General features: G+C 63.8%; 56 protein-coding genes (1 of these 56 only partly in view). 34 read left to right on the forward strand and 22 right to left on the reverse strand.

The genetic code is table 11. From position 1 onward, the window contains the following. The 10 genes from HXW87_RS23825 to HXW87_RS23870 form a co-directional block, all read left to right on the forward strand. Positions 1-501, forward strand: the 3' portion of a protein-coding gene (locus HXW87_RS23825; protein ID WP_100773600.1) for a DUF3275 family protein. The gene continues 189 nt to the left of window position 1, outside the view; the window shows 501 of its 690 coding nt (coding positions 190-690); its start codon lies off the left edge, out of view; its stop codon occupies positions 499-501. 94 nt (positions 502-595) lie between these two features. Beyond that, positions 596-919, forward strand: a complete 324-nt coding sequence (locus HXW87_RS23830) for a hypothetical protein (protein WP_100773601.1) — start codon at positions 596-598, stop codon at positions 917-919. Positions 920-1021: 102 nt separating this feature from the next. Then, positions 1022-1429, forward strand: a complete 408-nt coding sequence (locus HXW87_RS23835) for a hypothetical protein (protein ID WP_100773602.1) — start codon at positions 1022-1024, stop codon at positions 1427-1429. Between the two features lie 16 nt (positions 1430-1445). Further along, positions 1446-1706 carry a hypothetical protein gene (locus HXW87_RS23840; protein ID WP_100773603.1) on the forward strand — a complete coding sequence of 87 codons (261 nt, stop codon included), beginning with the start codon at positions 1446-1448 and terminating at the stop codon, positions 1704-1706. A 76-nt stretch (positions 1707-1782) separates the two neighbouring features. Beyond that, positions 1783-2430, forward strand: coding sequence for a hypothetical protein (locus HXW87_RS23845; RefSeq protein WP_100773604.1), 648 nt, complete (start codon positions 1783-1785; stop codon positions 2428-2430). A 64-nt stretch (positions 2431-2494) separates the two neighbouring features. Next, entirely contained in the window at positions 2495-3604 is a 1110-nt protein-coding gene (locus tag HXW87_RS23850) for a DUF6094 domain-containing protein (RefSeq protein WP_100773605.1), read from the forward strand. Between the two features lie 50 nt (positions 3605-3654). Beyond that, entirely contained in the window at positions 3655-3975 is a 321-nt protein-coding gene (locus HXW87_RS23855) for a methyltransferase (RefSeq protein ID WP_100773606.1), read from the forward strand. Between the two features lie 89 nt (positions 3976-4064). Next, positions 4065-4370: a hypothetical protein gene (locus HXW87_RS23860; protein ID WP_100773607.1), complete on the forward strand. Its 306-nt coding sequence runs from the start codon at positions 4065-4067 to the stop codon at positions 4368-4370. Positions 4371-4507: 137 nt separating this feature from the next. Further along, entirely contained in the window at positions 4508-6787 is a 2280-nt protein-coding gene (locus HXW87_RS23865) for a helicase-related protein (RefSeq protein ID WP_239777887.1), read from the forward strand. A gap of 138 nt (positions 6788-6925) precedes the next feature. Next, a complete protein-coding gene (locus HXW87_RS23870) occupies positions 6926-7705 on the forward strand; it encodes a competence protein CoiA family protein (RefSeq protein ID WP_172606998.1) in 780 nt (259 codons plus the stop codon). Positions 7706-7771: 66 nt separating this feature from the next. On the opposite strand, the gene HXW87_RS23875 is transcribed toward HXW87_RS23870, so the two are convergent. Next, on the reverse strand, positions 7772-9586 hold the full coding sequence (locus tag HXW87_RS23875; RefSeq protein ID WP_023106345.1) for an ATP-dependent helicase: 1815 nt from the start codon (positions 9584-9586) through the stop codon (positions 7772-7774). Continuing rightward, positions 9573-11339, reverse strand: a complete 1767-nt coding sequence (locus HXW87_RS23880) for an AAA family ATPase (protein WP_196996634.1) — start codon at positions 11337-11339, stop codon at positions 9573-9575. Before HXW87_RS23880 ends, HXW87_RS23875 begins: the two co-directional genes overlap by 14 nt. Before the next feature lie 243 nt (positions 11340-11582). Between HXW87_RS23880 and HXW87_RS23885 the strand changes: the two genes are divergently transcribed. The 7 genes from HXW87_RS23885 to HXW87_RS23915 are packed head-to-tail and all read left to right on the forward strand — an operon-like array spanning position 11583 to position 17617. Next, positions 11583-12182 (forward strand): PilL N-terminal domain-containing protein, encoded by a 600-nt coding sequence (locus HXW87_RS23885; protein WP_100773663.1) that lies wholly within the window; start codon positions 11583-11585, stop codon positions 12180-12182. Next, positions 12179-12820, forward strand: a complete 642-nt coding sequence (locus HXW87_RS23890; RefSeq protein WP_100773610.1) for a hypothetical protein — start codon at positions 12179-12181, stop codon at positions 12818-12820. The genes HXW87_RS23885 and HXW87_RS23890 overlap by 4 nt, the downstream gene beginning before the upstream one ends. Positions 12821-12834: 14 nt before the next feature. Beyond that, positions 12835-13560, forward strand: a complete 726-nt coding sequence (locus HXW87_RS23895) for a TIGR03759 family integrating conjugative element protein (protein ID WP_100773611.1) — start codon at positions 12835-12837, stop codon at positions 13558-13560. Then, complete coding sequence (locus HXW87_RS23900) at positions 13542-14132, forward strand: transglycosylase SLT domain-containing protein (RefSeq protein WP_100773612.1); 591 nt, start codon at positions 13542-13544, stop codon at positions 14130-14132. The genes HXW87_RS23895 and HXW87_RS23900 overlap by 19 nt, the downstream gene beginning before the upstream one ends. After that, on the forward strand, positions 14129-14677 hold the full coding sequence (locus HXW87_RS23905; RefSeq protein WP_100773613.1) for an integrating conjugative element protein: 549 nt from the start codon (positions 14129-14131) through the stop codon (positions 14675-14677). Before HXW87_RS23900 ends, HXW87_RS23905 begins: the two co-directional genes overlap by 4 nt. Positions 14678-14681: 4 nt before the next feature. Further along, positions 14682-16871, forward strand: coding sequence for a type IV conjugative transfer system coupling protein TraD (gene traD / locus HXW87_RS23910; RefSeq protein ID WP_100773614.1), 2190 nt, complete (start codon positions 14682-14684; stop codon positions 16869-16871). After that, positions 16868-17617 carry a TIGR03747 family integrating conjugative element membrane protein gene (locus HXW87_RS23915; RefSeq protein ID WP_100773615.1) on the forward strand — a complete coding sequence of 250 codons (750 nt, stop codon included), beginning with the start codon at positions 16868-16870 and terminating at the stop codon, positions 17615-17617. The genes traD and HXW87_RS23915 overlap by 4 nt, the downstream gene beginning before the upstream one ends. Before the next feature lie 5 nt (positions 17618-17622). Here the strand turns inward: HXW87_RS23915 and HXW87_RS23920 are convergent, their stop codons facing one another. The 8 genes from HXW87_RS23920 to HXW87_RS23955 all read right to left on the reverse strand — a co-directional run bounded on the left by HXW87_RS23920 (position 17623) and on the right by HXW87_RS23955 (position 25037). Further along, positions 17623-20247 carry an AAA family ATPase gene (locus tag HXW87_RS23920; protein ID WP_100773616.1) on the reverse strand — a complete coding sequence of 875 codons (2625 nt, stop codon included), beginning with the start codon at positions 20245-20247 and terminating at the stop codon, positions 17623-17625. A 190-nt stretch (positions 20248-20437) separates the two neighbouring features. Continuing rightward, entirely contained in the window at positions 20438-21163 is a 726-nt protein-coding gene (gene nucC, locus HXW87_RS23925) for a CBASS effector endonuclease NucC (protein ID WP_100773617.1), read from the reverse strand. Positions 21164-21199: 36 nt separating this feature from the next. Beyond that, the gene (locus tag HXW87_RS23930) at positions 21200-22102 is read right to left on the reverse strand and encodes a CBASS oligonucleotide cyclase (RefSeq protein WP_100773618.1); all 903 of its coding nucleotides are present in this window, start codon (positions 22100-22102) and stop codon (positions 21200-21202) included. Then, the gene (gene cap7 / locus HXW87_RS23935) at positions 22102-22602 is read right to left on the reverse strand and encodes a type III CBASS phage resistance system CD-NTase-associated protein Cap7 (protein WP_100773619.1); all 501 of its coding nucleotides are present in this window, start codon (positions 22600-22602) and stop codon (positions 22102-22104) included. The genes HXW87_RS23930 and cap7 overlap by 1 nt, the downstream gene beginning before the upstream one ends. Then, entirely contained in the window at positions 22599-23069 is a 471-nt protein-coding gene (locus HXW87_RS23940; RefSeq protein WP_100773620.1) for a hypothetical protein, read from the reverse strand. Before HXW87_RS23940 ends, cap7 begins: the two co-directional genes overlap by 4 nt. Continuing rightward, on the reverse strand, positions 23066-23980 hold the full coding sequence (locus HXW87_RS23945; protein ID WP_100773621.1) for an AAA family ATPase: 915 nt from the start codon (positions 23978-23980) through the stop codon (positions 23066-23068). Before HXW87_RS23945 ends, HXW87_RS23940 begins: the two co-directional genes overlap by 4 nt. A 17-nt stretch (positions 23981-23997) precedes the next feature. Continuing rightward, positions 23998-24573 (reverse strand): PIN domain-containing protein, encoded by a 576-nt coding sequence (locus HXW87_RS23950; protein ID WP_100773622.1) that lies wholly within the window; start codon positions 24571-24573, stop codon positions 23998-24000. After that, a complete protein-coding gene (locus tag HXW87_RS23955; protein WP_043156233.1) occupies positions 24570-25037 on the reverse strand; it encodes a helix-turn-helix domain-containing protein in 468 nt (155 codons plus the stop codon). Before HXW87_RS23955 ends, HXW87_RS23950 begins: the two co-directional genes overlap by 4 nt. A 213-nt stretch (positions 25038-25250) precedes the next feature. On the opposite strand from HXW87_RS23955, the gene HXW87_RS23960 reads away from it, so the two are divergent. From HXW87_RS23960 to HXW87_RS24035, 16 genes are all read left to right on the forward strand, one after another. Continuing rightward, entirely contained in the window at positions 25251-25634 is a 384-nt protein-coding gene (locus tag HXW87_RS23960) for an RAQPRD family integrative conjugative element protein (RefSeq protein WP_023465080.1), read from the forward strand. Next, on the forward strand, positions 25631-25864 hold the full coding sequence (locus tag HXW87_RS23965; protein WP_009459672.1) for a TIGR03758 family integrating conjugative element protein: 234 nt from the start codon (positions 25631-25633) through the stop codon (positions 25862-25864). Before HXW87_RS23960 ends, HXW87_RS23965 begins: the two co-directional genes overlap by 4 nt. Before the next feature lie 16 nt (positions 25865-25880). Then, positions 25881-26240, forward strand: a complete 360-nt coding sequence (locus HXW87_RS23970) for a TIGR03745 family integrating conjugative element membrane protein (protein WP_023103906.1) — start codon at positions 25881-25883, stop codon at positions 26238-26240. A 12-nt stretch (positions 26241-26252) separates the two neighbouring features. Beyond that, positions 26253-26651 carry a TIGR03750 family conjugal transfer protein gene (locus tag HXW87_RS23975; protein ID WP_100773625.1) on the forward strand — a complete coding sequence of 133 codons (399 nt, stop codon included), beginning with the start codon at positions 26253-26255 and terminating at the stop codon, positions 26649-26651. Then, complete coding sequence (locus HXW87_RS23980; RefSeq protein ID WP_009459666.1) at positions 26648-27337, forward strand: PFL_4703 family integrating conjugative element protein; 690 nt, start codon at positions 26648-26650, stop codon at positions 27335-27337. The genes HXW87_RS23975 and HXW87_RS23980 overlap by 4 nt, the downstream gene beginning before the upstream one ends. Continuing rightward, complete coding sequence (locus tag HXW87_RS23985; protein WP_023103903.1) at positions 27334-28260, forward strand: TIGR03749 family integrating conjugative element protein; 927 nt, start codon at positions 27334-27336, stop codon at positions 28258-28260. Before HXW87_RS23980 ends, HXW87_RS23985 begins: the two co-directional genes overlap by 4 nt. Continuing rightward, positions 28250-29680: a TIGR03752 family integrating conjugative element protein gene (locus HXW87_RS23990; RefSeq protein ID WP_017515583.1), complete on the forward strand. Its 1431-nt coding sequence runs from the start codon at positions 28250-28252 to the stop codon at positions 29678-29680. The genes HXW87_RS23985 and HXW87_RS23990 overlap by 11 nt, the downstream gene beginning before the upstream one ends. Next, positions 29661-30101, forward strand: a complete 441-nt coding sequence (locus tag HXW87_RS23995) for a TIGR03751 family conjugal transfer lipoprotein (protein ID WP_023103901.1) — start codon at positions 29661-29663, stop codon at positions 30099-30101. Before HXW87_RS23990 ends, HXW87_RS23995 begins: the two co-directional genes overlap by 20 nt. After that, on the forward strand, positions 30101-32968 hold the full coding sequence (locus HXW87_RS24000) for a conjugative transfer ATPase (protein ID WP_023103900.1): 2868 nt from the start codon (positions 30101-30103) through the stop codon (positions 32966-32968). Before HXW87_RS23995 ends, HXW87_RS24000 begins: the two co-directional genes overlap by 1 nt. 13 nt (positions 32969-32981) lie before the next feature. Then, positions 32982-33746 (forward strand): DsbA family protein, encoded by a 765-nt coding sequence (locus HXW87_RS24005; RefSeq protein WP_028690954.1) that lies wholly within the window; start codon positions 32982-32984, stop codon positions 33744-33746. 178 nt (positions 33747-33924) lie between these two features. Further along, complete coding sequence (gene radC / locus HXW87_RS24010) at positions 33925-34419, forward strand: DNA repair protein RadC (RefSeq protein ID WP_023103898.1); 495 nt, start codon at positions 33925-33927, stop codon at positions 34417-34419. Positions 34420-34580: 161 nt separating this feature from the next. After that, positions 34581-35027, forward strand: coding sequence for a TIGR03757 family integrating conjugative element protein (locus HXW87_RS24015; protein ID WP_017514119.1), 447 nt, complete (start codon positions 34581-34583; stop codon positions 35025-35027). Continuing rightward, on the forward strand, positions 35024-35971 hold the full coding sequence (locus tag HXW87_RS24020; protein ID WP_023103897.1) for a TIGR03756 family integrating conjugative element protein: 948 nt from the start codon (positions 35024-35026) through the stop codon (positions 35969-35971). The genes HXW87_RS24015 and HXW87_RS24020 overlap by 4 nt, the downstream gene beginning before the upstream one ends. Positions 35972-35980: 9 nt before the next feature. Continuing rightward, positions 35981-37375, forward strand: coding sequence for an integrating conjugative element protein (locus HXW87_RS24025; RefSeq protein WP_023103896.1), 1395 nt, complete (start codon positions 35981-35983; stop codon positions 37373-37375). Continuing rightward, positions 37372-37728, forward strand: coding sequence for a hypothetical protein (locus HXW87_RS24030; RefSeq protein ID WP_017516006.1), 357 nt, complete (start codon positions 37372-37374; stop codon positions 37726-37728). The genes HXW87_RS24025 and HXW87_RS24030 overlap by 4 nt, the downstream gene beginning before the upstream one ends. 15 nt (positions 37729-37743) lie before the next feature. Continuing rightward, positions 37744-39264: a conjugal transfer protein TraG N-terminal domain-containing protein gene (locus tag HXW87_RS24035; protein ID WP_239777888.1), complete on the forward strand. Its 1521-nt coding sequence runs from the start codon at positions 37744-37746 to the stop codon at positions 39262-39264. A gap of 11 nt (positions 39265-39275) precedes the next feature. Here HXW87_RS24035 and HXW87_RS24040 read toward each other — a convergent pair whose 3' ends face one another. The 3 genes from HXW87_RS24040 to HXW87_RS24050 all read right to left on the reverse strand — a co-directional run bounded on the left by HXW87_RS24040 (position 39276) and on the right by HXW87_RS24050 (position 40997). After that, positions 39276-39641, reverse strand: coding sequence for a DUF3742 family protein (locus tag HXW87_RS24040; protein ID WP_028690953.1), 366 nt, complete (start codon positions 39639-39641; stop codon positions 39276-39278). Positions 39642-39725: 84 nt separating this feature from the next. Continuing rightward, complete coding sequence (locus HXW87_RS24045) at positions 39726-40358, reverse strand: RES family NAD+ phosphorylase (RefSeq protein WP_028690952.1); 633 nt, start codon at positions 40356-40358, stop codon at positions 39726-39728. Positions 40359-40370: 12 nt separating this feature from the next. Beyond that, positions 40371-40997, reverse strand: a complete 627-nt coding sequence (locus tag HXW87_RS24050) for a hypothetical protein (RefSeq protein WP_023657212.1) — start codon at positions 40995-40997, stop codon at positions 40371-40373. 319 nt (positions 40998-41316) lie between these two features. Between HXW87_RS24050 and mobH the strand changes: the two genes are divergently transcribed. Continuing rightward, on the forward strand, positions 41317-43161 hold the full coding sequence (gene mobH / locus HXW87_RS24055) for a MobH family relaxase (RefSeq protein WP_028690951.1): 1845 nt from the start codon (positions 41317-41319) through the stop codon (positions 43159-43161). An 80-nt stretch (positions 43162-43241) separates the two neighbouring features. Here the strand turns inward: mobH and HXW87_RS24060 are convergent, their stop codons facing one another. The 9 genes from HXW87_RS24060 to frmR form a co-directional block, all read right to left on the reverse strand. Then, entirely contained in the window at positions 43242-45893 is a 2652-nt protein-coding gene (locus HXW87_RS24060; protein WP_028690950.1) for an excinuclease ABC subunit UvrA, read from the reverse strand. A gap of 25 nt (positions 45894-45918) precedes the next feature. Then, positions 45919-47784 (reverse strand): Na+/H+ antiporter NhaA, encoded by a 1866-nt coding sequence (nhaA, locus tag HXW87_RS24065; RefSeq protein ID WP_028690949.1) that lies wholly within the window; start codon positions 47782-47784, stop codon positions 45919-45921. A 60-nt stretch (positions 47785-47844) separates the two neighbouring features. After that, positions 47845-49158, reverse strand: coding sequence for a replication-associated recombination protein A (locus tag HXW87_RS24070; protein WP_028690948.1), 1314 nt, complete (start codon positions 49156-49158; stop codon positions 47845-47847). Positions 49159-49209: 51 nt separating this feature from the next. After that, positions 49210-50517 (reverse strand): NAD(P)/FAD-dependent oxidoreductase, encoded by a 1308-nt coding sequence (locus HXW87_RS24075; RefSeq protein ID WP_028690947.1) that lies wholly within the window; start codon positions 50515-50517, stop codon positions 49210-49212. Between the two features lie 18 nt (positions 50518-50535). Beyond that, entirely contained in the window at positions 50536-51366 is an 831-nt protein-coding gene (gene fghA, locus HXW87_RS24080; RefSeq protein WP_023464790.1) for an S-formylglutathione hydrolase, read from the reverse strand. A gap of 58 nt (positions 51367-51424) precedes the next feature. Next, positions 51425-52759: a DUF3422 family protein gene (locus HXW87_RS24085; RefSeq protein WP_023464791.1), complete on the reverse strand. Its 1335-nt coding sequence runs from the start codon at positions 52757-52759 to the stop codon at positions 51425-51427. A gap of 182 nt (positions 52760-52941) precedes the next feature. Next, positions 52942-53340 (reverse strand): VOC family protein, encoded by a 399-nt coding sequence (locus tag HXW87_RS24090; RefSeq protein WP_023103885.1) that lies wholly within the window; start codon positions 53338-53340, stop codon positions 52942-52944. 43 nt (positions 53341-53383) lie between these two features. After that, entirely contained in the window at positions 53384-54493 is a 1110-nt protein-coding gene (locus HXW87_RS24095) for an S-(hydroxymethyl)glutathione dehydrogenase/class III alcohol dehydrogenase (RefSeq protein ID WP_011871467.1), read from the reverse strand. A gap of 59 nt (positions 54494-54552) precedes the next feature. After that, entirely contained in the window at positions 54553-54828 is a 276-nt protein-coding gene (frmR, locus tag HXW87_RS24100; RefSeq protein WP_007182548.1) for a formaldehyde-responsive transcriptional repressor FrmR, read from the reverse strand. Positions 54829-54940 lie beyond the last annotated feature (112 nt).

Raw genomic sequence — 54940 nt, forward strand, 5'->3', positions numbered from 1 at the left:
ATCATCCGCTACATCTTTCCGAAGTCCTATCCGGTCGGCGACGGCATGCGGTTCGAGATCCGTGCCAACTTGGACGGAATGACGCTCAACGGCATCGACAAACTGAGCCGCGACGAAGCCCGCAGCTTCGCCACCCAGGACGTCGATCCACTCGATGAAGAGCTGGGGACGCAGCCTGCGGCAACGCCGGCCAAGCCCGCCAGAACGTCCAGGCCCGCCAAACCTGCACCCGTGCAGGCGTCCGCTGACCCGCTGGTCGATACCACCCCCTTCGGCGTGGATGCGCCACCGCCCGCCGCGACCGCTGCCCCTGGCAGCATCGAAGACGGCGACGCCGCGCTGTTCGGCCTGCTGTGGCCGCTGGGCGAGTCCGTGAAATTGGATTCAACCATCGACCGCCGCGCCCTGCGCACACAGATCGCCCGCCTGGGCGAACTGGGCTACGCGCTGGACTTCAAGACGCAGGAATGGAGCCGCCAGGCCGAACTGCAACCTGCGTGATCGCAGACGCCGCATCCGCGGTGTTCTTCATCCACCCGCCGGGGTTCCTTCCCCATGCGGGGGAGGCCCCGGCTTTCTTCTGGAGGTCTTCATCATGTCCACCATCGCTTGCGATACCCCCCGTTTAACGCTGGATGAAATCGCGTGGCGGGCTCTTTGCAGGACGGCTGCCGAACACGCCCAGCGTGGTTGCGGCCTGTCCTGGGATCACTGGGTCACGCTTTTCAGTTCGGAGATCGACGCGCAGACCAGTCGATTGCCGGAAGACCAGCGCATTCAAGCGCTGAAAATCGCAGCCCAGGAATGGGACTACGCAACACCTGCCGAACGGCAGGAAACCCAGGACTGGAATGCCGCGAATGGCTACTGCTCACACGGCATTGAACTGGGCTGCTGCCCGGCCGGATGCGGTTCATAGGCTGCACTGAGTTCCATCGCCGCACACGCGGCATTTCATCACCCGCTGGGGGTTCCTCCCCACGGGGAGGCCTTCCGGCTCCACTTTTTCAGGAGGCCTCTCATGGGCTGGTATTTCTCTCCCCAATCGCGGTCTGAATTGATCGCGGAACTGATCGCACCGCAAGAGACCGAGCGCGCCAGCGTCAAGGTCATCGCTCACGCCCTGCGCGGCAACGTGCTGTGGTCCGTGGTCGAAATGACCGCCAAGGTCGAAGGCGTGCATCGTGATCTCGCGCCGGGCCAGTCCCTGCGCTACATCCGCTGCGATCTGCTGGAACGCAGCGGCATCCAGTGGGGCTACAAGCCGCTGGAAGAGTCCATGCACCCGTACTATTACTCGTGCCCACTGTCCTATCTGGACCTCGCACCGGAGCAGTCCGCCGACTGGCGTGCAGGCGTTCGCGCTTACCACGCACGGCGGCGCACACCCACGGCTGTCACGGCACCCGCCGCGACGCTGTTGGCCTGAGCCAGGAGGAACCGACATGGACCTGATTCTGGCTGCGCTCTCACCCTCGCTGCTGGCACTCGTTGAAGGAAGTTTGTCCAACGACGAAGTGTCTTCTGACGAGGAGATGCTGGAGTACTTCATCAGCAACGGCCTCACCGAGGAACAGGCGCGGCAGGCACTGACCTACCGCGACCAGTACCTCAACAACATCTACCTGGACGGCTTCACGCCGATCACCGCGGTGGACGAGGCGCTTCACTTCAACCCGCACACCCGGCAGTTCGAGCCGGACTGAGCGGTTTTCTTCCACCCCCTGGGGCAGTACTTGCCCCAGCGGGCGGTGCTGTTCCCGTTTATCCGAGGACACCACCATGCCCGCAAACACTTCTTCCACGCTGTACCGCATCGACGAATGCCCGGACGTGATGGCCGACGCCTGCGTCGGCGATGACCAGGGCAACCTGATCTTCCTGTCCATCTGGGCGCGCGACACCGCCGTCCAGCAGTTCCTCGCTCGCCTGACCCTCGGGCGCGACGAGCAGGGACTGGACCAGTTCCACGTCATCACCGACCAGGGCGGCAGCGTCCCGGTGTTCATCGGCAACGTCGATCGTCTGGAAAAGCGCATCACGCGCGCCTACCGGCGAACGCTGTTCGGTTCGCTGTCCAACGTGTGGCTGTTCGACCGGCGTTGCGTGAAGCCCGACAAGGCCAACGCCAGCGCATTGGCACTGCTGCCACGCGATAGCGCCCACCGGCTTGACCGCCTGTGGATGTTGGTGCGGGACACCTGCCCGTTGCCGCTGCTCGACCACTGGCGCGAGACCGTGCTGGACCTGCTGCAAAGCCGCGAGATGCTGGCCCGCCTTCCGTTTGCCCTCGGGCCGCTGGAAGGCCATCGGCTCGCCATCGACGTGCCGGCGCTGACCATGGCGCTGGGCTCCCTGATCCGCAGTGACGCGCTCACCGCCTATCCCTATCCGGCCAAGATTTGGACACCGGAAGCGGTAGCGGCTTGACCCACCCTCGGAGGCACGCCTCGGCGTGCTTCCGTCTTTCATCCCCGCCAACCAGGAGACTTCCATGGCCCTCATGTTCCCGCGGCTCGCCCGCAATTTTGCCAAGAACGGGTACTACCCGACCGACGAACCCACGCTCGAAAGAGCCCTCAACGCACTGATGCCCAGCGACGGGCCGATGTGCATCCTCGATCCCTGCGCCGGCGAAGGCGTGGCGATCGCCGAAGCCGCCCATGCCCTCGGGCGTGAGCAGGCCAAGGCGTTCGCCGTCGAGTTCGACGCGGAGCGGGCACGCCATGCCCGAGGCCTGGTCGATCACTGCCTGCACGCGGACCTGATGGACACGATGGTCTCCAAACAGTCCTTCGGGTTGCTCTGGCTCAATCCGCCGTATGGCGACCTGTCCAAGGACGTCAACGGCAACATCGGCTACCAAGGTCAGGGACGTGCCCGCCTCGAAAAGCTGTTCTATCAGCGTTCGCTGTCGCTGCTGCAGTACGGCGGCATGCTGGTCTTCATCGTCCCCGGCTACGTGCTCGACGCGGAGCTGGTTGGTTGGCTGACACGCCACTACACGGACCTGCGGATCTACCGAGCGGTGGAAACGCAGTTCAAGCAGGTGGTGATCTTTGGCCGAAGGGTGCGCCAGCGCGAGCAGGCCCCCGATGGCGTCAAGGCCGTGCGCAATCTGCTGCTGCAGGTTGGGCTTGGCGAAGTCGAAGCCGAGGAACTGCCGAGCGAGTGGCCGTTCCTGCCGTACATCGTCCCCGCCAGTCCGGCCGAGCCGGAGCATTTCTTCCGCGTGACGATGGAGCCCGCGCAGTTCGCCGACGAGGTTGGCAGGTTGCAAGGCCTCTGGCCGTCGCTGGACACGCACTTGGGGGCCGCGCAGCAGTCGCTGCGTCCACCGGCGCGTGCCTTGTCCCATTGGCATCTCGCCCTGGCTCTGGCCGCGGGCGCGATCTCCGGCGTGGTGCGCTCCAAGACCGGGCGCGTGCTCGTCGTCAAAGGTGACACCCACAAGGACAAGACGCTCCAGCGGGAATTCACCGAACGCGAAGACGGCTCCATCGCCGAGACCCGCATCCTCACCGACAAGTTCGTGCCTGTCATCCGCGCGTGGGACATGACGCCTGGCTCCCCGACACGGGGCGACGTCTTGACCATTCGTTAATCCACCGGACGCGCTGCTGTCCTGCTGTACCACATCGAAGGAGAAACACCATGTTCCCAAATCTGTTCAAGCGGCCCGCGCCGCAGAAGCAACCGTTGTTCGCACCGGGCTCGCTGAAGTTGAGCGAGAAGGTGCATTGGTTGGCCCGCAAAGGCCTGATCGACCCCTTGACCTATGTCCAGCGCCATGTGCGCGGTGACTGGGGCGAGATCGACAAGGCCACCCGCCAGGCCAACGACGTCGCACTCCAACAGGACAACCTGATGATCTCCTACTACCGGATCACGCCGGAGCTGGTTCTGATCGTCAAGACCAGCGAAGACCACCAGACCACGGTGGTCCAGCTTCCCGAAGAGCGCGACATGATCTGAAGTCACCCATCGTCATCCCAGTCACCTGACGGAGCCACTTCACTCCGCCAGGGGTGTCGTGGCTCAATGAATCCATCAAGGAGGAATCCATGGCATCCCGACACATCGAAACCTACTGCCAGGACCTGCTGTTTCCGGTAGGTGCACTCATCCTCAGCGAAGGTATCGACCGCCTGGTCCGCGCCGGTCGTCTTGACCCGATTCCGTACTTCCGTCGCCATGTCCGTGGCGACTGGGGTGACGTCAGCGACGGGCAATGGCAAGCCAACGGCATCGCACTTCAATCGGGTGCTTTGCTGGAATCGCACTACGTGATTCATCGTGCGCTGTGCATTCGCATCGTCACCGATGCGGAACGCCATCTCACATCCATCGTGCTGCCGTCCGAAGACTAAGCACATTTCACCAGTAGGCCGCCAGCGCCTGCGTTTTTCATCCACCGTCGGCCGTGTGCCGATTGATCTTCCCACCCTGGGGCATGCCATTGCCTCGTTGGGGGTGGTGCATGCCCCATTTTCTTTGGAGCATCACCATGTCCCTCGATCTCGAAAACACTACTGCCGAAGCCACGCCCGTACAGGGCGAACTGCTCGACGCGGAATCCAATCCTCTGACCCTGAGCCTTCAGGATTTTGTCGGCGAGTTCGGCGACGAACTGCTCGACGCCCTCAACAGCGCCAATCCGCCGGTCTATACCGGCCAGCCGCAGGCGCATCGTCAACTCGTCGTCGCCAGCCTCAAACGCAAGCTATTCCAAGCCCAAGCCGAAGTCGTCCATGCCGCCGCCGAGCTGCTGATCGACCGTGGCGAACACGCCGCGATCGTCAACGGCGAGATGGGTTGCGGCAAAACGACCGTTGGTATCGCCACAGCCGCCGTGCTCAACGCCGAAGGCTATCGCCGTACCCTGGTTCTTTCTCCACCGCACCTGGTCTACAAGTGGCGGCGCGAGATCCAGGAGACGGTGGCAGGCGCCAAGGTCTGGGTGCTCAACGGCCCGGACACGCTGGTCAAGCTCATCAAGCTGCGCGAGCAGTTGGGTGTGCAGCCCACGGGCCAGGAGTTCTTTGTCCTGGGGCGCGTCAGGATGCGGATGGGATTCCACTGGAAGCCTGTCTTCACCACGCGGCGCACCCGCCATGGCGACGTGGCAGCGTGTCCTGACTGCGGCACGATCATCACCGACCTCGACGGCGAGCCGGTCAACCCGGTCGCGCTCGAAGCCGAGGAGTACCGCAGGAAGTGCAGCCATTGCGCCGCGCCCCTGTGGACATTGATCCGCCCGCGCAGCCTGTCCGGCAGCGACCAGTCCTCGGCCGTGCTGAAAGCGTTGAAGCGCATCCCGACGATCGGGGAAGTCACCGCGCAGAAGCTGATGCAGAAGTTCGGCGACGGGTTCCTGGCGTCGATGCTGGGCGACAACATCCATGAGTTCATCAACCTCATGGACGGCAACGGCGAGCTGGTGTTTTCCGACCGTCAAGCCACGCGCATGGAACGTGCGATGGCCAACATGGAGTTCGGCTTTGGCGAGGGCGGCTATCAACCGTCCGAGTTCATCAAGCGCTACCTGCCGCAAGGCACGTTCGACCTGCTCATCGCCGACGAGGCGCACGAGTACAAGAACGGTGGCAGCGCCCAGGGCCAGGCCATGGGCGTGCTGGCGGCGAAGGCTCGCAAGACCTTGCTGCTGACCGGCACGCTGATGGGCGGCTATGGCGATGATCTGTTCTACCTGCTGTTCCGAGCCCTGCCTGGGCGAATGATCGAAGACGGCTACCGCCCGACCACGAGCGGCAGCATGACCTCGGCCGCGATGGCGTTCATGCGCGATCACGGGGTCTTGAAGGACATCTACTCCGAGAGCACCGGCACGGCGCACAAGACGGCCAAGGGCACCAAGGTATCGGTGCGCACAGTCAAGGCTCCCGGCTTCGGGCCGAAAGGCGTCTTGCGCTGCATCCTGCCGTTCACGATTTTCCTCAAGCTCAAGGACATCGGCGGCAACGTCCTGCCGCCGTATGACGAGGAGTTTCGTGAAGTCCAGATGGACGTGGCGCAAGCCGCGGCCTACCGCGACCTGGCAGGTCGGCTGACCGCGGAGCTGAAACAGGCTCTGGCGCGACGCGATACTACCTTGCTCGGTGTAGTCCTCAATGTGCTGCTGGCCTGGCCGGATTGCTGCTTCCGGTCGGAGACCGTTGTGCATCCGCGTACGCGCAACACCCTGGCGTTTGTCCCGGCTCAGTTCAACGAGTTCGAGATCAGCCCCAAGGAGCGTGAGCTGATCGACATCTGCAGGGAAGAGAAAGCACAGGGCCGCAAGGTTCTAGCCTACACCGTCTATACCGGCACGCGCGACACGACTAGCCGGTTGAAGGTATTGCTGGAGCAGGAAGGCTTCAAAGTGGCGGTACTGCGCGCAAGCGTGGATGCCAGCCGCCGCGAGGACTGGATCGCCGAGCAGTTGGACCGTGGTATCGACGTGCTCATCACCAATCCGGAGCTTGTCAAGACGGGATTGGACCTGTTGGAGTTTCCGACGATCGTGTTCATGCAGTCGGGCTACAACGTGTATTCGCTCCAGCAGGCGGCACGCCGCTCTTGGCGTATCGGGCAGAAGCTGTCCGTGCGCGTGATCTACCTGGGCTACGCCGGCTCCTCGCAGATGACCTGCCTGGAGCTGATGGCCAAGAAGATCATGGTCTCGCAGTCCACTTCGGGCGATGTACCCGAATCGGGGCTCGATGTCCTGAACCAGGATGGTGATTCCGTGGAGGTCGCATTGGCCCGGCAATTGGTAACTGCGTGATCTGCTGTCTGCCGGCATCCTTTCGGGGGTGCCGGCATTTTTCTAGGAAATTGCTGCTCGGAGGATTCGATCACCGCCCCGCTCCCAGCGCGGGGAAGGCTAAACTGATTAGACAATACCGAGATTCAAGGAGGCACTATGGCTATGGTGATCGAAGCAGCATATGCAGATGGTACTGGTGCAGCCAACGCACTGCATATGTCTCAGGCGCAGTGGGAAGAGTTGCAACGGGCGTACTGCGTCGGTGATCTGCTGATGCCTTGCTGCAACGCTCCAGCGATTCCCAAGGTTAGTGCTAATGGGTACCCCTTCTTCGCGCATCTAGGAGGTGCGTGCAGTACTTCCGAAGAAAGCCAATGGCACCTGGCGGCCAAGATACTTGTGCGCAGCGTGCTTGAAGATCTTGGATGCCGTGCCTCGGTTGAAATGCCGGGTTCGGGTGATGCAGGTCGCTGGCAGGCTGATGTCTGGGGTGAGCGCAATGGGGTTAGGTTGGCTGTCGAGATCCAAAGATCGTATCAGTCGCTCCGTGACTACCGTAAACGCCAAGAGCGGTACCGCGAGGCGGGCATCAAGTCTCTTTGGTTGCTGCGGCAGGAGCGATATAGCACACTCACCAAGAGCATGGGAAAGGAGCGTCTGCGCACCGAGTTTGGGGGCAAGTTCCCTTCGGCCGGCCACTTCGGCCCGTGCCTTTCTGACCTGCCGGTCGCGATGCTTGAGCTAGATCCGGCCCCAACGGTCAAGGGTGCCGGATTCTTCAACGCAACCCTTCCAAACATACTTGAAGCAGTGCTTAGTGAGCGCTTTCTTTGCATCAACGGTCTATGGTGTATCGATAACCTAGACTCGATGAATAACGCCGCCAGACTCTCGCGCGAGCGTTTTGCAGCCAATCGCTTGGCTGCAAAGATGTAGCTCGACTGTGGTGTTGCTCGACATGCGCCGACGCAGCACCGACACTCCAGATTCCCTGGTTCACACTCAAATGCCAGCGGCACGCATTCGCGCCTCCAGCTCATCAAGGAATGGCGAGCGCCCAAAGCGCATAGGGCCATAGCGGCCATCAACGAAGCCCGAATACAGCATGTGGACCTCGTCGCGAGCACGTGTGAGTCCCACATAGAAGAGCCGGCGACTTTCGCGCAACTTCTCTGGAGTTTCATTGCGCCACGGCAGATTTCCGAGGTCGAGTCCAACCATGATGACGACGTCGTACTCACAGCCCTTTGCGGAATGCAGTGTCAGCAGATTCAGGTGATCGGGCGAACCGTCCCGACCGCCCAAACTAGTGATGTCTAGCGAAGCCAGTGCACCGCCTTCGGCGAGCGCTGCCGTCATGCGATCCAGTTGCTCCTTCTGATCAGCGAGCGCCAATTCAGCCGCCAGCAGATGATCCACTACACCGTTGCGCAGCGAAGCAACAAATTCTCGCGCAGGTTGCTGGTCAGCGCGCAGCTCCCATAGCAAGGCGGTTAGCTCTTGCTCTTCGCGCTTGGCCTGTGAATCGTCCAAGCTCGCCCGATGAAATGCGCGATAGCGGTCGAGTAGTCCACGCAATTGTGGGCGTCCGACACGCCAGCCACCCGCGCACCACGCCGCACAGTCTTCTACCCAACTTGTTAGGGCAACCTTGCGGTAAGGTGCTGCGGTATCCACACGGATGTAATCGAGACCGCCGGTTGCCACAGCTTCAGCCACGATATCGCCTGCGCGATAGTCTTTGTATAGGATCGCGATATCGCCCAGTGTTCGTCCCGGCTTGGAGGCTAAGGCCGCCGGAATGATCTGCGCGACGGCGTGCGCAGCCTGGTCCGCCATACCACCCGGGCGCAGGACAAATTCGATGGTCGTTTGTCGCGCAGGATCGCTCGCTTGATAGCCTCGGGCTTCTCCAAGCGCCATCTCTGACGCAGTCACGATCCCTGCACCAGAACGGTAATTTAATTGAAGCTGGACAGGCTCAATGTCTCTGCGAGCCGCCAATTCCATGAGCAACGCGCCATCAGCTCCCGTAAATCCATATATCGACTGATCCGCATCCCCGACAGCGAAAAGTCGGACACCCCCGTCGAAGGCAAGGCGTTTGACGATGCGATGCAGTGCTACACCTAAATCCTGGTACTCATCCACCGCGAGCACGGGGAATTTTGCCTGAACCAGAGGTAGTACCCAGTCGTGCTCGGCGATCAGACGTTGGCCGAAGACAACCATGTCATCGTAGTCAATCAGCCCCTCGTCGCGCAGAGCGGCCTCGTAGGCCTCGGCCCAGGCAGCGAGTTCCTCCTCGCTACGCCAAGCGACGCTATTTCGATTGAGCACGGAACGGCGATGCCGCCCAAGGTCAATAACTTTGTACGGATGGTTCTGGCCGAAAAGCGCATCTCCAGTTTGCTTCAACAACCGATCACTGACTCGTTGAGTGGCCACCGAAAGTGGGAAAGATATGGGCAGGCCGGCCAGGCGTCCATACGGCATCAAGAGATGACGCAGACAGAACCCATGGACCGTACCAATGAAAAGATTAGGTGCCTGCTGAAGTCCCAAGCTTTCAATTCGGCGAGCGAGTTCGCGAGCGCACTCCTGGCTATATGTGATGCACGCAACGCCACGAGGGGCCTCGACGTCTTCGGCTAGGATGCGGGCGAGCTTTAGGACGAGTGTCTTGGTCTTACCGCTCCCGGGACCGGCTAGTACCACACAATGTCCTTGAGAGTTGTAGGCTGCCAACTGACCCGGATTCCCAGCCAGTTCGGCAGCCTGCGCCAGGTAGGCTGTACCGACGTTACGCGACGGCATCGCGGATATGCTCCAGAGCGGAACGAATGTAAGCCGGACAAACGTCCTGTGACACCGACGGTGCAAGTGCCTGCGCAAACCTCCCCTTTCCGATCCTCTCGATCAATCTGAGCAGCCAGTCTTCATCAACCTGATCAGGATCGTCCACCCACTGCTGCAAGGCATTCAGAGTTTCTCTCCTTAATCGCGGCAGTTCCTCCCGAATTACCTCCTGCATGTCCTGCGCCAGTCCACCTGCAAATAGTTCGGGCTCCAACGTGTTCTCGTTGACGAAGTATCCGTACTGCTCGGCAAGCTCGATCACTTCATCCGCATCCAAGTTTTCGTGATCGACACCGCCCTCAATCACGTCAAGGACATTGATAAGCCGCCTGCGAACCAATGGATGATTACCATTGGTTGGATCCCGGTCCGTCAGGATCACATGGGGAATGTTGAGTCCTTCAGGGCCCAGTAGCTTCACATACGGGGTGAAGTTAGTCCCCCCCACCGAGCACACAGTGATTCCAAGCATATCGAGGGGAATATCGAGTACCTCGGCAAACGCGGGAACGATGAAGCGCTCGGCGTCGCCTTCGACCAGAATCACCCCCCGAGAAAAGAAAATCTCGCCGCGAGTGACGTCAATGTAACGCTGAAGATCCTCTTCATCCCGCTGCGTGAAAGGTGCGTTTGCTGTCGAGACCGCGACAGTCTTGCCTTCCGCTGTGTCATGGCGCAGCAGGACAATAGATCTGATCGGCGCAACGCTTGCGATATGTGGCGAGTGGGTTGTGAGGATTGTCGTAAGCGGTGGCTGTTCCTCACCATCTTCCGCCCCCGTGCCAAGGAAGTAACGATAGATTAGACGCTGCACGTGCGGGTGCAGGTGCGCTTCGGGCTCCTCGACTACGAAGAAGGTGTGGTCGCGCTCTCCATCGGAAACGAGGCGGTCCAGTTCGAGACTCTTCAGCGCCAGGAAGATCAGGTTCGCGGTTCCTAAACTGGCATCGCCGACTCCGCGTACGCCATTGTCGATCAGCAGCCGCAGGCTGCGCAGCAACGCGTCGACTCTAGTTGGTGCAAGTCCGAGCGATACCGGAACGGCATGTTGCCCCCCAGCGATGGCGATCAGCCGTTCGCTGATCCGTTCTGCTGTCGCTACCACTTCCTCGTGTCCAGCCAGCTCTCGCTGTGCTTGGTCGACCTGATCCTGAATCTCCTCACGGGCGTCATCATCCAACGATGCGGCAAGATCCTCAATGAGCGGCCTCAATGGCGAATTGCGCCAGCTCGCAAGGTCCTTCTCAGCGTCACGCAGGGCTACCTGAACATCTATTGGCAACATCCGGCGGAGTGCGCCGCCGATACGCATGTCGGGATCGTCGCCACCGAAGATCACATACTCATAGTCCTTCAACGATTCCGGGGCGCGTCCCAGGCCCACCTTAGGCTGGAAGCGGTAGGTGAGTCGGGCCACCATGGGTGGGCCAGGATCAATCACGCAATCGTTGAGGTGAGCCATCAGTCGGGGATCGTTTGTGAAGTCCGTTAGATCCACAGAGATCTCAATGGTCGCACCAACCTTGTCTTCGCCAAGTCCGTCCCAGAAATGTTCAAGCCCCAGTTGTCGATCGCGCTCAGACAAGCCCGGATCAAGGATCAACTGCAGGCCGCGAATGAAATTGCTCTTGCCAACCTTGTTCTCTCCCACGATGACGATACTTTCCCCCGTCTCGACATCAACATCCGAGAAATTGGCGAAATTGATCAACCTGACCCGAGAAACCCTCATTTACGCCCCCGTCCACTGGTGTTTTAACAAATAGTAGCAGTCAAGCGGCCGGCCTCCATCCGCCGACTGCGACCGAGCTTTTCCGTTACGGCCCCCTCAAGGCCGCTTTTGTTCGACTAGACCGCTGCCGGTAAATCGGACGCAGCGTGGTTCGCATTGTTTGCTGCTGCCCCGGGTCTTAGCGGCGATGGTGAGGGCTCGATGTTTCAGGACGCCGAGCTTATGTGCCCCTCTCCACCTTGGTTTCACCATCCCGAACGCCGCCTGCTGGCGGGAGTCCTCGGCCTGCTCTGGTCGGTGCTGGCTGGCGGCTGCGCGACGACGACTGCGCCGCCCGCGCCTGATGCCATCGAGGAAGTCTCGGCCGCGCCCAAACCGGAGACTCCCGAGTACATCCCCGTTGTGCGCTACGGTCGCTACACGCTGGTCGAGCTAGCGCCCACGGCGGCGCAGCGGGACCTGCTGTTGCAGACCATCGACGTATCCATGCCCGAAGATGCCCGCGCCACCGTCGGCGATGGGTTGCGGCATGTACTCAAGCGCAGCGGTTACGGCCTGTGCCAGACGGCGCACGCGGTGATCGAGCTGTATGCGCTGCCGCTGCCGGCGGCGCACCTGCACCTCGGCCCCATGACCTTGCGCGATGCGCTGCTCACACTGGCTGGCCCGGCCTGGGAACTGCACGCGGATGATCGCGTACGGCAGATTTGCTTCGAGCGACCCGGCGACAGCGCGGCTATCGAACCCGCATCCGAGTCACCCGCCGTCGAGGTGGTGCAGACGTTCCCGCTGGAGCGTTCGGTTTCGGGAGGCCAGCCATGAACGCCCCGCAGTCTTCCCGGCGCCCGGCCGCCGCCGTGGTGGTGCAGAGCCTTCTATGGCTCTGGCTGCTCGGTCTCAGCGTCATCGTGGCCCTCGGCTACCAGGCAATGAGCGACCAGGCCGACGAGGAACGGCTCGATTTCCGTCTGCAACGCCTCGAAGCGCAGACGGCGGGCCTGGCCGAAACCATCCAGGCCATCCAGCAGCCTCCGGCCGTCGCAACGGCGGCGGACCTCAAAGATACCCGCCAAATCCTGGAAGCACGCGCGGCCCAGGTCGAGAAATCGCTGAGCGGCTACGCCGCCGCCGATGACCTTCAGGCGCTGCGCGCGGAGGTCGAGCAGTTCAAGGAACGCCAGACCACTGCGCGGGCCGCAGCACCCGCCCAGCCGCGCGCATCGACTAGGCCCGTCGCCAAGCCCGAACCGCCGCCATTGCCGTTCCGCGTCGTCGGCGCCGAGCTGCGCGCCGGCCATCGCAGCGTGTCCGTCGCGCCGAGCAGCGGGGGCTTCACGCCCGACCAGCTTCAGGTGCTGCTGCCCGGTGATGCGGTCGGCCCATGGCGCTTGCAGGCGATCGAGGGCAACGCCGCGGTGTTCCAGGCCGGCGCCCAGACCCGCCGCGTGGCGATCCCCTGATCGGAGCACACCACATGAAGCCGTCGATCATCTTTTCCGCGCTCCTGCTGGCGTCCGCCCAGTTGCCCGTCTGGGCGCAGCAGCCGGCCACGGCTCCCGCCCGCAATGCGCAGAGCCAGGAGCGCCCGCTGGTCGCCCGCACCCTGGATGACCGGGTGGCAAGCAACTGGGGACTGCAACCGCAGGATTGGGCGCGCTACCGTGAACTGATGGACGGGCCGCTGGGCATCTATTCGCCCAACCTGGACCCGCTATCGGCCTTGGGCATCGAGGCCCGCACCGATGAAGAACGGCGGCGCTACGCAGAACTGCAAGTGCAGGTCGAAGCGCGTCGCGTCGAGAAGCTGCTCGCCTACCAGCGCGCCTACGACGAAGCCTGGCAGCGCCTGAACCCCGGCATGCAGCGCGTGAATCTGCCCGACGACAAGCCTGTCGCAGGCGCCACGCGCGGCTCTGGTCGCACGGCGGTGTTCGTCAAGGACGGCTGCGCAGCCTGCGGACAGCTCGTGCAGCGCCTGCAATCCTCAGGTACCGAGTTCGACTTGTACATGGTCGGCAGCCGCCAGGACGACGCGCGCATCCGCGACTGGGCCAAGCGCGCACAGATCGACGCGGCACGGGTGCGCAGCGGCAGCATCACGCTCAACCACGACGGCGGCCGCTGGCTGTCGCTGGGCCTGCCCGGCGATTTGCCCGCGGTCGTGCGCGAAGTGAACGGCCAATGGCAGCGCCAACCCTGACGGCGCCGGTGCGCGCACTGGTGCTCGCTGCTGGTCTCTGCGCCTGCGCGGCCCGTGCCCAGGAAGTTCCGCCACCGGCCTACCAGCTCGCCGCCCGGCACGCAGGCATCCCCTCGACGGTCCTTTACGCCGTGGCCTTGCAGGAGAGCGGCATCCGGCGCAACGGGCGCATCGTCCCGTGGCCGTGGTCCCTCAACGTCGCCGGCCAATCGCGCCGCTATGCAACCAGCGCCGACGCCTGCGCCGGTTTGCAGCAGGCCATGCGCTCCACGCCGCACACGCGCATCGACGCGGGCCTGGGCCAGATCAACCTCGGCTACCACCAGCAGCGCTACGCCAACGCGTGCGACTTGCTCGACCCGTACCGCAATCTCGCCATCGCCGCCGAGATCCTGAAAGAACAGCACACCCCCGGCGAGGACTGGCTGGTGGCGATCGGCCGTTACCACCGCCCCGCGGGTGGCGAGCCCGCCGCCCGCTATCGGCGCAGCGTGTCCCGCCACCTCGCGCGCGTGCAGGGCGCGCGCCCAACCGCCGCGGTCCTCGCCGCGCGCCAGGAGACCTCCCCATGACGAAATCCCATCTGGCCCATCTCGCGGCAAAGGGCCTGCTCGTGCTGCTGGCTGGTCTGCCGCTGGTCTCGCGTGCCGGCGATCCTCTGATCGTGGTCGAAGACCGTGGCGGCACGTCGGCGCTACCGTACTACGAAACCCTGAACCTCCAGCCGCGCGCCAACGCTCCGGCCCGGTCGCCGATCCCGACGCCTCAGATCTCGGCCACGCCGGCGGACGAGGCCGCGATGCTGCCGGTGCGCAGCACCAAGCTCACGCCCGGCACCGTCGCGCGGCGGGTGATCGAGGCCCCAGGCCTGCGTCCCTTCGTAGTCGTGGGCGACGACGAGGCTTCCCAGGCCTGGGTGCACCGCCATGCAGCCTCATTGCGCGAGCGCGGCGCGGTCGGTCTGGTGGTCAACGTCGAGACCGTTCAGGGCCTGGAACGGCTGCGCGCACTGGTGCCCGGCGTCCCCCTCGCACCCGTGTCCGGCGACGACTTGGCCGAGCGCTTGGGCCTGCGGCACTACCCGGCGCTAGTCACGGCCACCGGCATCGAGCAATGAAGCCATGTCGGGGAAACAGCCGGTCGAGGTTTTGCTTCGCCCAGCGGTGGAGCTATATACCGTCGCGGCATGTGCAGGCGCCGCGTTTCTGTCCCTGGTGGCCCCGTGGGCGCTCGCGCTAAACCCGGAGATGGGTGTCGGCAGCGCCTTGGCATTCGGCGCTTACGGCGCGATCCGCTACCGCGACGCTCGCGTCATCCTGCGCTACCGGCGCAACATCCGCCGCCTGCCGCGCTACGTGATGACCAGCAAGGACGTGCCGGTCAGCCAGCAGCGTCTGTTCGTGGGGCGCGGGTTCCTCTGGGAGCAGAAGCACACCCATAGGCTGATGCAGACGTACCGGCCGGAATTCCGCCGCTACGTCGAGCCGACGCCGGCCTACCGGCTTGCGCGGCGCCTGGAGGAACGGCTGGAGTTCGCGCCGTTCCCGCTGTCCCGGCTCTCCGCTCTCACGGGCTGGGACATTCCTTCCAACCCGGTGCGCCCGCTGCCACCTGTAGGTGGCCTGCCGCGCCTGCACGGCATTGAACCCGACGAGGTGGACGTCAGCCTGCCGCTCGGCGAGCGCGTTGGGCACTCGCTGGTGCTGGGCACCACGCGCGTGGGCAAGACGCGGCTGGCCGAGCTGTTCGTGACCCAGGACATCCGCCGCAAGAACGCTGCCGGCGAGCACGAAGTCGTGATCGTTATCGATCCCAAGGGAGACGCGGATCTCCTGAAGCGGATGTACGTCGAAGCGCAGCGCGCAGGCCGTGAAGGCGAGTTCTACATCTTCCATCTCGGTTGGCCGGAAATCAGCGCCCGCTACAACGCGGTAGGACGCTTCGGTCGCATCTCGGAAGTCGCCACCCGTATCGCAGGGCAACTCTCCGGTGAAGGCAACAGCGCGGCCTTCCGGGAGTTCGCGTGGCGCTTCGTCAACATCATTGCCCGCGCTTTGGTGGAACTGGGGCAGCGCCCGGACTACATGCTGATCCAGCGCCACGTCATCAACATCGATGCGCTGTTTATCGAGTACGCTCAGCATTTCTTTGCCAAGACCGAGCCCAAGGCCTGGGAGGTGATCGTCCAGATCGAGGCCAAGCTCAACGAGAAGAACATCCCGCGCAACATGATCGGGCGCGAGAAGCGCGTGGTCGCGCTGGAGCAGTACCTCTCCCAGGCGCGCAACTACGACCCGGTGCTCGACGGCCTGCGCTCCGCAGTTCGGTACGACAAGACCTACTTCGACAAGATCGTCGCATCGTTGCTGCCGTTGTTGGAAAAGCTCACCAGCGGCAAGATCGCGCAGCTCCTGGCACCGAACTACTCCGACCTGACCGACCCGCGCCCGATCTTCGATTGGATGCAAGTCATCAGGAAGCGCGCCATCGTCTATGTGGGACTGGACGCACTGTCCGACGCCGAGGTTGCCGCTGCGGTCGGCAACTCCATGTTTTCCGACCTGGTTTCGGTCGCGGGCCATATCTACAAGCACGGGATCGACGATGGCCTGCCGGACGCTTCGGCTGGCGCGCGCGTGCCAATCAACGTCCATGCAGATGAATTCAATGAACTCATGGGTGACGAATTCGTGCCGCTTATCAACAAGGGCGGCGGCGCCGGGCTGCAAGTCACCGCGTACACGCAGACCCTCTCAGACATCGAGGCCCGTATCGGCAACCGCGCGAAAGCTGGCCAGGTGATCGGCAACTTCAACAACCTGTTCATGCTGCGCGTGCGCGAGACGGCCACCGCCGAACTGCTGACGCGGCAGTTGCCGAAGGTCGAGGTCTATACCACCACCATCGTCTCAGGGGCAACTGACAGCTCGGACATCCGCGGCGCGACGGATTTCACGTCGAACACCCAGGACCGCATCAGCATGTCCAGCGTGCCCATGATCGAGCCATCGCACGTAGTCGGCCTGCCAAAAGGCCAGTGCTTCGCGCTGCTGCAGGGCGGCCAGCTTTGGAAGGTTCGCATGCCGCTGCCGATACCAGACCCGGATGAAGTGATGCCGGCGGACCTGCAACAACTGGCCGGGTACATGCGCCAGAGCTACAGCGAGGCCACGCAGTGGTGGGAGTTCACCAGTTCCTCGGCATTGCAGGATGCGGCCTTGCCCGATGACCTGCTGGATGATGCTGCTCCGGCCGAGCCTACGGCGGTGGCCACCGACACCGACCACAGTGCCGACGAGGCCGCACCATGAAGGACACCGCCTCGACCGCGCAGCGGGAGCAGAACCAGCGCCAGGGTTTGATCGTCGGCACCATCACCTTGCCGTTTCGCCTGCTCGGGGTGCTGATCGGCTCGCTGTTGTTCTCGATCGTGGTGGAGTGCGTCGGCATGCACCTGTTCTGGAAGGACCAGGGCTGGCGCCATTCCCAGCAGATGTTGCAGTACGAGCTTGGGCACCTATCCAGCCACTTCACGCGCAGCGTAGTCGTGCAGGAGCCGGGGCGCACGGCGCACGAGTTGGTGGATACAGGCTACGAATGGGTGTTCGTTCGCTCGGGGCTGCTGGAGCGCATGAGCCAGACCGCCGAGCGCGTCCGCGCGCCCAGCCACGAGCAGGCGCGTAACTTCCGCTACTACATCAGCCAAGTCTATGTCTGGGCCGAGAGCTACCTGATCGCCGCGGCCTTCACGACGCTGACCTTCCTAGTGCGCCTGCTGGTCCTGGTGCTCACGCTGCCACTGATCTTCACCGCGGCATTCGTCGGCCTGATCGACGGCCTGGTGCGGCGCGACGTGCGCCGGTTCGGCGCGGGCCGGGAATCCGGCTTCATCTACCATCGCGCAAAGGCGAGCCTCATGCCGCTGGCCGTGCTGCCCTGGGTCACGTACCTGGCGCTGCCGATCTCCGTGCATCCACTGCTGATCCTGCTACCCAGCGCCGCGTTACTGGGACTGGCCGTCAGCCTGACCGCAGGCAGCTTCAAGAAGTACCTTTAAGGCATTCAGCGTCTCTGCAAGACATCCAGAGCGGCATCCAGGGCTGCGACCGATTCGACAACGACCCTCACGGTGGTGCGGTCGAACTCGTGATCACGCTGCGAATCGTGCACGCCGCTATTGAGGTAACCCCACTCGATGCTTGTACCGCTGACATTGAGCAGAGCAACGAGGGCCGCCACCGCCTGCGGCGCGCCGGGGTGCTGCGCCGCGATCCGATCAACCGCCGACCGCAACTTGGCGCACTTGTTGTTCAGCTCCCACGGCGAACGAGGACCACCAAGCTTGATCTCGATTCGACCATCGGCGCGACGTCCCAGCCATGTCCAGAGACGGTCCGTCAGGCTCTCCAACGCAGGACGGGCCTGCCGCAGCGCCTCACGCTTCTCATCGGCCGCCAACGCCTGCTGCGCCAGCAGGACATAGTTCTTCGTGGGCGGATCACTGTCGACGCGAAGCTCGTGCTCCCCCTGGTGAGGAAGGAACTTGTAGCGCTTGATGGCGCCAGCGCGCCGGGCGCCCAGCTCCTGCTGGATGCGATGCAGGAATTCCTCGGCGTGCGAGGTGAGGATGACCTGCTTGCCGTCGAGCAGGCCATTCTCGAAGAAGGTACGCCAAATGCCGTCGCGGTGGTCATCGTCGATCGCATTGACGACGTCATCAAAGATGACGACGGGACAACCCTGCGCGATGTTTTTGGCGAGCAGTATCGCCAGGCCGAGGCACTTGATGTGCCCCTCGCTGAACACGATCAGCGCGTCATAGCGTGTGCCTGGCTCCCCGGCGAACTCCACCTCGATCTTGCCGTTCTCGGCCACTGGCAGCCACAGCGCGTGCAGCAGATCGCCGGGCGGATCGGCCCGGTTGAATGCGTTGTAGAGCTGGCGCGCTTGTTCTCCCAGCCCTTGGAGCAGCACACCTGGAAGTGCGGCAAGGTAGGCCTGAATCTCGGGCAAAAAGCCGTCGTAGGCAACCTTGACCCGCTGATGGTGCGCCACCACCGCCACTTCCGCAGCAACGGCCTCGATCAGTTCGCGGTTCGCCTCGTCGAACTGGGCGACGGTCCGGCGGGCAGTGGCCAGATCCTGATCGGCCGCCCCCCGCATGGTGCGCAGTCGTTCGACCTCCAACTGGTGCTGCTGTAGGCCATCTCGCTCCTGTGCCAATGCGCCGCGCTGGGCATTCACTTCCCGCGCCTGCGCGTCGATTCCTTCAATGATCTCGGCGATGCGCAGCAGAGCGTTCCAGGCACGCCGATCTCCATCGACCCAGGCACCAAGCCAGTTGCCGGCCGCAGTGGGAGGCAGCAGCGGCAAGCCAGCACCCTGTGATTCGGCCGGACAGGCAACGGCCCCCGCCGTCACCACGCGCCGCATCTCCTCCCACAGGACTCGGACCGCCTCGCTCAACTGCGTGCGATGTCCGGTCTCCTGCTGTTGGAGGGCAGCCAGTTGCGCGAGCTGCTCCAGGCCTGCGCGCGCCTTGGCGAACGGATCCTGCGCCACGGCGGCTAGTGCGGTTCCACAGGCCGGGCAACCCGTCGCCCCATCCGCCAGCGCCAACACGGCCTCGTAGAGCTTCGCGTATGACACCTCCCCGGCGCGGGCGGCAAGCTGTCCGGAGGACGCCTGCCACAGTCCCTGGATCCGGTAGGCCTCTGCTAGCAACGCCTGCAGACGGGCCTGCGTCACTTCATAAATGGCAGGCGGGTTGGCGTCCAGTTGTGCCTGGACGTAAGGCAGCCGCCCTTGTTGCTGCGGTGTACCGAGCAGCCAGTCGACGCAGGCCTGGTAGGTCGCGCCAGGCGAAATGCGCTGCGCCAAGGCCTGCTCCAGCGCCTCGACCGCAGCAATCTTCTGCGGATAGCCGGCGATCGTCTGCTCGGAGTTTGCCAACTGTACGCGGCGCTGTGCCAGCTGCGCGGCTTGGACACCGGCGAGCATCAGGTCCTGATCGAGCGAGGGGTTGAAGCCCCGCACGAATTCGCTGAACTGGTCCACGCCGAACAGGGTTGCGATCAGCTGCCGCTGGTCGCCCGGCGTACGTGCGGCGATGCGCGCAAAGTCGTCTAGGCGGTTCTTCTCGATGAAGCAGAAGCGGTATTCAGCTTCGTCCGGCTGGACGGCCTGAGGCCGGTCTACATCCCGGGACGATAGGACAGGCGCGACATGACGGCGCAGGCGAGCGTTGTTGCAGTAGGTCCGTTGGTCGACCCGCTTGACTTGCGCCTCGCTGATTGAGCCGAGCATGGCAATTTCCAGTGCCTCGCAGAAGCTGCTCTTACCAGTGCCGTTCGCACCGTAGACCAGGGTGATGTCATGGCTAAGGTCGAATGTCTCCTGACGCATGAAGCCCCGAAACGGCCCGACGTCGAGCTGATGCAATCTCCCGAGGGCCGGCCCGGCTTCGGGGCCACCCGCCTCTGCATCGAATGCGGCGGGTGTCTGCGCCAGATGCTCGACAGCCAGCGGTGCGAGGCGCGTGGATCGACCGCGTCGTGCAGCGCCTACCTCGGAAAGAGGGTGCAGGTGGTCGAGTACCAAGCGCGCGAGTCGGCGCACGTCGTCATGCACCTGTCGCTGGGCCAGGTGCGCCAGGAAACGGTGGTACTCCGAATGAATGCTTGCCATGCAGTCCCCTCTACACAGACAGACGCTCTGAGTCGCGTCTTGGTGTTGTTATCTGCCGTCTACAACTCAGTCGCCTGATGATCGCGGCCTATATCTTCATGGCGTGCTGTCGTTCAGCGCGCACGGTAGTCCATGATTAAGCACTCAGCCTTCATAAATTACAGTCCGCCAACACCCACTGACCGCGCCGTCAATTCGTCAGCCACTGACCATAGGCTTCCACGTCGATCATGGGAACGGTTCCACTGAACTGGAGCTGGGCGATCAGCTTGAACAGAAACGCCGTGGCCGGCTTGTTTTCGTTGATGTAGCTGTAGTTTCCAGTGGCAGGGTCGTGAAAGAAGTGTCCATGGGCGGCGACGCAACCGACGTCAAGACGCCCATCGGCCAACTCGGCTTTCAGTGCCTTATCCATCGAGGGTCCCAGGGCGGGACTCCATTCGCTCTCGAAGGTGAGCAGGCCGCCGAGTATCGGAATGAGCGGTTTGGCCGGATAAGTCCCACCGGCATGAGGGATAGGCAGGCTCGTGCGGTGCAACCTGCGCACGCTGGCCACCTTCTCCTGCGCATAAGCGACCAACGCGGCATCAGCGGTTTGCTTGGCCTCGAACACGGCATACACGCTTTCGGCAGGGATGATCGTCTCGTTCTCGTAGGTGAAAATGAACGGCGAGTACTGCCGGTCAAACACCACGACGTCGATCTGCTGGCTGAAGTTTCCCAAGCTGTCCACCACGTGCGCCTTGGCCGCTTGGTATCGTTTGGGAAGATACGTGTCCAGCATGCTGATCCAGACGTTTTCACTGGCATCGCCTTTCGTGCCCGGATGCGCGAAGCTCTTGCGCACCACGGACAGGCGCTGCTGGATATCGTCATGCAACGACGACAGCAGTTGGGAAAGCGACCATTGAGACATGCTCTACCTCGATTGGATGGTGGGAGAACCGGGGACTCAGGACAATGGAAACTTCGGTCCAAAAAGCGTGCGCCAGGCACGAAGCGCTTCAAGGTTACGTCCCCGCCGGCTATGGTCGATGGCAACTGCTGCGTCACGACTTGCTTGAGCCAGCAATTCCTGCGCTCGCTGCTTGCGTGCGGCGTCCATGTCGTTGCTGATCGCCGGACCCAGACCTGCAGGATCAGGCCACTCGTCGTGGACGCGGTCTGCGAGCGTGGCGAAGAACGACTGGATCTCGCGATCGAACGAGCCTCCCCAGCCACCGTAGAGGCATTCCAGTGCCATGACCTCAATGAGGAAAGATGGCTTTACCGGCTTGTCAGTACCGTGCTTGGGATTGTTGTTCCAGTACTTCACCATGCGCACGAGACCCTTCCACTCGTTCCCGTAGGCCTGATGCGCCGCCGTTGCTTTCTCCTTGTGGATTTCAGGATCCGTCTTGATCCATTTTCCGGAAGCCGAGTCGGGGATCTCATATTCGCTTCCCGTGTCGAATGCCGGCACGGCATCCACACTGACCACGCGGTAGTCAGTATTGTCTTCAGCGTCGATGTGCACGCCGAAGTCAACGTTGATCGAACGCGCCTGCTTGCGGACGGCAGCAGCACCATACTTTTCGACCAACGCCGCATGAAAGTCATCCAGCACGACAGACGCGGCCTTGCCGTGATAGTGCTTCTCCGAATCCTTCAGCACGAAGAAGATGTCGATGTCTTTCAGAGGCTTGGTCTTTGTGTACCGCGCATAGGAGCCAGTCAAGAAGCTGCGGGCAATCCCGAACTTGGTCTGCAGGTAGTCCCGCACTTCATTCTGGCGCTGCGAGGCGTTCTTCTGTTCGCGCTCGTTGAGTTCAAGGCGCGATTTGAACTTCCGGAAAGCTTCATCGATCGATAGCATCAGCGCTGCCTCCAATATCCGGCCTGCCCCGCTAGGCCACTGTGTTCGACGGTCGAGCCGAGGCTCTGCTTGACCATCCCATCGGTTGACCGGTAGCTACCCTTGCTCCAGCCGTCCACATCTGGACGTTCTGGCTTCGTGTCGAGCAAGAGCTTGTACTTGGCCTGCGAAGGCAGCAGTCCAGCCTTCTTGATCGCGTATTTCAATTGTTCGGTATCCGTCCAGAAGCTGCCGTCTTCATCCGACCAGCCGTACACGATGTCAATGTCCCATCGAGTGACTAGCTTGTCTGTCGCTGGGTCGTAGACCTCCAGGATGACTTTTCGCAGATCGCCAGTTCCGAGCCAGGTCTTGATCGCGCGCGTGTTGCTCTCCCATCGATCGGCGAAGTACTCGGGATCCAGACCACTGAGCCGAATGATGTCCTTGAGACTCTTGAGGATGTTGTCCGTCACATAGGTGACCGAATGCGTGTACGAGTAGGTGGCGACGGTACTCATGACTTGAGGAACCCTCCAAGGTCGAGCGAAAGCGCCTGTGCACTGGCAGACCGTTCGTCGGTGGCGATGCCCTGGGTCATGTCCCTCGCAGTGATGCGTGTGCCGTGCTTTTTCAGAGACGCCTGAACCCAGGTGAGTTCGTCCTTCGGGCACGGCAGAGACACCGCCCAGTCGCCCTTCAGCGGTTCGAAACCCAGCGCGTCTTCGCTGGCATCGCTGCCATCGATGGCATCCTCGTCAAAAAGGCAGTAGATACGGGTTCGTGGCCCGTCACAGGTCGCCACGATGGGCGCCCCCTTGGGTGCCTGATCGGTGATCAGGCTAGCCGCTACTCCTGCTACCGCTTTGAGTTCCGTGCGAGCGGCACTCTCTTTACCCTGTGTGAGCAGCTCAACAATAGCGTCCCAGGTTTGCAACGCATCGCGATGCGGGCTGCTTCGGAACGTTCGACTGACGACAGTGGTCATCGTTGCTTTCCTCCTTGAAGACGCGCTTGCTTGGCTTGGCCGATCGCACTGCGCAGATGATCGATCGACAATTTATTGGGATCGACCGCCACATGGGGATCTGCGGCAAGCGCGTTTGCCACCACTTTACGGATGGCGCGGCCGTCCAGCCCCACGCATTCGCCGGCGCAAGCGTCGAACGGGGCCCCCGAGGCAATTTTGCCGATGTGCGGAAAGGTCTTGGCCAGCCCCTTCAAACACTCAATGAGTATCTGCTTGCATGCCTCTTTGCCCGGCAACGGCACCTCCATCACCATGTCGCAACGAGACATGAAGGCGCTGTCGACCGCTTGCGGGAAATTACTGGTGGCCACGAACAACAGATGGGGGTGTTGCTCGGCAAGGATGTCCAACTGAACCAGCACCGCGTCTGTCGCACGATGGACGTCGACGGGATTGGCCTCCAGGCTGAGCTTCGATCGGTCCGCTGCAAGGGTCTCGACTTCGTCGAGCAGCACGATGGTAGGCCCCACCGCGGCAGCTTCGGCAATCGATTGCGAGAAGAGTTCCGCCACTGCGCGCTGTGTCTTGCCCATCGCAGAGCTGGTCAGCGTATGAGGATCGACTTCAAGCAAACGAAACTTCCCCGAAGGGAACGATTCCGCCACACGGTGCGCCAGGCCGCGCGCCAATGATGTCTTACCCGTTCCCGGTGGTCCCACCAGCAGAATCACACCATGCAGCGGCAACACCGTGCGGTCCACCTTGGGTCGTACCGTGAAGTTGACGATCGCCTGAGAGAGCAGTTGCTTCTTGCGTGCCTCGTCCATCACGATGGAATCCCACAGCGCACCCAGCGAGGCGTCCGGCAGCTTCCAGCTTCGGTGGATGCCTTTCGGCAGGGATACATCCGTCGGGGGATTCTTAGTCATCCGTGTGTCTCAACAGGTCAGAGGATAGTGCGGTAGCCGGCAAGCACCTTGGTGGTCTGGACCAGGCCTTGGCGCAGCAAGATATCGAGATAGCGATCGACGTCGATCGTCGGGTTCCTCAGTTGGGCGCGCTGGCGCTGTGCGGCCGAGACGACTGCAGCCGCATCCAGATCCAGCAAGTTGTCCACGAACTCATCCGGATGCTGCGATTCGACGCCGTAGGGCGCCAGCAGCTCATTCGGGAAATCTCGCTGGTTGAATGTCACGATCACACTCGCCCCACAGCGAATGGCGGCGGCCAGCACGTGGCGGTCGTCCGGATCTGGCAAGGTCAGACCGGCCGCGAGCGATTCGTACCCTTCTACCAATCCATCGGGGATGGCACGATCCATCAGGTCAGACGTTCGGTCAACTTGCGCCCTGGTGAGATCGGGCCGATTGATCAGCAGGTTGCGTTTCCACTCCTCGTGAATGGTTTGGCTCCAACGCGCTCGGAACCGACCGGACAGCCCCAGCCACATCAGGAAGTCCCGCAGCGGAGCGGGATAGAGAACGCATGCGTCGTAGACGGCCGTGAAGGGGGAATGCCTCATTCGTACCCCATTCCCAACTCTTGCGACTGCTGTGTGAGTTCAGCCATCGCCTGCTCGCTGGCGCGCTCACGCGCCTCCTTGTACTGCATCAGGTCGGCAAACCTCACCCGGCGGTGCTTGCCAGTCCGATGAAACGCCAACACCCCATCTTCGAGCAGCTTGACGAAATGCGGACGGGACACGTTGAGCAGGTCCGCGGCCTCCTGTGTTGTCAGCTCGGCATGGACAGGCACCACCTTCACAGCATTGCCGTCGGCCAGTTCGGCCAAGATGTCCACCAACAAACGCAAAGCCGAGGTCGGCAGCTCGACTTGGTGTGCCTGCTTCTGGTCATCGAAAATCTGGATGTGCTGAGTTTCAAACTGCGTCGCGAGGTAGGCAGCCAAGGCGCGTTGCCCCTGCACGGCTGCCTTCACCTCACCCTCGGCGGGCAGAGTCATCTTGGATTGGGCAGTAACGGTCATGGGTATCTCCTGGGCGAAAACGGGTTGCGAGTCGTATCTTAGTCGAAATAAACGAAAAGCGCAATAAACGAAACGGGGCACCGATCCCGACCGTTCGGCCGCCGTCATTCGCCTCCGCTTCAATAGGGGAACGAGCCAGTTCGGATTGTTTGCGGCCTAAAACACCGCTGATCTCCAGGATCTGGCCATTGCTGATCACACAGGAATGGCGCGATGTTGGCTCCGATCTGGCTGCGCGCCGCGCATCGCGGCGTGCCCACTTTTCTCGTGACGGCCCTTGTGTTGGGCCAGTCCTCGATGGCCTTGGCCGAGTCCCCAGCGCAGCGTCAGGAGCTGGTCGCAGCGCTGCGCCAACTCGACGCGCTGGAGCGCACGGTCGCCGACAGCGCCGCGCATGCCCCCATCCAGCCGGGCGAGCGCTACCACTTCGACTACCCGAGGCTGCTGGCTGACCTGGCGCGCGTGCGCGCCGGCATCCAGGCCCATCTCACACCGTCGCGCGCCCAGCCGCGCGACCCGTCCGAATTGGCCGGCGACTACCGCACGGAGCGGGTCGTCCCGCCATCACCGCCGACGACCGCGGAGGGCAAGCCATGAACGGCGCCCAGGTCTCGGCATTTCAAGCCAACAGCGGCATCGCACCTTCAGCGATGGCGACCGTCCTGGTCGGCGTCGTGTTCGCGGTCCTGCTCGTCTGGGGCGTCTGGGCCATGCGAACGGCCTACGTGGGGTGGTCCGAGAGCCGCCTCAACCAGCGCCAGTTCCTCGGCGTCTGCATCCGATTCGTCGCGATGTACCTCGTCCTGACTTTCTTCCTCCTCTCCTGACCTGAAAGGCATGACCATGCAAAACCGCATCCTCAATTCCCGTCTTGCCCAGCGCGCCGCCGTGGCCCTGGGCGCCGCTGCGCTGCCCGTGCTGTCGTTCGCGCAGGGTCTGCCGCAATTGGAGAACCCGACCCGCGGCACGGGCAACGGCATCATGGAAACGATCCGCAACTACGGCTACGACATCATCATGCTCGTAGCCCTGCTGGTGGTGGCGTCGATGTTCATCGGCGTGTGCTACCACGCTTACGGGACCTACGCGGAAATCCACACAGGCCGCAAGACGTGGGGCCAGTTCGGCCTCACGGTCGCCATCGGCGCCGTCCTGCTCGTGATCGGCATCTGGCTGCTCACCGAAGCCACCGGCATCCTGTAAGGCGAGGCCGGTATGTCTGAGCAGCAGCACGTCCGTGCGGACGGGACCGTGACGTTCCTTCCGCACCGGCTCAACCGACATCCCGTTGTTGTGCGCGGCCTCACCGCCGACGAGCTGTGGATCTGCTGCGGCCTGTCCGGCGCCGCCGGTCTGCTGGTCGGCGCACCACTTTCCTGGGTGTTCCGCACCATTGCCATCGCACCGACATTCGTCGTCCTGGGCGTGGCCTTCGGCGTGTTCATCGGCGGCGGAATTCTTCGCCGCCTCAAGCGCGGGCGTCCCGACACCTGGTTGTACCGGCAACTGCAATGGCGCATTGCTACACGCCATCCGCTGATGGCGGGCTGGGTGGGCGGCCATGTGCTGATTTCGCGCACCGGCTTCTGGACCACCCGAAGGAGCGTACGATGAGCCGCTTCAAGAACGAGATCACCCACCTGCAGGCGCACATCAAGACGCTTCGCCTGGGTGCTGGCGCCCTGATCATCGTCGCCCTGGTCATGGGTGGCGGCTGGTGGAGCGCTCCCCGCGATCTGACCATCCACGTTCCGCCTGACCTGCGCTCCGGCAGTACCAGGAAGTGGTGGGAAGTGCCGCCCGAATCGGTCTATGCGTTCACGTTCTACGTGTTCCAGACGCTCAACCGCTGGCCGACGAATGGCGAAGAAGACTACGCGCGCAACCTCCACACGCTCTCGCCGTACCTCACCCCATCCTGCCAGGCCTTCCTGCGCGCGGACTACGACTACCGCCGCAGCACGGGCGAGTTGCGCCAGCGCGTGCGCGGGATTTATGAAATCCCCGGCCGCGGCTACGGCGACGACCCTACGGCGCGCGTGCGCGTGGTCTCCGACCGCGACTGGGTGGTGACGCTGGACATCACCGCCGACGAGTACTACGGCGCCGAGCAAGTCAAGCGCGCTCTGGTGCGCTATCCAGTGAAGGTCACGCGGGTGGACGTCGATCCTGCCCGCAACCCGTTCGGCCTGGCGCTCGACTGCTATGAGGGCGCGCCCCAGCGCATCAGCACGCCGGAGCCAACGCGCCCGGCGTCTGGCGGCCTGTCTCCGCAAGCGCCCCAAGGAGAAACCCCATGAAGCATCCTGTACTCACGCTGCTGGGGCTGTTGGCCGTGGCCGCCGCTCCTGCTGTCCAGGCAGTGGAGATCCTGCGCTGGGAACGTATGCCGTTGGCGGTGCCGCTGAAGGTCGGCCACGAGCGCATCGTGTTCATCGACCGCAACGTCCGCGTGGGCGTACCTGCGGGCGTCGGCGAGCGCCTACGGGTGCAGAGCGCGGGCGGCGCGGTGTACCTGCGCGCCAGCGAGCCGATCGAGCCCACGCGGCTGCAATTGCAGGACGCCGACACGGGCGCGCTGATCCTGCTGGACATTGCGGCGGAGCCAGCCAAGGACGGCGAAGCCGAGCTGGAACCAGTGCGCATCGTCGAGGGCAACAGCACCCCGGCGCGCTATGGCGATCAGCCCGGCGATGACAACGAAGCTCCGGCGCGCGCCCAGGACCAGGCCGGCGCGCGAGCGGCGCGACGCGAGACCCCGGTGTCGGTTGTCCTGACGCGCTTTGCCGCACAGAACCTCTACGCGCCGCTACGCACCGTGGAGCCGCTGCCGAGCGTCATGCGGGTGAACCTGCGCCGTGACCTCGACCTCGGCACGCTGATGCCGACGCTGCCCGTGCGCGCGGTCGCGCTCGCGTCATGGCGTCTGGAAGACCAGTGGGTGACCGCCGTGCGCCTGACCAACAGCAGCAGCGGCTGGATCACCCTGGACCCGCGCGTGCTGCAAGGCGATTTCCTCACCGCCACCTTCCAACACGAGGCGCTTGGCCCGCGCGGGACGCCCGAGGACACGACCGTTCTGTACCTGGTGACGCGCGGGCGTGGCCTTGCGCAATCGCTGCTACCAGCGGTCAACCGCTTCGACCCGGCCGTGCATCTCCCGCAACCGGAAGCCGGTTCCCAGGATGGCACCGACCGCAAGGAGGTCCGCCATGCGCAGTAATGGACTCCTGAAGTGGCTGATGATCCCGGTTGCCGTGCTGGTGCTGTTCGTCGCCATCCGGCTGTTCTCGGGAGGCAGCACTTCGGCACCACCGACCGCGGATGCCGGCGCCAAGCTCACGCCAGCGGAAATGAAGGCGCTGGGCATCGAGGGCGATACCCCGCGCGACACCGTGGCGACGCTCGTTGCCCAAGTGAAGCAGTTGCGCACCGAGCTTCAGACCGCGCTCTCGGACAACAAATCCCAGCGCGAAGAAAACCAGCGACTGCGCCAGCGCGAGAACTCCATTGACCAGCGCATCAATTCGGCCCTCGACTCCGAGCGCACCAACCTGCGTCGCGACCAAGAGCAGGCAGCCAGCGCGCGTCAGCAGACCGAAGGGCTGCTGGCCGACCTGCAACGGCGCCTGGACAGTATCGGCGGACGTGGCGGCGGCCATGCCGACCTGCCGGTGGGTCTGGGGCTGCGTGACGGCGACGAGGCCGGCATGGAAGGCGGCGTGCGCTGGGTCGAACCCGACGATGCGAGGAAAGCCGAGGGGCGCAACAGCAGTCGTGGCACGGGTAGCGGCATGAGCTTCCCGACGAGCTTCGGCCCCGCGCAGAGCACGTTGGAAACCACGGCGGAAACCGTGGCGAACGCGGGCGCACGCGCCGCAGGCGTGAAGAGCGCCAAGGCGGTCTATACCGTACCGACCAATTCGACGCTGATGGGGTCGGTGGCGATGACGGCGCTGATCGGCCGCGTGCCGATCGACGGAACCGTCAACGATCCGTACCCCTTCAAGGTGTTGGTCGGATCGGACAACCTGACCGCCAATGGCATCGACATTCCCGACGTGGCCGGTGCCGTGTTCAGCGGCACCGCATCGGGCGACTGGACGCTCTCGTGCGTGCGCGGCCAGGTACGCAGCATCACCTTCGTCTTCCACGACGGCACGATCCGCACCATCCCCGAAGACCGCGACGGCAACCAGCAAAACAACCAGCAGCAGAACTCTCAAAGTGGAGGCCTGGGCTGGATCAGCGACCCATACGGCATTCCCTGCGTCAGCGGGGAGCGGCGCAGCAACGCCCAGCAGTACCTTGGCTCGCAAGCCCTGATTACCGCCGCCGGTGCCGGCGTCGCCTCGCTGATCGACAGCGACAGCGGCCAGATGTCCTACGTCGGCGCCGACGGCTCCATCGGCAGCGTCGGTATCTCGGGCAATGAAGCCGTGGGCCGCATCCTGGCCGGTGGCGTGCGCGACATGGCCGACTGGGTGAACAAGCTGTACGGCCAGGCGTTCGCCGCTGTCTATGTCCAGCCCGGCGCGAAGGTCGCCGTCCACCTCGAAAAGCCGCTCGCCATCGACTTCGATCCCGAAGGCCGCAAGGTCGATCACCGCGCAGGAGAAAGCCATGCTCTCGAACTTGAATAAGGCCCTGGCGCTGGCCCTCGCCGTCGCGGTGCTCGGCGGCTGTGCCACCAGCAAGGAAAAGCTGCTCCCCCACGGCGACAGCACGATGATGGACATCTGGCAGCAGAACGCCGGTGACGGGGGTGGTGGCGCCGGCCAGGTGGCGCGCAGGCAATTGCTCGATGCACGCCAGAGCCTGCGCCGGACGCTGACCGAGGCCGACGTGGAGGCCGCGCCCACCGAGCAGATGCGCTACACGCGCACGGCGCGCAACGAGGTCTATCGCCAGTTCCACCGCCTGCCGAACCCCGATCTTGTCATGTATGTGTACCCGCACCTGGCGGGCACCGATCCCGTGCCGGTTCCGGGCTACACGACGGTCTTTCCCCTGTACCAGCGTGTGCAGTACGCCATGCCGGGCGAGCGCGTGGAGGACTACTGATGCGCTGGAAACTCCCCTGGCCGAAGCTGGCTGCATCCGATGGTGGCAATGACGAGCAGCCGGACGGCTGGCAGCGCCACGTCGAGGCGTTGCGCCAGGCCGGCATTGCCGAACCCGGAGCGACGGTCCAGGGCCGCAGGCCGGCGACCGTGGCGGACGAGCAGGCGATGTACGACGTTGCGCAGTCATTCGCGGAGCTGCTGCCCTGGGTGGAGTTCCTGCCGCCGTCGAAGTCCATGCTGCTGGAGGACGGGCAATCGGTCGCGGCCTTCTACGAACTGGTCCCGCTAGGCACCGAAGGTCGGGAACCGGGCTGGCTCGCTCATGCCCGCGATGCGCTCGAAAACGCGCTCCAGGACTCGTTCGATGAGCTGGATGAGAACCCGTGGGTGCTCCAGCTCTATGCACAGGACGAGCCCAGCTTCGACCAGTACATGCAGACGCTACGCGACTACGTGCAGCCGCGCGCCCGCAGCACGGCCTTCACCGAGTTCTACCTCCGCTTCTTTGGCCACCACCTGCGCGCGGTGGCCAAGCCCGGCGGACTGTTCGAGGATACGGTGGTCACGCGGTTGCGCTGGCGCGGCCAGACGCGGCGCGTGCGCATGGTGGTCTATCGCCGGGCCGCCGGGCAGGCGAACCGCCGCGGCCAGACACCCGAGCAAATGCTGAACATCGTCTGCGATCGCCTCTGCGGCGGCTTGGCGAACGCCGGCATCCAGGCCCGGCGCATGGTCGCGGCCGATGTTCACGACTGGCTGCTGCGTTGGTTCAACCCACGCCCCACGATGCTCGGGCCCGGCGCTGAGGAGCGAGAGCGCTTCTATGCGCTGGCCCGCTATCCCGACGAGGTGGAGGAAGGTGAGATTGAGCTGGCGAGTGGTCGGGACTTCAGTCAACGGCTGTTCTTCGGTCAGCCTCGCTCCGATGCCGAGCACGGCACCTGGTACTTTGACGGTATGCCGCATCGCGTACTGGTCACCGACCGGCTACGCATGCCGCCCGGTACGGGGCACCTGACCGGCGAAACCCGCAAGGGGGACGCTATCAACACGCTTTTCGATCAGATGCCCGAAGACACCACGATGTGTCTGACCATGGTGGCGACGCCCCAGGACATCCTCGAATCGCACCTGAATCACCTGGCGAAGAAGGCTGTCGGCGAAACACTGGCATCGGAACAAACGCTCAAGGATGTGCAGGAGGCACGCTCGCTCATCGGCAGCGCGCACAAGCTCTACCGCGGCACGCTGGCCTTCTATCTGCGCGGACGCGATGAAGCCGAACTTGACAGGCGCGGTCTGGACCTCGCCAACGTGATGCTCAACGCGGGGTTGCAGCCTGTGCGCGAGGACGATGAAGTCGCGCCGCTCAACAGCTACCTGCGCTGGCTACCGTGCTGCTACAACCCTGCGCAAGATCGACGGAACTGGTTCACCCAACTGATGTTCGCCCAGCATGTGGCGAATCTCTCGCCGGCGTGGGGTCGCAGCCAGGGTACGGGTCATCCGGGCAACACGTTCTTCAACCGCGGCGGCGGGCCGATCACGTTTGATCCACTGAACCGCTTGGACAGGCAGATGAACGCCCATCTGTTCCTGTTCGGCCCCACCGGCTCGGGCAAGAGCGCAACGCTCAACAACCTCTTGAACCAGGTCACGGCCATCTACCGGCCGCGGCTGTTCATCGTGGAAGCCGGCAACAGCTTTGGCTTGTTCAGCGACTTCGCAAAGCGCCTGGGTCTGACCGTGAACCGGGTCAAGCTGGCTCCTGGCTCGGGCATCAGCCTGGCGCCGTTCGCCGACGCTCGCCGGCTGATCGAAACGCCCAGCAACGTGCAGACGCTTGATGCCGATGCACTGGATGAAGAATTGCCAGCCGATTCCTCGGTCATGGAGGAGGACGAGCAGCGCGACGTGCTGGGTGAACTGGAGATCACGGCACGGCTGATGATCACAGGCGGCGAGGACAAGGAAGAAGCCCGGATGACGCGGGCCGATCGCTCGCTGATCCGCCAGTGCATCCTCGATGCCGCCGAGCACTGCGTGGCCGAGAAACGCACGGTGCTCACGCGCGACGTGCGCAACGCGCTGCGCACGCGCGGCCAGGACCCGACGCTGCCCGAGATGCGGCGCGTGCGGCTGCTGGAGATGGCGGACGCGATGGACATGTTCTGCCAAGGCACGGACGGCGAGATGTTCGATCGCGATGGCACGCCGTGGCCCGAGGCCGACATCACGCTGGTGGATCTCGCGACCTATGCCCGGGAGGGCTACAACGCGCAGCTCTCCATCGCCTACATCAGCCTGATCAGCACGGTGAACAACATCGCCGAGCGCGACCAGTACCTGGGCCGTCCGATCATCAATGTGACCGACGAAGGCCACATCATCACGAAGAACCCGCTGCTTGCGCCCTACGTTGTAAAAATTACAAAAATGTGGCGCAAGCTAGGGGCCTGGTTCTGGCTGGCTACACAAAATATCGACGATCTGCCGCGTGCCGCGGAGCCCATGCTCAACATGATTGAGTGGTGGATCTGCCTGTCGATGCCGCCCGATGAGGTCGAGAAGATTGCACGCTTCCGCGAACTCTCGCCCGCGCAGAAAGCGCTGATGCTCTCGGCGCGCAAAGAAGCGGGCAAGTTCACCGAGGGCGTCATCCTTTCCAAGAGCATGGAAGTGCTGTTCCGCGCCGTGCCGCCCAGCCTGTACTTGGCGTTGGCGCAGACCGAACCCGAAGAGAAGGCCGAGCGCTACCAGCTCATGCAGCACTACGGCTGCACCGAACTGGAAGCGGCCTTCAAGGTGGCCGAGAAGATCGACCAGGCGCGCGGCATCGAGTCGCCGGCCTTGGAACTGTCGTAAGACGGAGAACGCCATGGAACAGAAACGTCCTTCCATTCCGATGCAGGTCCAGGCGTTCCGCCGCCGCAACGGGCGGCCCCGCTGGCCCTGGGCATTGGCTGCTGTGCTGGTCGCGCTGCTGCTGATCTGGCTTGTGTCAAGGTCGCCCGGCGAATCCCCGCCGCAGCCGCCCACGCCGGTCAGCATGGCACCGGTGGCCGGGCCGCCCTGGCTAATGGGCAACCCCAAAGGCCGTTTCACGCTGACGCTCTATGCCGACCTGGAGTGCCCGTTCTGCCGGGAGTATTTCCCGCAGCTCAAGCGGTGGATCGGCAACAACACCGACGTGGCGCTGCAATGGCACCACCAGCCGCTGGCCGAGCACGAGCCGGCCGCGTCAGCCGAGGCACGCCTAGTGGAATGCGCTGCCGAAGCAGGTGGGCATGTCGCGTTCTGGCAGGCGATCGAATGGGTCTATGCCCACACGCGCAGCGGCGGCCAGGGCTTGCCCGATGGCTTGCGGTACCCCGAATCGACGCCAGCCAGCGAGCAGTGCATGGCAAGCGAAAGGCCCAGTGCGGCTATCCGCGCCCAGGCTGCGGAAGCCACCAAGAGCGGCGTAACCGCCACGCCGTCGCTGCGCCTGCTCGATCGCCAAACGGGCCAGGCCATCCTGCTGCAGGGGCCGATCGAGGGCGATGCCTTGCTGTCAGCCATGGACATGCTGGCGGCTGAGGGTCCGACCAGCACACCCACATCCGAAATGCCTGCCGACGTCGTCGGCGACATGCCCAGGTAGCCCCGGTCTTCAAGGCTACGGCGCAGTCCTCTGCGCTGACCGCGACTCGTTCGCCTTGCATCCTGGCCGCGAACGGTCACCGCAATCGCGGTGATGGATGCATCTTTTCATTCTCATCCCCAGGAGGGCTTGCCCTCGGGGGCGCGCGCCCTCCGATCTCACCGTCTGGAGGTTCGCCATGTCTTTCGCCATCAATGACTCCTGTGTGGAGTCGCTTTCCGCCGTAGCTGCCCAGCACGAAGACTGGATCATCCAGCAGGCCATCGTGCTGCTGGAAAAACGGATCTTCAAAGCTGGACCATGCCTCAGCCAGCCGGCCGCCGTGCGGGACTATCTGCGCGTGAAACTGGTCGCTGAACCCAACGAGATATTCGCCGCTGTGTTCCTGGATAGCATGCACCAGGTGCTGGCCTACGAGCCATTGTTCAGGGGCACGATCAACTCGACTTCTGTTTATCCACGTGTCGTCGTACAGCGTGTGCTGGAGTTGAACGCCGCCGCGGTGATCTTCGCGCACCAGCACCCCTCGGGCATCTCCGAGCCGTCGAGCGCGGATCGTGTGCTGACCCAGCAACTGCAGGCCGCGCTGGCGCTCATCGATGTACGGGTACTGGATCACATCATCGTAGGCCAAGGTTCCCCGTTCTCCTTTGCGGAGTCAGGCCTGCTGTAACGGTCGCATTGCTTCATTGATCCTCGCGGAGGCTTCGGCCTCCGTTTTTTTATGGCGCGGGACAAGCAGGTATGCGGGCAGCCCGCGATGCGCATTGTTTGTTGGGGTGGCATCGGGTTCGCGTTTGACTATGGCCCTGATCAACTTTCGGGGCACGCGACATGCCGGCATCCTTTTCCACGTTCGCGTCGGGCTGGCGAACCCTTGGTCTCGTCGTGGCGCTGCCGGCGTCCCTGGCCGTGTTCAGCCCCGTCACCTTCGCAGCCGACGTACTGGTCGTCACCGACAGCCACCACCCGGTCAAGACCATGGGCGGCGAGCGGCTGATCGAGCTGGACGAAGCCCGCCGGATTGAAGCGGAGCTTTCTGCGGAACTGCCCGCCGCCCCCGAACAGGCGGCGGCCACCGTCAAGCGTCGGCTGAACCAAGGCGGCGCCGACCTACAGCGCCGCATCGCTTCCGCATACCAGGGCGTCACCGACGCATGGAGCCTGGGCATCACCAGCATCCCGGCTGTCGTGGTGGATCAGCGCTACGTGGTCTATGGCGAGCCGGATGTGGCCCGCGCTGTCGCGCGCATCGAGCAGCGTCGGAGGACCCAGCCATGACGAGGCCATTCGACCTTATGCGCCGCATGCGGGCTGGCGTGGCTTCCTTGCTGCTGCTCAGCGCCACGGGTAGCTACGCCTTGAACACCACCGCCATCGTTGCCTCGGTGGCCTCGCCCGATTGCTTGGAGTACCGGGTGGTGGGTATCTGCTACTGGCTCTACTGCACCTGGGGAGGCTGCACGGTGCGCACCTCTGTCAAGGTGCGCCACTACATCCCCGATGCGGTCGTCTCCAGCTACAGCAACACGGGCGAGAACCCGTGGGTCGAAGTCCGGGCGATGAGTACGGCCAACCCGTCCGCCCAAGCGGGCGGCGATGGAACGACGAACGAGGATCACGAAAACAATCTCGCGAAATTCAAGAACGCCGACGTGATCGGCCATCCCGGCGTCGAGGTGTTCAACCAGTTTGTTTCGTCCTCGGGCTACTTCTGCGAGGGCGCGGGAACGGCATTCATGCCGTATCTGCTCAGCACCTTGGACACGCTTGCCTGGCGCTACAACGTGCCCGAGATGGCCTACCCGGAGGCATTGATTCCCGGCATGCGCGAGGTCGGCGCACGCACCACGATGAACCTTTGGGGCAACGTGTATCCCCGCGGCGGCTTCCTGCACCAGACCGACGACCACAAATCGGGAGCCGTGGTGGCCCAGCGTGCGGGCGATGTCGTCACGCGCCGCGGGCAGTTGCACGTGTACCAGCCGCTGCTTGCCAATGCCCGCGATGGCTACTGGCCCGCCAGCGCGCTGATGGAGGGTGATGCCTCGACTGGCAAGTGGCAGGAACTCACGCCCGTCCTGTCCTCGTCCTGCACGGTTTTCCCACGCACCGGCTTCCTGACTCAGGCCCAGCAAGGCGACTACGCCTGGGCGCTGTGGCGGCCGTATGCCTGCTGCGAACGCCGTGGACAGGTGTTCCTTGGCAGCGTTGATTTCCTTTGAGGTGCCGCGATGAAGCGTTCCGACTCTATGCAGTTCTCCCCACCGGCTCGTGGCAAGAGGATCTGTTTGGCGCTTACCGGCGCGTTGGTTCTGGCAAGCGGCGTGGCCTGGGGCCAACTGGGCTACCAGACCAGCGGCAACGTCATCGGCGATGACGTCATGTACTCCATCGGCGGCGGCAGCGCCGTTTCGATGGGCCGCGCAGCCGGCATGCGCTCGCTCGGCGTGGGTGTCGGCTGGAACAGCAATCTGATCTGCGGCGACATGAGCATCCAGACCACGTTGAAGAATCAACTCAACGGTGTCACCAATGGCTTTCAGCAGATCATGTCCTCGGTGATCCAGAGTGCTACGAGTGCTGTGGCGTCCCTGCCGGCGTTGATCATCCAGCGTGCAGATCCAGGCCTCTACAACCTGCTCACCAACGGCGTTCTGCAAGCGCGGCTGGATTTCGACCGCTCGAAGCTGACGTGCCGCGCCATGGCCGAAAAGATGGCCGAAACGGCTGGCGGCCAACTCGGCTGGAGCCAGATGGCAGAGGGGTTGGCGCTGCGTGACGCTGTTTCGAGCACGGATGCCGTCTCGGCCATCGAGCAGGCCGAGACGCGCCGTGGCAACGATGGCGTGCCCTGGGTCGGGGGAAGCAATGCCGGCGGCTCCGGTCAGCCCGCGATCAAGGTGGTCGGTGACGTCACCCGCGCGGGCTACAACCTGGTCAATGGCCGCGGGGTGACCGACACGTCGGCAATCGCTCCGGCCAGTTGCACGAGCCTGTCGTGCCAAACCTGGACCACGCCGCAGGCGGCCATCGAGTGGGCAACACGGGTGCTCGGCGAGAAGGAGCAGCGCACCTGCGACGCCTGCACCAAGACGGAGACGGTGCCCGGCGTCGGGCTGACGCCCCTGATCCAGGAGGAGTACGACGCCAAGCTGCAGGCGCTCCAGGACCTGGTCTCCAAGGCGAAGAACACGACGCCCGAAAACCTGCGGGAGGCCGGCAGCGCGTCGCTGCCCATCACGCGCGGCGTGGTCGAGGCACTGCGCGACGAACCGGACCAGCACCTGCTGTCGCAGCGCCTGGCGTCCGAGGTTGCGCTGGCGTCGGTGCTGGAGAAGGCGCTACTGCTGCAACGCACGCTGCTGACCGGCAAGAAGGAGCCCAACGTGGCGGCCAACCAGCTCGCCGTGGAGGCGGTGAACCACGAGAGCGACACGCTCGATCGCGAGATTCGCAACCTCAAGACCGAGCTGGAGCTGCGCCGGGAGCTGGCGAACAACTCGCCCATGGCGATCATCCAGCGCCACGGCACGCGCGCGGCGGGCTCGCGTGGCATCTACGAAGGCGATCCGGTGCCTGACCGCCTCGATCAGTTGCAGAAGGGCAATCCGGGAGGCCGGCCATGAGCCTGATGCGTGCGGCCTGGCTGCGCCCGCGCTGGCTGTTCAACCGGCGCGCAGCGAAGGCGCTGCTGTGGACGATGGTACTCGCGGCCGTCGCCGTGGGTGCCAACATCGTTGGCATCTACCTCGTCGGAAGTGTCGCGGGCTGGGAGCGTTGGCTGGCGGCAGCAGCGGGCTACTTCCTGGTCTGGCGGCTGTGCCTGTATGGCGCGACGGCCTACGGCTGGGTCTGGATGCGTCGCCGGCTGCTTGCGCGTGAGGACGACGCGCAAGCGCGGCGCCGCCTGGTACGCAGCGAGATCGCCGGCGTCGTTGCCATCGTGGCGCTTGAAGCCAGCCTGTTGATGCAGGGCTGAGGGGAGGTCCGAGCCATGACGCTTTTCACAACCGACTACCTGGAGTACTACCTGACCTTGGTGTCCTGGATCGTCAACAACGGCATCTGGGCGGTACTGGTATCCAGCGGGGTATTCGCACTGCCCTTCGTGGCGATCATCGTGCAGGAATGGCTTAAGGCCCGTGCGGAAGGTGCCGACGAAGGCAACAAGGGCGTGCTCTCGGCCGCACGCATCGAGAACCGGGTGTTCGTCGCCATCGTGGTGGTGATATTCGCCGGCATCCCCTTCATCGACGTGGACCTCAACACAATTCAGTACGACAGCTCGCGCTCGGCCCAGTGCCAGGTCAACGTGCCGCAGCCCACGGATACCGGCTGGTCCCAGTCCTTCAGCACCATCAACAACCAGAGTGCCAAGGTGCCGGTCTGGTGGGCCTTCATGCACGCGCTCTCGCGCGCCGTCACCAGCGCCTCGGTGGCGGCAATCCCGTGCGGGACAGACCTGCGACAGATGCGCATGGAGATCGACGCTACCCGCATCAATGACCCGGTTCTGGCTCAGGAAGTGGCCGATTTCACACACGACTGCTACGGACCTGCACGCGCTAAATTGTTCATGGCGCGGCCGGAGCTGGACGACGCTCAAATGAACGACGTGACCTGGATCGGTTCGAGGTTTTTCACGGATACCGGCGGCTACTACGACAGCTACCGTTCCAGCACGGCGCGCGAGTCATGGCCCTATGACGACACCCGCGACGCAGGGCTTGCGCAGGTGGCCAGTGGCGGCGGCTACCCGACCTGCAGGCAGTGGTGGGCCGATGGCAGCAACGGCCTGCGGGCACGGCTGCTGGGCCAGGTGGACCCCAGCCTGTTGAATCGCTTGGCGGGCTGGGCCGGGTTCCTGAGCCGTACCGAGGTGGACGATTCGGTGGTCCGTACCATCGCGTCACCGCGACAGCAGAAGCTCAACCAGGGTTCGGTCTATACCGACTACGGCGGCCAGATCGACAAGACCCTGCCGAACATCGTGACGCGGGCCACGGGGGATGTAGGAATGGCGGTCGGGGCACTTGCCGCATTTCCCGCCATGGACGTGGTGCGCCAGGCGCTGCCCATGGTGCTTGCCTTGCTCAAGATGGCACTGGTCATCTGCATCCCGCTCGTACTGGTCGTCGGAACCTATGACCTGAAGACGGTCGTCACCGTCAGCGTCGTGCAATTCGCGCTGTTCTTCACCGATTTCTGGTTCCAACTCGCACGCTGGATCGACAGCACCATCCTCGATGCGCTCTATGGGTGGGGCTTCGGCTGGAACCGGCCACACACTAACTTCGATCCGCTGGTGGGGTTGAACAATGCCTTTGGCGACCTGCTCCTGATGTTCGTCATGGGCACGATGTTCCTGGTCTTGCCGGGCTTTTGGCTTGCGAGCCTTACCTGGGTTGGGATTCGGGCCGGGCACGTCATCCAGGGGCTTTCAGATGGCAGCAAGAGCGCCGGCCAAGCAGGCGGTAAGGGCGCTGGGGCCCTTACCGGAGGTAAGCTGAAGTAGCGCGGTGCCGATCAGTCGTCGGTGTACAACTCGTGCGACGTATCGTTGTACAGATTGGGATCGTAGCCGGGTGTCTTGCGCAGTTCGGTGAGGTCGGTGAACGGCCACTCGTCTTCTTCCGATGTATTGGCAGCCGCCGCCCATCCCGCCACCACGACTCCCAGCAACACGAGTGCGAACCAGAAGGCGGCGTAGAGCAGCGCGCCCAGCACAGCCAGCTTGACCACCCACAGCAGCACTGTGGCACCAACCGAAGGCACCCCTTTGGCCACCAACCAATTCGATACCCGCCGTTCGCCACGCGCATAGACGCGCCATCCGCGGCCAAAGGTACGGCCGAGGCGTTCTGCGGTACTGGTGCGGGTCGTCGTGTTCATGGTCGTCTCCTGCTACTGAGGAATGCCTATTCCTGTTTGCTCCACTTCATTCCGTTTCGGGCTTCAATGTGTTTTCTTGCTGCTTCAGGACGCTTCGTCATCCGGTTCCACCGGGCCGGGGTCGGGCTCCACGCCGATGCGGTAGGTGGCAACGAAACGCGGCCAGTCCACATGGTCAACCAGGTCGATGTCCTCGACAACGCTGACCTTCGTTCCCGCACGCTCGAACAGGGCGATGCTCGCGGCGGGATAGTTGTTGCGCGACGGATAGAGCACCCCGTCGAACAGCGGCTGGCCGTCGTCGCCGACCATCGCATGCACCTGAGCGGACACCTGCTGCGTGTGCGTGTAGTCGCGGCTCGCCAACTGCTCCAGATTCAGGCCGAAGTAGCCCGCCATGACGCCCGGCGCCGTGAGGTCGGCCAGGAGCACGTCGTCCAGCACGCCCACGGCGCGGACCATCCGGGCGTGGACCTCCTTCAGGGCGATGGAGCGCTTCGTGTCTTCAAGCCACTGGTGCTTGTGAAACACCGACTCCATCAGCGCCGTGGGCAGGTCGCGCCCCAGGTAGAGCACGCCGTAGGCCCCCGCCGGGTCATCGTAGCGATTCGTGCTGCTGCGACCATAGTACAGCGGGCTGCCCCGATAGACGACGCGGCTCACATGCTGGAGCAGTTCACCGGCATCGATCAGGAACGAAGGCAGCTCGTGGCTCATGGCGATCTCGCTTCAATGCACCTGGACGCCCAGCACGTTGAACACGGCCTCGGCCACGTCATCGATCGTGCCATGCGTCACCGCATCCACCGGCGAGCGCCCACCCAAGCCTTCGAGCGGTTCGGACAGTGCGCGGTAGATCGTCCAGTGATCGATACCCTCGACCTCCTGAAGCACGGTTTGGGTCAACTGCTGTTTCACCGGGTCGAGCTGCCAGTCGGGCAGCTTCTGACCGCGCGGCCCCACGTTCAGCGCCAGCAGCCGACGCGCGAGGATGTCCTTGTAGATCTGCTGGCGCGACTTGTCCGCCAGCTTGGCGAACTCCGCGGGCGGCAGGTTGTGCGGCTGGTTGAAGGTTTCCAGCAGCACGGCGCGGCCTCGCTGGACGTCGGTTTCATTCGGTGCCCAGCGCGTGTCGGCGCGCAGCGCGGCCGCCTTGCGTGCAAGGGCCTGCCCAACGGTCTCCCCCTCCAAGTTGGCGGGCAGTGTCACCGCTTCCACACGCTCGTGGACGAACGCCTGCAACTCGGCCGCGAAAGCCGTGGCATCCCGGATTTCGACGGTATCCGCGAAGCGGCGTACATCTTCCACCGTGACGCGCGGCAGACGGTCGGCAATGAATTCAATGGCAGTGGGCATGGTCATCTCCCGAGTAGGTTTGGGACAGGATTCACTCTAGTCGCCTTTGTCGCGTCTGTCAACTTAGTCGCCTGAGTGAGAACAACCTACCTGGCGGAAGCAGCGTTCCCACAGCATAGGCAGAGGCCAGCGCCGGGTCGCCGTCCAATGCATTCGAGCGGGTTCCACATTGACGCTGGAGCCGCAACCCAGGCCTCGCTATACCGAAACGGTTAAAGGCCAAAGGGCCGAAATGGCAAGGGAATGGGGTGCAAGGGGAAAGGCCCTACCTCGAAAAGGCCAAAAGGCCTCCCGGTCGGCCCGTCATCAGGACACCCACATGCTTTCCCTGTTCCAGCGAAAACGGCCCCCGGTCGCTGCCGCACCGACGCCACCACCCGTCACCGCCCTCCCGAAAGGGCTGCTGCGTCCTGAGTCGGCCGCATCGCTGCTGGCCACCCCACGCCGGCAGAAGCTGCTGGAGCACATCTGGCAGCGTACCTCGCTCTCGCGTAGGCAATTCGCCACCCTGTATCGCACGCCCCTGGAACGCTATGCCGAACTGGTCCAGGCCTTCCCGGCCTCCGAGGCGCATCACCATGCCTACCCGGGCGGCATGCTCGACCACGGCCTGGAGATCGTCGCCTACAGCCTGAAACTGCGGCAGTCCCATCTGCTGCCCATCGGTGCCAGTCCCGAAGACCAGGCGGCCCAGTCCGAAGCCTGGACCGCCGCCGTTGCCTATGCTGCGCTGCTCCACGATATTGGCAAGATCGCCGTCGATCTACACGTCGAACTGGCCGACGGCAGTACTTGGCATCCGTGGCATGGCCCGCTGCACCAGGCGTACCGATTTCGCTACCGTGACGACCGCGAATACCGCCTGCACAGCGCCGCAACAGGCTTGCTCTATCGCCAACTGCTCGACCGCCACGTCCTGGACTGGCTCAGCGACTATCCGGCTCTCTGGGCACCGCTGCTCTATGTGCTGGCCGGTCAGTACGAACATGCCGGTGTACTGGGGGAACTCGTCGTGCAAGCAGACCGGGCGTCGGTGGCCCAGGAGCTGGGCGGCGATCCGGCGCGCGCCATGGCCGCGCCCAAGCACGCACTGCAACGCAAGCTGCTGGACGGGTTGCGCTACCTGCTCAAGGAACAGTTGAAGCTGAACCAGCCGGAAGCCTCCGATGGCTGGCTCACCGAGGATGGTTTGTGGCTGGTGAGCAAGACGGTTTCGGACAAACTGCGCGCACACCTCCTGTCTCAGGGGATCGATGGCATTCCTGCGAACAACACCGCCGTGTTCAATGTGCTGCAGGACCACGGCATGCTGCAGCCCACACCGGACGGCAAGGCGGTCTGGCGCGCGACCGTGACCAGCACGACCGGCTGGTCCCATTCGTTCACCCTGTTGCGTCTCGCTCCCGCGCTGATCTGGGAGTCTGGCGAGCGACCAGCACCTTTCGCGGGCACGGTAGAGATCGACGCGACGCCCGCGGAAAACGACGCCAGCATGTCGGCTCCCGCGCCTACCGTCTCGGTGAACCCAGCGCAGGGAGGTCAAGAGCCTCCGATTTGGGAGGGCGACAGCACCACCATCGTTTCACCGCCCGCAGCCCAGCCCGTGCCCGACGTCATGGAGGATTTGCTCGCGATGGTGGGCTTGGGTGAGTCGGCCGGCGTTGGCCAGGATGCCGAGGAGTTCCTCCACACCCCCGCGCCAGCAACAGCCGCGACGTCCATTCCATCGCCTGCACCTGCACCCGCGCCTACGCCTGGGTCATCGGCAACGAAGCCATCCGGGGAACAGTTCATGGTTTGGCTGAAGCAGGGAATCGCCTCACGACGGCTCATCATCAACGACGCGAAGGCACTCGTGCATACGGTGAATGACACGGCCTACCTGGTCAGCCCGGGTGTGTTCCAACGCTATGCGCAGGAGCATCCCGAAGTGGCCGCACTCGCCAAGCAGGAGAGTCAACAGGATTGGCAGTGGGTGCAGAAGCGCTTCGAGAAGCTGCAGCTACATCGAAAGCAGCCCAATGGCCTGAACATTTGGACCTGTGAAGTCACGGGCCCGAGGAAGTCCCGCCGACTGCATGGCTACCTCCTCGAAGATGGGTCCTTGGCACTCGCCGAAATACCGCCCAACAATCCCTATCTTGCTCTGACTCAGGAAGGATGACGCGATTCGGGCATTGATCGCCACCGTCGTGTGGCGACGATCAATGCCCCGCGAAAACTGGCAACATTTGGCGAACTGAGCTACTCGGCCCGCGCCAACTCCTGTGCAAGGAACGGAGCGGTTCTGCTGCCAGACGTTCGGGCCACCTGCTGAGGGGAGCCCGCCACCACGATGCTGCCGCCGGCAGCGCCTGCACCAGGCCCCACGTCGATCACCCAATCGGCCTGGGCCACCGCGCGCATATCGTGTTCGATCATCACTACGGTATTGCCGGCATCGACCAGGCGCTGCAACTGCACCAGCAGCCGGTCGGCGTCCGACGCATGCAGCCCGGTAGTCGGCTCGTCGAGCACGTACAGGCTTCGGCCGCGCTGGCTGCGCTGAAGCTCGGTCGCCAGCTTGATACGCTGCGCCTCGCCACCGGAAAGCTCGGTGGCCGGTTGCCCCAGGCGCAGGTAGCCCAGTCCGATATCGCGCAGCAGTTGCAGTGGCCTTGCCACAGCGTCTTCACCCGCGAAGAATTCGCTGGCTTCGTCCACGGTCATCTGCAGCACCTCGGCGATGTTGCGCCCGTTCCATTGCACCTTCAGCGTGGCCTCGTTGTAGCGTGCGCCATGGCACGTCGGGCACGGCGCGTACACGCTGGGCATGAACAGCAGTTCCACGCTGACGAAGCCCTCGCCCTCGCAGGTCTCGCAGCGCCCCTTGGCGACGTTGAACGAGAACCGTCCGGCATCGTAGCGGCGGCGTCGCGCATCGGGCGTGGCAGCGAACAGCTTGCGCACATGGTCGAACAGGCCCGTGTAGGTGGCTAGGTTCGACCGCGGCGTGCGCCCGATCGGTTTCTGGTCCACCTGCACCAGACGCTGTACGGCGTCCACGTCGCCCGCCAGATGGCCGCCGGTCGCTTCGATCACTGCCGGCCCTTCGCTGGTGGCGCTTTCGGCTACATCGTCTTCCGGCTCGTGGCCCAGGTGCAGCAGCACCAGCTCCGGCAGGGCCTGCGCGACGAGGCTGGACTTGCCCGAGCCGGAGATGCCGGTGACGGCCGTCAGCACGCCCAGCGGAATGCGTGCGTCCACGCCATGCAGGTTGTGGCGGTGGACGCCCTGCAGCTCCAGCCAGCCGATCGCTTCGCGTGCCCGGCTCCCCGGCGCGGGGATCTCGTCGAACAGGTAACGGGCGGTGCGCGATTCGGCAATCTTGCGCAGGCCATCCGGCTCGCCACTGTAGAGCACGCGGCCGCCACGCTCCCCGGCATCCGGCCCGACATCCACTAGCCATTGCGCGCGGCGCATCAGTTCCAGGTCGTGCTCCACCACGAACACCGAGTTGCCTGCGTCGCGCAGCCGATCGAGTGCGTCGTACAGGGCCTGGCTGTCGGAGGGGTGCAGCCCCGCCGAGGGCTCGTCGAGCACGTACACGACGCCGAACAGCAGGGAACTCAATTGCGTAGCCAGCCGCAGGCGTTGCAACTCGCCAGCCGAAAGCGTCGGCGTGGCCCGGTCCAGCGTCAGGTAGCCCAAGCCCAGCCCGCGCAGTTGGCGCAGGCGTGCCATCACGCCACCGGCCAGGCGCTGCGCGGCGAGGCGCTTTTCTTCCGACAGCGCGGAGGTGCGGCGCACGTCGGGCGATACCGCGTGTACGGCACGACCGGAGGCCGCGCGTTGGGCACGGTCGCGCCGGGTCGCTTCCTTGTCCGTAGCCGCCCCCGCTGCATGGGCGCGGAAATCACCCTGGGCAATGGGTTCGAGCAAGGCCGCCAACTGGTCCAGCGGCATCTGCATGAACGCGCCGATGTCCACGCCGGCGAAGGTGACCGACAACGCCTCGGGCTTGAGCCGCTTGCCGTGGCAGGTGGGGCACGGCTTGCCCTCCATGAACCGGGACACGCGCTTTCTCATCAGCGCGCTCTGGGTGTTGGCAAAGGTGTGCAGCACATACCGGCGAGCACCGGTGAAGGTGCCCATGTAGCTCGGCTCCATCTTGCGCTTGAGCGCGGCGCGGGTCTCGGCGGGCGTGAAGCCGGCGTACACCGGCACCGTCGGTGTTTCCTCGGTGAACAGAATCCAGTCGCGATCCTTCTTCGGCAGGTCCTTCCACGGTCGGTCAACGTCGTAGCCCATGCTGACCAGGATGTCGCGCAGGTTCTGGCCTTGCCAGGCGGGGGGCCAGGAGGCGATCGCCCGCTCGCGGATGCTCAGGGAGGGATCGGGCACCATGATGGCCTCGGTCACCTCGTACACATGGCCCAGGCCGTGGCAGGTCGGGCACGCTCCCTGCGGCGTGTTGGGCGAAAAATCCTCGGCGTACAGCATCGGCTGGTTGGCTGGGTAGGCGCCGGCGCGCGAATACATCATCCGCACCAGGCTGGACAGGGTGGTCACACTGCCCACGGAGGAACGCGCGTTGCTGGAGCCACGCTGCTGCTGCAGCGCCACCGCCGGCGGGAGGCCGTCGATCGCATCGACGTCGGGCACGCCGGCCTGGTCGATCAATCGCCGCGCATAGGGGGCCACCGACTCGAAGTAACGTCGCTGAGCCTCGGCATAGATGGTGCCGAAGGCCAGCGAGGACTTCCCGGAGCCGGAGACTCCCGAGAACACCACGAGCGCGTTACGCGGGATGGAAACGTCCACCTCTTTGAGGTTGTTCTCGCGCGCCCCGCGCACCTGCACGAGGCCGCTGGCCGCAGCGGTACAAGAGGATTCACCGAAAGAATTGTTTGGCATGTTCTTATCCTGTAGTTCGTCCCGCTCAGGACGGGACTTCCTGAGTTCGTGGGCCGCGGCGACTGGCTTCGAGCGCCGCGGTGACAGTGCGGGCGTCGTAGCTGCCGCGCAGACGACGACCCTCGACGAAGAACGTCGGCGTGGCGTGCGCACCGCTGGCGACCGCACTGGCGAGGTCGCGCTCGACACGCTCGATCACCGCGGTGCTGTCGAGATCCGCGATGAACCGTTCGACGTCGAGCCCAAGCTCGGCGGCGTAGCCGATCAGATGCTCGCGCTCCAGCGCATGCTGACGGGTGAACACGAAGTCCAGCCACGGCCAGAACATCCCCTGGTTCGCCGCTGCCTCGGACGCCCGCGCGGCGATCGGCCCGTGCGGGTGGTGCGGCAGATGGCGCACCACATACCGCAGGTCGTCCCCGAAGTGGGCACGCAGATCGTCCCAAGAACCGGTCGCGTGCGCACAGTACGCGCACTCGAAGTCCACGTACTCGACGAGTGTGAGCTGGGCGTCCTCCGGCCCGCGGATGTGATCGATCTCCGGATCGACCGGTGGCTCAAGCACCATCGGCAGGTCAGCGGTCTTCTCACCCCACCGCTTGGCGGCGACCTTGAAGATCAGCCACCCGAGCAACGTGGCGAACACCATCGACACGAGCACGCCGACCGTCGCCTGGCGGCCCAGGTCGGAGGTCGTGCCGAACGCGAGCCCGATGATCAGCAGCGACACGGTGAAGCCGATCCCGGACAGTGCCGCACCACCGAACACGCTCCCCACCCCGACGCCCTCGGGCAGCCGGCCCAGGCCGAGACGGACGGCGACGAGCGTGATGAGCCCGATGCCCACGAGCTTGCCGAGCACGAGCCCTGCGATGACGCCCCACGTGACTGGCGAGCCGAAGGCCTCGGCGAGCAGCCCGCCACGCACGTCCACTCCGGCGTTCGCCAAGGCGAACACCGGCACGATCAGCAGCGCCGTCGGCAGCCGCAGGAACTCGTGCAATCGCTCGTTCACCGAGATACCCCGGGACAGCCCGCAGTCCACCGCGCGGGCCGATGCGGCACTCGGAGACTGCCAGAAGTCGCGGAACAGTTGTTTTGCCGCGACGACCTTGTGACGTTGCGTCGCGTAGGCGGGGATCAGCAGCCCCGCGGCCATCCCGGCGAGAGAGGCATGGATGCCGGAGTACACGGTTGCGAGCCACAGCACGATCACGATCAGCACATACGGCATTGCCCGCCACTGGCGGGTGCGCCCTAGCCACCACAACGCAACGAGACTGGCGAGGGCGATCAACAACGGGACGATCCGAATCTCCTCGCTATAGACGATGCCGATGATGGACACGGCGAGGAAGTCATCGACCACGGTCAGGGTGAGCAGGAACACGCGCAACTGACCGGATAGCCGCGGGCCGACGATCGCCAGGGTGCCCAGCATGAATGCCGTATCGGTGCCGACCACCGCCCCCCACCCGTGCAGGCCTTCACTTCCGGCCAGCCCCACGATCAGGACATACACCAGCGCGGGAAGCACGACACCTGCGACACCCGCGATCAGAGCGAGACGGGCACGGCTGCGGTCCCTGAGCGATCCGTGGGCGAACTCCTGACGCACCTCCAGGCCGATCAGGAAGAAGAAGACCACCATCAGGCCGTCGTTGACCCAGTGATGCAGATCCATGTGCATGCCCAGCGGCCCGAAGTCAAACCCGACGTCCAGGTGCCACAACGCGAAATAGGCATCGGATAGCGGCGAGTTCGCCCACGCCAGCGCCACGACCGTGACGATCACCAGCAGCACCGCAGCACCAGACTCCGTGCGCAGATAGCGGGCAACGCGTCCCCGGCTGATATTCGCCGAGGATGCACCGAAAGAAGTGGCTGACATGTTCTTATCCTGTTCCTGTAGTTCGTGAAGTCGCGATGAGCCGGTTTCGGAGGCGACCGGTCAGGCGTCCGCCTCTGGCAGCGTCCCATCATCCAGCGAGCGCAGCCAAGTAAGCCTTTCTCCCAGCCTGCGCTCAACACCTCTGTCCGTTGGCTGATACCAGCCCGGCCGCGCCACGCCCTCGGGAAAGTAGCTTTGCCCAGCGGCATAGCCGTTGGGCTCGTCATGGGCATAGCGGTAGCCTTCGTGATACCCCATCTGCTGCATCAGCTTCGTCGGCGCATTGCGAAGATGGAGAGGCACAGGCAGGGAGCCGCTGTTCTTGACGAAGGCCTTCGCCTTGTTCCAGGCGGCATAGGCAGCGTTCGACTTGGGGGCGGCAGCAAGGTAGGTCGCCGCGTGGGCAATCGGTATTTCGCCTTCGGGGGAACCCAGCCTCTCATAAGCCAGCGCGGCATTGAGCGCCAGTTGCAGCGCCTGCGGGTCGGCATTGCCGATGTCTTCGCTGGCCACCACGATCATGCGGCGCGTCACCTGGCTGACGTCGCCGCTGCCGTCGAGGATGCGGGCCAGCCAGTACAGGGCCGCGTCGGGGTCGGAGCCCCGCAGCGACTTGTGGAAGGCGGAGAGCTGCCAGTAGAACTCGTCGCCGCCCTTGTCGAACCTGCGCAGTGATGGGCTGGTGGACAGTTTGGCAAACTCGCCATCGACCACGGCCTTGCCCGCGCCCGACGCAGCATTCGTCACCTGCTCAAGCAGATTGAGGAAGCGCCTGCCATCGCCATCGGCAAAGCCCTTGAGCAGATCCAGCGCGTCCGCGTCCAACGTGACGCCCTGGAGATGCGGCAGTGCGCGTTCGTAGAGCTGGTTCAGTTCGTCGCCGGACAGCGGTTCGAGGGTATAGACCTGCGCGCGTGAGAGCAGAGCGGAATTGACCGCCAGCCCCGGATGCTCGGTCGTTCCCCCCACCAGGGTCAGGAGCCCCGACTCGACATGGGGCAGTAGGGCATCCTGCTGCGCCTTGTTGAAGCGATGGATCTCATCGACGAAAAGCACCGTCGATCGACCATGGTTGCCCAGTTCTGCCTGGGCCTCGTCGATGGCTTGCCGGATGTCCTTCACCCCGGCAAGCACGGCCGAGATGGCGATGAATCGGCTGTCGGTCGCACTGGCGGCCAGGCGCCCCAGGGTGGTCTTGCCCACGCCTGGCGGCCCCCAGAGGATGAACGAGTGCAACTTGCCCGCCTCGAACGCGAGACGAAGCGGCTTGCCGGGGCCGAGCAAGTGCCGTTGCCCGACGAATTCATCCAGCGTCTTGGGCCGCAGGAGTTCGGCCAAGGGAGGCTTGGGCTTTGTCGTGAATAGATCGGTCAAGTTCCTCTCCCTGGTATTTCTGATAGTTGACGTTCCGATAAGGTGTGCACCTCAATCCAGAGAGCCGGATTTATCCAACGCCGTGGGCTCTTTGTCGCTAATCGCATGCATGATGATGCGAGAGCCGCGGTAGCCGATGCTATGGTTCCATACCCAGCTCAACGCGACGCTGAGACGATTTCGCGTACCGATCAGAAAGTAGATATGCGCGAGCTTCCAGATCCACCACGCAAAGGCTCCACGCAGCTTAACCCGCCCCATGTCAATTACGGCCAGGCTGCGGCCGATGGTGGCCAGGTTCCCCTGATGCCGGTATTTGAAAGGCCCGTCAGCGGGCTTGCCTTTCAAACGCCGTCCAATGAGGTTGGCGACGTACTTGCCTTGCTGTTTGGCGGCGGGGGCGATGCCCGGTACGGGCTTCCCATCAGCCATGGTGCACGAGGCGGTATCGCCGATGGCGAAGACCTCCGGGCGACCGGCCACCGTCAGGTCGGGACCAACGACCACTCGACCCGCACGATCAGACGCAGCACCCAACCAGCGAGCCGCGGGAGACGCCTGGACGCCGGCGGCCCAAACGATGGTCTTGGCCGAAAGAGGCTTGCCGCCATACACCACGCCGTCGGCCGAGCATTCGGTGACCGGCGTACCCAGCACGACCTCGACCCCGAGCTTTTCGAGTGCCTGGCGCGTATAGGCCGAAAGATCCTCTGGAAAGACGGACAACAGACGCGGGCCCGCCTCGATCAGTACAACCCGGGACGTGCTCGGGTCGATCGAGCGGAAGTCACGCGCCAGCGTGTCTCGTGCAAGCTCGGCGATGGTCCCGGCCAATTCAACCCCGGTGGGACCACCACCGATGATGACGAACGTCTGCAGCGCGGCACGCTGCTGAGGATCGCTCGTGCGCTCGGCCTCCTCGAAAGCCGCGAGGATTCGGCCTCGAATGGTCGTGGCATCTTCCAGCGTCTTCAACCCCGGCGCGAAAGCCCCCCATTCGTCGTGTCCGAAATAGGCATGGGTAGCACCTGTCGCGAGTACGAGCGTGTCGTAGGTTTGGCGCGAGCCATTGTTGAGAATGACCTGACGCGCGTCCTGGTCGATACCTTCCACTTCCGCCATCAAGGTGTTCACTTCCGGGCGATTTCGGAATAGATAGCGAATAGGCCAGGCGATCTCGGATGTCGAGAGAGATGCCCCTGCGACCTGGTAAAGCAGCGGCTGGAACAGGTGATGATTGCGCCGGTCGATGATCGTCACATCGACCTCGGCACCAGCAAGCTGGTTGGCAACCTCGATCCCGCCGAAGCCCGCTCCGATAATGACGACGTGATGTCGGTTTTTGGAGGTCTTTGTCATGACCTGATCTCCTCTCTCTCAGCGTTTCAGCGCCGATGCGTGGTGTGCCATATGCTCGCCAATGAAACTGGCAATGAAGTAGTAGCTGTGGTCGTAGCCTGGGCGCAGATTCAACGTGAGCGGGTGCCCCGTCTCGTCGCAGGCCTTGCGCAGCAGATCGGGCTGAAGCTGACTCTCCAGGAACTCGTCGCCCAAACCCTGATCCACCAGCAGCGGCAGACGCTCCTGCACGGTGCGAATCAGCTCCACGGTGTCGTACTGCTTCCACGCCTCCCGGTCGCTGCCCAGGTACGCCTCGAAGGCCTTGTGTCCCCAGGGAACCTGGGTGGGCGCGACGATGGGCGAGAAGGCCGAGACGCTTCGATAACGGCCCGGGTTGCGCAGGGCGATGACCAGAGCACCGTGTCCCCCCATGGAATGGCCGCTGATGCTCCGCTCCGCTGTCACGGGAAAGTGGGCCTCGATCAGCGCCGGTAGTTCCTGCACCACGTAGTCATACATCCGATGATTCGCAGCCCAGGGTTCCTGCGTGGCGTTGACGTAGAAACCTGCCCCCTGTCCGAGGTCATAGGCGGGATCGTCGGCAACGCCTTCGCCGCGAGCGCTGCTATCGGGCGCGACGACGGCAATGCCATGTTCGGCTGCGTAGCGCTGGACGGCGGACTTGGTGATGAAGTTCTGCTCGGTGCAGGTGAGGCCTGAAAGCCAGTACAGCACCGGCACCTTGCCGTGCTGTGCCTGCGGAGGCAGATAGACGCCGACTTTCATCGTGCAACCGAGCGTCGTGGATTCATGCTGATAAACGTCCTGCCAACCATCAAAGCTGGCGTGATGTTCGATGCGTTCCATGGTGTTCTCCTATGTTCAAAGGAACGGCGCAGCTCTCGCGCGCCAGGACGGCAGCTCGTCAGGAAGATTTCTCTTCCGCTGCCGTGTCGCCGTGGGCGTGTCTGATCCTGCGCACGATCCACCAGATCGTCAGCATCACCGCAGGCACCAGAACCGCCATCACCGGCGCCACGCTGTCGTGAACCATCGGAATGCCCTTGAGCAAATAGCCGAGAAGACTCACGACGTAATAAGAAATTGCCGCGACCGACAGGCCTTCGACGGTTTGCTGAAGGCGCAATTGCATCTTGGCCCGGTTGTTCATCGACGCAAGCAGATCGCGGTTCTGGCGTTCAAGCTCGACGTCGATCCAGGAACGCAGCAACGCGATGGCCCGGGTCAGCTTGTCGGAGAGCTTGGTCTGGCGCTCCTTTACGGATTGGCATGTCCGCATGGCGGGAGCGATGCGACGCTGCAGGAAATCCGCCCAGGTGCAGTACCCGGATACGGCCTCTTCCGAAAGCGCTGCCAGCCTTTCCTCGACGATCTCGTAGTAGGCACGGCTGGCGCCGAAGCGATAGAGATTCGCCGCAACGCCAGCTTCCAGCTCGGCAGCCAGGCCGGTCAATTCGGACAGCAGCACGTCGCTGTCGCGCCGTTCCACCAAGCTCGTACACATCTCGTCGGTGATCGCCGCAAGGCGCGACTCCATGCGTCGCAGTTCCGACGTCATCGATCGTGTCAACGGCAGGGACAGCAACGCCAAGGTGCGGTAAGTCTCGATCTCCAGCAGACGTTGAGCCAGCGCACCCGCCCGCGCCGGGGTCAAATCGCGGGCCAGGACGAGGATCTGCGTCAGGCCATCCTCATCCTGTCGAAAGTCGGTCAGGATGGCGGCAGAGCCGTTCTCCACCAGCGAGTAGCACAGGCTGGCAGGATCGAAGCGATCGACCTCCTTCTCCGTTTCCGGCGTCCACGGAAGAAGTCTCAAACGGATGCCGGATACGACCGGGCCGGGAGGAACAAATCCATGCTTGAACGGATTTTCGCCGCACGGCTCTCCCGTCTCGGAATCCAGCGAAGCGCACCAGAGATACGTCGAGAACTCGGTGTGCTTTTCGCAGTGCAGGTCTCCTTCATCCCATGTCACGCCGTGGAGCGGCGTAGTATGGTCGGGTTCGGCAACGCCGAAGCGATGAGACAACTCGCTCATCGCCATCTGATCCCTGGCCTGGTCGCCTTCGGTCATGAAAGCGAGCTGCAATATGCCGCGGGGGGCCTGAATCAAGAGATGCGGGCGCGCGTGCACTTCACCCACGGCGGCAGCACGATCGGTATAGGCCGGCATGCCGTACACGGTGGCGGTCGGGGTGGGTTGTACGGTCGTCGTATTGATGTTGGCCGGCTCTTTCATAACGACCTCATTTCTTCTTGGTTGAAAAACACGCTTCAAAGCAAATGCCCGCAGCCATGCGTTTCGCACATGGCTGCGGGCCGATCTTCATGAGCGGGCACCGCTCTACACGGTCCGTCTAATAGGCTCGCCGTGTAGAGGCTTGTGCTGGCCCTTTCAGAACGCCCTCAGCTTCCTAGCTTTCAGACGAAGGTGTACGAGCAAACCTTGTTGCCCGCCGGATCACGCAGGTAGGCCGCATAGGCACCCGGCAGGTGGCCACGCGGGCCAGGCTGGCCCTCGTCGGTGCCGCCTGCGGCAAGGCCGGCGGCGTGGAAGGCATCCACTTCGGCGGGAGTGGCGGCCGCAAAGCCGACCGTCACGCCGTTGCTGGAAGGCGCTTCACCATTGCCCGGACGGGCGATGATGAAAGCCGGCTTTTCGCGACCGAAAAGCACCCATCCGTTGCCGAAAGGACCGAGGTTCTTGATGCCGAGAGCACCCAGAGCGGCGTCATAGAACGCGGCCGACTTCTGGACGTCGGCGGCGCCGATGAAGACGTGCGAGAAGATGCCGTCGCCGGAAATGACAGGATTGGACATGGTTAATTTCCTTGGTGGTTGGTGTTGAATGGATAGTGAGTGATCAGTAGTGGATCACCGTGCGAATCGACTTGCCTTCATGCATCAGGTCGAAGGCGTGGTTGATCTCGTCGAGACCCATGGTGTGAGTGACGAACGGGGCGAGATCGATCTCGCCTTTCATTGCGTCTTCCACCATGCCCGGGAGTTGGGTGCGCCCCTTGACCCCGCCGAAAGCCGACCCCTTCCAGGTCCGGCCGGTGACCAACTGGAACGGACGGGTCGAGATTTCCTTGCCGGCCCCGGCGACGCCGATGACGATCGACTGGCCCCAGCCGCGGTGGGCAGCTTCCAGAGCCGAACGCATCACGTTGACGTTGCCGATGCACTCGAAGGTGTGATCGACACCCCAGCCAGTCATCTCGATCAGAACCTCGTGAATCGGCTTGTCGAAGTCCTTCGGGTTGAGACATTCGGTCGCGCCGAAGGTACGAGCCAGTTCGAACTTCGCCGGATTGGTATCGATGGCGATGATGCGGCCCGCTTTGGCCTGGCGTGCACCTTGAATCGCAGCGAGACCGATGCCGCCGAGGCCGAAGATGGCCACCGAGTCGCCGGGCTGTACCTTGGCCGTGTTGTGCACGGCGCCGATGCCGGTGGTCACGCCGCAGCCCAGCAGGCAGACGTGCTCGGGGTTGGCGTCCGGGTTGATCTTGGCCAGCGAGACTTCGGCGACGACCGTGTATTCGCTGAAGGTCGAGCAGCCCATGTAGTGGTAAAGCGGCTGACCGTTGTACGAGAAGCGAGTCGTACCATCGGGCATCAGCCCCTTGCCCTGGGTTGCGCGAACCGCGACACACAGGTTGGTCTTGCCGGACTTGCAGAACAGGCACTCGCCGCATTCGGCGGTGTAGAGCGGAATGACGTGATCGCCAGGCTTCACGCTGGTCACACCTTCACCCACCTCCACGACGATACCCGCACCTTCATGACCCAGCACGACCGGGAAGAGACCTTCGGGGTCGTCGCCCGACAGGGTGAAGGCGTCGGTATGGCAAACGCCGGTATTCGTGATCTTGATGAGCACCTCGCCCTTGCGCGGCGGCTCGACGTCGATCTCGACGATTTCCAGCGGCTTTCCTGGCCCGAAGGCAACTGCTGCACGTGATTTCATGATGTCGCTTCCTTTACTAGCTAACTAAATTTGCCCTCACCGAGGGCACCCTGGTGCCTCTATCGCAGATAGGAGCGGACGATAGAGATGGTCTCGTCAATGGACTTGTTCTGCGAATCGCTCCTGATTTCGCTACTGGGAAATTCTTCCCGCAGATAGCTCTCCAGAACGGTTGCCATCAATCCGTTGACTGCCCCACGAACGGCCGCAAGCTGCTGAAGAATTGCAGGGCATTCCGCACCTGCATCAAGCGCTTGCTCAAGAGTCGCTACCTGACCTTTGATGCGCCGGATGCGCGTCAGTGCTTGCTTCTTTTCTTCCGGACTGTGTGGCATCGAACACCTCTCTACTTGGGTACACCGCCGCATTATACAATACTCCCCCATAGTATATGCGGCCGAACTTTGCCACAAATTCTGTGCTCTTCGAGCACTCTTACAGGCTAGT

The sequence above is a fragment of the Pseudomonas sp. Y5-11 genome (assembly GCF_022368695.1).
Taxonomy (GTDB): Bacteria; Pseudomonadota; Gammaproteobacteria; order Pseudomonadales; family Pseudomonadaceae; genus Aquipseudomonas; species Aquipseudomonas parakoreensis.

Excerpts from the sequence above, each read along its gene's own strand:
- HXW87_RS23830 (WP_100773601.1), top strand. The coding sequence starts at position 596 with ATGTCCACCATCGCTTGCGATACCCCCCGTTTAACGCTGGATGAAATC.
- HXW87_RS23835 (WP_100773602.1), top strand. The coding sequence starts at position 1,022 with ATGGGCTGGTATTTCTCTCCCCAATCGCGGTCTGAATTGATCGCGGAA.
- HXW87_RS23840 (WP_100773603.1), top strand. The coding sequence starts at position 1,446 with ATGGACCTGATTCTGGCTGCGCTCTCACCCTCGCTGCTGGCACTCGTT.
- HXW87_RS23845 (WP_100773604.1), top strand. The coding sequence starts at position 1,783 with ATGCCCGCAAACACTTCTTCCACGCTGTACCGCATCGACGAATGCCCG.
- HXW87_RS23850 (WP_100773605.1), top strand. The coding sequence starts at position 2,495 with ATGGCCCTCATGTTCCCGCGGCTCGCCCGCAATTTTGCCAAGAACGGG.
- HXW87_RS23855 (WP_100773606.1), top strand. The coding sequence starts at position 3,655 with ATGTTCCCAAATCTGTTCAAGCGGCCCGCGCCGCAGAAGCAACCGTTG.
- HXW87_RS23860 (WP_100773607.1), top strand. The coding sequence starts at position 4,065 with ATGGCATCCCGACACATCGAAACCTACTGCCAGGACCTGCTGTTTCCG.
- HXW87_RS23865 (WP_239777887.1), top strand. The coding sequence starts at position 4,508 with ATGTCCCTCGATCTCGAAAACACTACTGCCGAAGCCACGCCCGTACAG.
- HXW87_RS23870 (WP_172606998.1), top strand. The coding sequence starts at position 6,926 with ATGGCTATGGTGATCGAAGCAGCATATGCAGATGGTACTGGTGCAGCC.
- HXW87_RS23875 (WP_023106345.1), bottom strand. The coding sequence starts at position 9,586 with ATGCCGTCGCGTAACGTCGGTACAGCCTACCTGGCGCAGGCTGCCGAA.
- HXW87_RS23885 (WP_100773663.1), top strand. The coding sequence starts at position 11,583 with ATGTGCCCCTCTCCACCTTGGTTTCACCATCCCGAACGCCGCCTGCTG.
- HXW87_RS23890 (WP_100773610.1), top strand. The coding sequence starts at position 12,179 with ATGAACGCCCCGCAGTCTTCCCGGCGCCCGGCCGCCGCCGTGGTGGTG.
- HXW87_RS23895 (WP_100773611.1), top strand. The coding sequence starts at position 12,835 with ATGAAGCCGTCGATCATCTTTTCCGCGCTCCTGCTGGCGTCCGCCCAG.
- HXW87_RS23900 (WP_100773612.1), top strand. The coding sequence starts at position 13,542 with ATGGCAGCGCCAACCCTGACGGCGCCGGTGCGCGCACTGGTGCTCGCT.
- HXW87_RS23905 (WP_100773613.1), top strand. The coding sequence starts at position 14,129 with ATGACGAAATCCCATCTGGCCCATCTCGCGGCAAAGGGCCTGCTCGTG.
- traD (WP_100773614.1), top strand. The coding sequence starts at position 14,682 with ATGTCGGGGAAACAGCCGGTCGAGGTTTTGCTTCGCCCAGCGGTGGAG.
- HXW87_RS23915 (WP_100773615.1), top strand. The coding sequence starts at position 16,868 with ATGAAGGACACCGCCTCGACCGCGCAGCGGGAGCAGAACCAGCGCCAG.
- HXW87_RS23920 (WP_100773616.1), bottom strand. The coding sequence starts at position 20,247 with ATGGCAAGCATTCATTCGGAGTACCACCGTTTCCTGGCGCACCTGGCC.
- nucC (WP_100773617.1), bottom strand. The coding sequence starts at position 21,163 with ATGTCTCAATGGTCGCTTTCCCAACTGCTGTCGTCGTTGCATGACGAT.
- HXW87_RS23930 (WP_100773618.1), bottom strand. The coding sequence starts at position 22,102 with ATGCTATCGATCGATGAAGCTTTCCGGAAGTTCAAATCGCGCCTTGAA.
- cap7 (WP_100773619.1), bottom strand. The coding sequence starts at position 22,602 with ATGAGTACCGTCGCCACCTACTCGTACACGCATTCGGTCACCTATGTG.
- HXW87_RS23940 (WP_100773620.1), bottom strand. The coding sequence starts at position 23,069 with ATGACCACTGTCGTCAGTCGAACGTTCCGAAGCAGCCCGCATCGCGAT.
- HXW87_RS23945 (WP_100773621.1), bottom strand. The coding sequence starts at position 23,980 with ATGACTAAGAATCCCCCGACGGATGTATCCCTGCCGAAAGGCATCCAC.
- HXW87_RS23950 (WP_100773622.1), bottom strand. The coding sequence starts at position 24,573 with ATGAGGCATTCCCCCTTCACGGCCGTCTACGACGCATGCGTTCTCTAT.
- HXW87_RS23955 (WP_043156233.1), bottom strand. The coding sequence starts at position 25,037 with ATGACCGTTACTGCCCAATCCAAGATGACTCTGCCCGCCGAGGGTGAG.
- HXW87_RS23960 (WP_023465080.1), top strand. The coding sequence starts at position 25,251 with ATGTTGGCTCCGATCTGGCTGCGCGCCGCGCATCGCGGCGTGCCCACT.
- HXW87_RS23965 (WP_009459672.1), top strand. The coding sequence starts at position 25,631 with ATGAACGGCGCCCAGGTCTCGGCATTTCAAGCCAACAGCGGCATCGCA.
- HXW87_RS23970 (WP_023103906.1), top strand. The coding sequence starts at position 25,881 with ATGCAAAACCGCATCCTCAATTCCCGTCTTGCCCAGCGCGCCGCCGTG.
- HXW87_RS23975 (WP_100773625.1), top strand. The coding sequence starts at position 26,253 with ATGTCTGAGCAGCAGCACGTCCGTGCGGACGGGACCGTGACGTTCCTT.
- HXW87_RS23980 (WP_009459666.1), top strand. The coding sequence starts at position 26,648 with ATGAGCCGCTTCAAGAACGAGATCACCCACCTGCAGGCGCACATCAAG.
- HXW87_RS23985 (WP_023103903.1), top strand. The coding sequence starts at position 27,334 with ATGAAGCATCCTGTACTCACGCTGCTGGGGCTGTTGGCCGTGGCCGCC.
- HXW87_RS23990 (WP_017515583.1), top strand. The coding sequence starts at position 28,250 with ATGCGCAGTAATGGACTCCTGAAGTGGCTGATGATCCCGGTTGCCGTG.
- HXW87_RS23995 (WP_023103901.1), top strand. The coding sequence starts at position 29,661 with ATGCTCTCGAACTTGAATAAGGCCCTGGCGCTGGCCCTCGCCGTCGCG.
- HXW87_RS24000 (WP_023103900.1), top strand. The coding sequence starts at position 30,101 with ATGCGCTGGAAACTCCCCTGGCCGAAGCTGGCTGCATCCGATGGTGGC.
- HXW87_RS24005 (WP_028690954.1), top strand. The coding sequence starts at position 32,982 with ATGGAACAGAAACGTCCTTCCATTCCGATGCAGGTCCAGGCGTTCCGC.
- radC (WP_023103898.1), top strand. The coding sequence starts at position 33,925 with ATGTCTTTCGCCATCAATGACTCCTGTGTGGAGTCGCTTTCCGCCGTA.
- HXW87_RS24015 (WP_017514119.1), top strand. The coding sequence starts at position 34,581 with ATGCCGGCATCCTTTTCCACGTTCGCGTCGGGCTGGCGAACCCTTGGT.
- HXW87_RS24020 (WP_023103897.1), top strand. The coding sequence starts at position 35,024 with ATGACGAGGCCATTCGACCTTATGCGCCGCATGCGGGCTGGCGTGGCT.
- HXW87_RS24025 (WP_023103896.1), top strand. The coding sequence starts at position 35,981 with ATGAAGCGTTCCGACTCTATGCAGTTCTCCCCACCGGCTCGTGGCAAG.
- HXW87_RS24030 (WP_017516006.1), top strand. The coding sequence starts at position 37,372 with ATGAGCCTGATGCGTGCGGCCTGGCTGCGCCCGCGCTGGCTGTTCAAC.
- HXW87_RS24035 (WP_239777888.1), top strand. The coding sequence starts at position 37,744 with ATGACGCTTTTCACAACCGACTACCTGGAGTACTACCTGACCTTGGTG.
- HXW87_RS24040 (WP_028690953.1), bottom strand. The coding sequence starts at position 39,641 with ATGAACACGACGACCCGCACCAGTACCGCAGAACGCCTCGGCCGTACC.
- HXW87_RS24045 (WP_028690952.1), bottom strand. The coding sequence starts at position 40,358 with ATGAGCCACGAGCTGCCTTCGTTCCTGATCGATGCCGGTGAACTGCTC.
- HXW87_RS24050 (WP_023657212.1), bottom strand. The coding sequence starts at position 40,997 with ATGCCCACTGCCATTGAATTCATTGCCGACCGTCTGCCGCGCGTCACG.
- mobH (WP_028690951.1), top strand. The coding sequence starts at position 41,317 with ATGCTTTCCCTGTTCCAGCGAAAACGGCCCCCGGTCGCTGCCGCACCG.
- HXW87_RS24060 (WP_028690950.1), bottom strand. The coding sequence starts at position 45,893 with ATGCCAAACAATTCTTTCGGTGAATCCTCTTGTACCGCTGCGGCCAGC.
- nhaA (WP_028690949.1), bottom strand. The coding sequence starts at position 47,784 with ATGTCAGCCACTTCTTTCGGTGCATCCTCGGCGAATATCAGCCGGGGA.
- HXW87_RS24075 (WP_028690947.1), bottom strand. The coding sequence starts at position 50,517 with ATGACAAAGACCTCCAAAAACCGACATCACGTCGTCATTATCGGAGCG.
- fghA (WP_023464790.1), bottom strand. The coding sequence starts at position 51,366 with ATGGAACGCATCGAACATCACGCCAGCTTTGATGGTTGGCAGGACGTT.
- HXW87_RS24085 (WP_023464791.1), bottom strand. The coding sequence starts at position 52,759 with ATGAAAGAGCCGGCCAACATCAATACGACGACCGTACAACCCACCCCG.
- HXW87_RS24090 (WP_023103885.1), bottom strand. The coding sequence starts at position 53,340 with ATGTCCAATCCTGTCATTTCCGGCGACGGCATCTTCTCGCACGTCTTC.
- HXW87_RS24095 (WP_011871467.1), bottom strand. The coding sequence starts at position 54,493 with ATGAAATCACGTGCAGCAGTTGCCTTCGGGCCAGGAAAGCCGCTGGAA.
- frmR (WP_007182548.1), bottom strand. The coding sequence starts at position 54,828 with ATGCCACACAGTCCGGAAGAAAAGAAGCAAGCACTGACGCGCATCCGG.